Below are 55,983 nucleotides of genomic sequence, written 5' to 3' on the forward strand. Positions count from 1 at the left end.
TCCACGACCGCGTCCCGGACCGGCTCATCAGCTCGACGACCCTGGCCCTCGGCGCCACACCCGAGTTCGTCACCGGAGTCGTCCTGCTGGTGGTCTTCGCCGTGGAGTTGCGCTGGTTCCCCGCCTCCGCGCAGACCCAGCCGGGGCATGATGGGCTCGGTGACACGCTCTGGCACCTGATCCTGCCCGCGATCTCACTGGTCCTGGTGTGCACCGGCTACGTCGCACGGCATGTGCGCGCCAGCACCGTCGCCGTGGTGGAGGGCCCCTACGTCCGCGCGGCACGCCTGCGCGGTGTCCCGGCGACCCGGATCGTGCTGCGGCATGTGCTGCGCAACGCCACGGTCCCGGCGACCAGCGCCCTCGGCGTCCAGCTCCAGTATCTGCTCGGCGGCATCGTCGTGGTCGAACTCCTCTTCAACTACCCGGGCGCCGGAGCTCTGTTGCTCCAGGCCGCGCAGAACAAGGACATCCCGACGCTCCAGGCCAGCGCCCTGGTGCTCGGCGTCCTCTACATGCTGGTCGTGCTGCTCGCCGACGTCGTCTACCGGCTGCTGGATCCGCGGATACGGCTCGGAGGTGCGGCATGAGTGCCTCGACGGCGAGTGCATCTGCGAAGAACGCCGTGGCAACGGCATCGCGTCCGCCGGCCCGGCTGTCCGTGGCCGCATTCGTCGGCGCCACTGTCCTCGTGCTGTGGACGACGGTCGCCGTGTTCTGGCCGCACCTCGTGCCGTACGCGCCCGACACCCAGCGCCCCCAGGACCGCTTTCTGTCACCGGGCGGTGAACACCTGCTGGGCACCGACCAGTTCGGCCGTGACGTCCTCTCCCGCACCCTCGCCGGCGCCCGTCCCGTCCTGGAGGTCGCCCCCTTCGCGACAGCCCTCGCCGTACTCACCGGCACCTTCCTGGGTCTGGTCACGGGAGGTGTGGGCGGCCGGCTCGACGAGGTGGTGATGCGGATCGTCGACGCCGTCGTGGTCTTCCCCGCGATCATTGCCGCCGTCCTGTTCATGGCGCTGCTCGGCCGCTCGACGTTCGTCCTGGTCCTCGTCGTCGGCGCGGCCCTCACGCCCCTCGTCGCCCGCAGCGTCCGGGCGGCCACACTCGTCGAACGGGAGAAGCCGTACGCCGAGGCGGCACGGCTGCGCGGCGAACCCCTCTGGTCGCTACTCGTCCGCGAGATCCTCCCCAACGTCCGCCCCACGGTGTACGTCGAGGCCACCTCGCGGCTCGGCGACGCGGTGTTCGCCGCCGCCACCCTCTCCTTCCTGGGCCTCGGTCAGCCCCCGGGCTCACCGGAGTGGGGCGCGGCCGTCGCCGACAACCGGCTGTGGCTGAGCAACGCGCCCTGGACCGTGCTCGCGCCCGCGCTGGCCATCGTCTCGCTAGTGGTGGGAGTCGCGCTGGTCGCGGACAGCTCGCGCCGGACATCCGGGGGTGAGGTATGAGTACGGAGGAACACGGCCTTGTCGTCGAGGGGTTGAGCAGCGCGTACGGCTCCGCGCAGGTGCTGTACGACGTGTCGTTCAGCGTCGCCCCGGGCGAGATCTACGGCCTTGTCGGAGAGTCCGGCTGCGGCAAGTCGACGCTGGCGTACGCGCTGGCCCGCCATTTCGCGCCGGGTGGCAGGGCGCTCGCGGGCAGCGTACGGCTGGACGGCACCGACGTCCTGGGCCTCACCGGGCGGCGGCTGCGGGAGTGGCGGGCGGCCGAACTCGCCTTCGTGCACCAGGACGCGGCGGGCTCGCTCGACCCGACCATGCGCATCGGAAGGCAGCTCGCCGGCGTGCTACGGGTCCACGGCCTGTCCCGGCGTCAGACCACGGAGCGGGTCATCGAACTGCTGCGCACGGTGCGGCTGCCCGACCCCGAGCGGCTGGTACGCCGCTATCCGCACCAGCTGTCCGGCGGCCAGCAGCAACGCGTCGTCATCGCCGCCGCGCTCGCCACCGAGCCCCGGCTGCTGGTCCTCGACGAGCCGACGACGGGCCTCGACGCCTCCGTCGAGCACGAAGTCCTCGGCCTGCTGGCGGAGTTGCGCGGCAGGCTGAACGCCGCCGTCGTCTTCGTCAGTCACGACCTCGGCCTGATCGGCCGGATGTGTGACCGCGTGGGCGTGCTGTACGCGGGACGCCTCGTCGAGACGGGGCCGGTACGGGAGGTGCTGGCGGCGCCCGCCCACCCGTACACCGCGGGCCTTCTCGCAGCCGTCCCCGTCCTCGGCACCACCCGCCACGAGCGGCCGCTGCTGCCCGTGCCGGGCCGCCTGCCGTTGCCCGGCGAGACCATCGCGGGCTGCGCGTTCGCCCCGCGCTGCACCCTGGCCGAGGACGCCTGCCGGGCGGCCGAACCCGTGCTGGACCCGGATGCCGTACCGGGGCGTGCGGTTCGCTGCCTGCATCCGGGGAAGAGCGCGGTGCCCGTCGAGCTGGTGCGGCCGCACGGACGGAGGACCGGAGAGACAGGTGCGGCGCTTGTCGAAGTCCGTGGGCTGGTAAGGGAGTTCGGGCCGACCGTCGCCGTCGACCACGTCGACCTCACCATCCGCGAGGGCGAAGTCCTTGGTCTGGTGGGGGAGTCGGGCAGCGGAAAGACGACTCTGGCCCGGGCGATCGCGGGTCTCGCCCCCGACGGCGTGGGGAGTCTGCGTCTCCGGGGCGAGGAGCTGCCCGCTCGCCTCGCCCGGCGCGAGGCAGGCGTCCGCCGGCGCATCCAGATGGTCTTCCAGAACCCGGACGCCACGCTCAACCCGAGTCACCGGGTGCGGACGGTACTGAACCGAGCGCTTGCCACGCTGGCGGAGCCCACCGAGGCGCCCGCCGCAGTGCTTGCCGAGGAGCCCGCCGCGGCGTCCGCCGCAGTGCTTGCCGAGGAGCCCGCCGCGGCGTCCGCCGCAGTGCCTGCCGAGCGGTCTGTCTCGGCGCTTGCCGAGCCGCCTGCCAAGGACCTCGCCAAGGGGCCCGCCACAGCGCCTGCCAAGGACCTCGCCGAGCAGACCGCCACAGCGCCCGGCAAGGAAGCTGCCACGGCGCCGGCTGAGGCGCCGACCGAGATCCCGGAAACGCAGCCGAGCGCCCTCGGCCACCTCCTCGCACGCACCCGCATCGACGCCGACCTCCTCGACCGCCGTCCCGGGCAGCTGTCCGGAGGGCAGAAGCAGCGGGTCTCGATCGCCCGGAGTTTCGCGGGCCGACCCGACCTGGTGATCTGTGACGAACCGGTCTCCGCGCTCGACGTGAGCGTGCAGGCAGCGGTTCTTGAGCTGCTGGCCGAGCAGCGCGACCGTACGGGCACGTCGTATCTCTTCATCTCGCACGACCTCGCGGTCGTCGGGTACCTCGCCGACCGGATCGCCGTCATGTACCGGGGCGTCATCGTCGAGGAGGGCCCCGCAGCCGACGTACTGAGCGGCCCTTCCCACCCGTACACGGCCCTGCTGGTGGAGGCGGCGGCGCGGCCCGTGACGCCGCACGCGTCCGACGCAGCACCCCTGTCGACCGCCCGGCCGGGCGGCTGCCGCTTCGCCGACCGCTGCGCCCGCCGGATCACCGGACTGTGCGAGGAAGCGCCGCCCCCGGAGCGGGACCTGGGCGCCGGACACATCGTGCGCTGCCATCTCGCCGCCGCGGAGCTGCCTGTCGGTATCCGTCAGGCGGACGACCTCAATGTGACCACACCCGTCGATCTCTAGGAGATGTGATGTCCCTGACCACCACGACCGGTGCCGCCGCCGAGGAGTTCGGCGAGCTGACGGCGCGGGTGCCCGCGGGGCACCCCGCTCCCGTCGTCCAGCGGCGCTGGGTGACCGTCGCGACCGGCGACCACGTGGGCGGTGTCTTCTGGCACACGAAACCCCCCGCCCTCGTTCTGCTCCACGACGCCGGTGCGAGCGCCCGTGCCTGGGACGACGTGCTGCTGGCGCTCGACCGGCCCGCCGTCGCGCTCGACCTGCCCGGGCACGGGCGGTCCAGCCGCCGCAGCCGGGGCGACTACCGCCCGCGCAGGCAGGCAGCCGCCCTGGCGGAGGCGATCCGTTCCTTCGCGCCGGGCCCAGTACCCGTCGTGGGAGTGGGGTTGGGCGCACTGGCAGCGATCGCGCTGACCGCGAGGTTCCCGGAATCCGCCGGACGCCTCGTCCTCGTCGACACGCTGCCCGGAACCGCCTCGCCGGGGCTTCGGCTGTGGCCCTCTCCCAGCCCCGCCTTCGCCGGTCCCGACGAGGCGGCGGCCTATCTCGCCGAGCGCGGCGCGCCGGACGCGGAACGGACGGCGCGGCTGGAGACGGAGCGGGACGCGGACGGCACCTGGACCTGGCGGCACCACCTCGGCGGCCTCCCGGCTGCTGCCCCCACCGGACTCGACGACCCCACGCTCTGGGAACAACTCGCCGCCGCACCGGCCCCGTTGCTCATCCGCACCGAGGACGGTCCGCTCGACGCGTCGTCCCTGGACCGCCTCCGCGCCGAGGTGCCCGACGCCGAGACCGTCACCGTCCGGCCCGGCGTGCAGGCCCTGGCCGACGCACTCCGACCGCTCACCCACTGAACCCTTCCTCGACCCACGGATCCCACGGAACCCTAGGAGTCCCCATGTCGGACGACATTCCCGTCATCGACCTCGCCGCGGCGCTCGCCGACGACGCCCCGGACGAACTGCTGGCCACCGTACGCAGGGCCGCCGAGACCATCGGCATCATCCAGGTCGTCAACCACGGTGTGCCCGCCGAGGTGATCGCCGAGTTCAACGAGGGCTTCGGGCGGGTCCTCGACCTGCCCCGCGAACAGAAGGAACTGCTGGCCAGCCCCACCGGACACCCCTACCGCGGCTGGCGCCAGTGGCCCGACGACTTCGGGCGGCTGGAGCTGGAGCGGTACAACATCGGCCAGTACGACGACGCCATCGCCGCCGAGGCCGCCGGGCTCACACCGGAGCACGCCACGCTCTTCAAGGACGTCAACGTGTGGCCGCCGCAGGAACCGGGCCTGCGCGCCGCGACCCACCGCTACCAGGACGCGTTCGTCGACGTCGCCCGCCGTGTCCTTGGCCTCTACGCGCGTGTGCTCGGCGTTCCGGCGGACACCTTCCCGCTCGGCGACGACTTCTACACGACGACCGTCGTCAACAACTACCCGACGTGGCAGCACAGTTCAGACGCGGAGCAGGCCGAAGCACCGTCGGCCGAGGACAAGCTGCTCCTCCTGGAACACGCCGACGGCTCCGCACTCACCGTGCTCCACCAGCAGGGCGAGTACCCCGGTCTGCATGGCCAGCGCCCCGACGGAAGCTGGATCCCTGTCCCCATCAGGCCGGACGCCCTCCAGGTGTTCACCGGCACCCTTCTGACGAACTGGACGGACGGGCGGCTGCGTCCGGGACGGCACCGTGTGGTGGCCGGCGGCGCGGTGACCCGTCGGTCCTCGGCCGTCTTCGTCCACCCCGGCCTCGACACGGTCGTCGAACCGCTGCCCGCCTTCGCCGACGCCGACGGCTCCGACTTCGAACCGGTCTCGGTGTGGGAGCGGGCGAACGGGAACGTGGAGGAGTACCTGAGGGTGTTCGGCCGCCCCGAGCAGCTCGCCGCCTGGCGCGAGAGCCGGCCGTACGTCGCCGAAGTCACTTCCGCCTGACCGGCCGAGCCGAAGGAGAACCGAACATGACCACTCTTCTCACCGCGGTGGCCATCGAGGCCACCCCGGAAGGTCTCCTGTGGGAGCCCAGCGAACGCTGGGTGCGCGGCCGCAAGGGCGACATCACCATCGTCGACAGCAAGCGCCCCGTCCTCGTGTGGGAGCCCGGACAGGTCGTCCCGCTGTACGCCTTCCCGCGCGAGGACGTCCGTGAGGACCTGCTCCGCCCCGCCAAGAACCCTCCGACGGGCACCCGCACCGGATCGCAGATCTTCTACGACCTGGAAGCCGGCGGCGAGCTGGTGGAGAACGCGGCCTGGACCTTCCCCGCCGAGGACCTGGCCGGCCACATCGCCTTCGACTGGTTCCGGCGCGCCGACAAGGTCCTCGACCACTGGTACGAGGAGGAGGAAGAGATCTTCAAGCACCCCCGGGATCCGCACAAGCGGGTGGACGCCCTGCCGAGCAGTCGGCATGTCCAGGTCGAGATCGACGGCACGGTCGTCGCGGACACCCGCCGGGCGGTACTGCTCTTCGAGACCGGGCTTCCCACGCGGTACTACATCCCGCGGGAGGACATCCGCTTCGATCTCCTGGACCCCAGCGACCACAGCAGTGTCTGCCCTTACAAGGGCACCGCCGAGTACTGGTTGTGGCGCGGTGGGGCCGACCTGCCGCCGAACATCGTCTGGAGCTATCCGGACCCGCTGCCCGCGGTGGCCGCCATCGAGGGACGCGTCGCCTTCTACAACGAGGTGGTCGACATCACTGTGGACGGCGAACGACTGGCCCGCCCCGTGACGCTCTTCAACGAGCAGCTCGCGGCGCGACCGTAAGGAGCAGCTCGTGAAGCCCCCGTCGGCGGGCGGCACCGCGCCGCCGCCCGCCGACGAAGACCGGGCCCGAAGCAGGGTCAGAGCCGGCCGCCACGCTCCAGCGGGATCTTCTCGCCCGCTTCGACGGCGACCGGCAGCCGGTTCTCCGTCGGCGGGAGCGGGCAGGTCGCCAGGTCCGTGTAGGCGCAGGGGAGGTTGCCGGCGCGGTTGAAGTCGACGGTCACCCTGCCCTCGCCGTCCGGGGGAGAGATCTGGAGGGAGCGGTTCGCAGCGTACGTGGTCACGCCGGAGGTCCTGTCCGTGAACAGCACCATCAGGCTGCCCGGGACCCTGCCGTTGAAGGCGGTCAGCCGGTGCGGCGTGCCGTCCAGTTCGAACTCGACCTGGCCTGGGGAGTCGTAGACGTGTTCCAGGCCTTCGACGGCGGCGCCGACGGTCACCGGGCGCGGCTCGGCGTAGGGCAGGAACCGCCCGGTGCGGACCCAGCGGGGGTCGGGCGCGTAGGCCGGGGTCCGGGTGAAGGCGACGCGCAGCGCGCTGTCGGGGTGGCGGGGCCGCACGATGTCGTGGCCCCCGCGCTTGGCGACCTCGATCACCGCGTCACCCCAGCCGGCCTGGACGCTGGCCCGTTCGGCGATGACCCCGAAGTCGTACCGGCCGTGCACCGCCGTGCCGTCGACGGTCAGCTCCTCACCCTCGTCCAGCTCGACCACCACCCCGTCGGCGGTGCTCGACCAGGCTCCCGGGGCGTCCTCGAACCGAGCCGGCTCCGCACTCAGCCAGCGCAGGCTCGTGATCGCGAGAAACCCGTGCGGACCCGCGAGCACCTCTTCCTTCGCGCTGTGCCACTGCTCCCACTCGTGTACGAAGCTGCCCAGGTCGACCTCTTGGACCGTCATGCCCGCTCCCTCGTATGGCGCCGTGGACGGACAGGCGCACCGCCCGTCCGCCGCATTCGTCTGGTCACTGCAACCGCCGCGCCCCGTAGGTCATTCCGCATCGGTACGGCGGCAGTGCCGCTCGCGTTTTCAGGGGTCTGCCGGGCGATTTCCACGGCCCGTGGGCTCATAAGCCGGACTTATGAGTTCATAGATCGAACCCGACTACTGACTTAGGCTTGCCTTAGTTTAGGCTTCCCGGCGAGTACGTCTGTTGTCGCTCGAAGGGAACCTGAACATGCCTCGCCCTCTGCGGGTAGCCATTGTCGGAGCCGGCCCCGCCGGGATCTACGCTGCCGACGCGCTGCTGAAGTCCGCAGTGGCGGCGACCGAGCCCGGTGTCTCCATAGACCTCTTCGAGCGGATGCCGGCCCCCTTCGGACTGATCCGCTACGGCGTCGCCCCCGACCACCCGCGGATCAAGGGCATCGTCAAGGCCCTGAACCAGGTTCTCGACAAGCCCCAGGTCCGCCTCTTCGGCAACGTCGACTACCCGGGCGACATCAACCTCGACGACCTGCGCGCCTTCTACGACGCGGTGATCTTCTCCACCGGCGCGACGTCCGACCGGGCGCTCGCCATACCCGGCATCGACCTCGACGGCTCGTACGGCGCGGCGGACTTCGTCTCCTGGTACGACGGACACCCGGACGTACCGCGGACCTGGCCGCTCGACGCCGAGAAGGTCGCCGTCCTCGGCGTCGGCAATGTCGCCCTCGACGTGGCCCGCATCCTGGCCAAGACGGCGGACGAGCTGCTGCCGACCGAGATCCCGCCGAACGTCCACGACGGCCTCAAGGCCAACAAGGCGCTGGAGGTCCACGTCTTCGGCCGGCGCGGTCCGGCGCAGGCGAAGTTCAGCCCCATGGAGCTGCGGGAGCTGGACCACTCCCCGAACATCGAGGTCATCGTCGACCCCGAGGACATCGACTACGACGAGGGCTCGATCGCGGCCCGGCGCGGTGAGAAGCAGACCGACATGGTCGCCAAGACCCTGGAGAACTGGGCCATCCGCGATGTCGGCGACCGGCAGCACAAGCTCTTCCTGCACTTCTTCGAGTCGCCCACCGAGATCCTCGGCGAGGACGGCAAGGTCGTCGGCCTGCGCACCGAGCGCACCGCGCTGGACGGCACCGGCAACGTCAAGGGCACCGGCGAGTTCAAGGACTGGGACCTCGGCGCCGTCTACCGGGCCGTCGGCTACCTCTCCGACAAGCTGCCCAAGCTGCCCTGGGACGTCGACTCCGGCACGGTTCCGGACCAGGGCGGCCGGGTGATCGGGGAGACCGGCGAGCACCTGCAGTCGACGTACGTCACCGGCTGGATCCGGCGCGGCCCGGTCGGTCTGATCGGCCACACCAAGGGCGACGCCAACGAGACGGTGGCCAGCCTGCTCGACGACCACGGCAACGGCCGTCTGCACACGCCCGCCGCGCCCGCCCCGGAGGCAGTGGACGCGTTCCTGGCCGAGCGGAACGTCCGCTACACCACGTGGGAGGGCTGGTACCGCCTCGACGCCGCGGAGAAGGCGCTCGGCGAACCGCAGGGCCGCGAGCGCGTGAAGATCGTCGAGCGCGAGGAGATGCTGGACGCGAGCGGTGCGTAGCACCTCGGAGCGCGGCGTGTGACCTCCAGGACCTCGGAGCACGGCCGTGATCTCCGGGCCGTATCGTCGACCGGTGTCCGTGGCGGAGTCCCGGACCCCGGCCCGGCCGGGACGAGGACCATGACGTGGAGGTCGATGGTGCGCTATCGCGAACTGGGACACAGTGGACTGTCCGTGTCCGAGATCGGTTACGGGGCGTGGGGGATCGGCGAGTCCGCCGGGTGGGCGCCACCGAGGATGACTCCCTGCGCGCCCTGCACCGTGCCATCGACCTGGGCGTGAACTTCATCGACACCGCTCGCGGCTACGGCGAGAGCGAGCGGATCGTCGGCCGGCTCGTCCGGGAACGAGCCGGCGACGAGGTGCTCGTCGCGACCAAGGTGCCCCGAAGAACCGCGTCTGGCCGGCGCCCGAGGGCAGCGACCCGGCCGAGGCGTTCCCCGGCGAGCACATCCGCGCAAGCCTGGAGACCAGTCTGCGCGCGAGCGGCCTCGACCACTTCGACGTACTGCAGTTCCACGTCTGGAGCGACGACTGGCTGGGCCGCGGCGACTGGCTCGAGACGATCGCCGAGCTGAAGCGGGAGGGGAAAATCCGCCTGTTCGGCGTCTCCGTCAACGACCACCGGCCCGACAGCGCACTCGCGCTGGTCCGCAGCGGCGCCGTGGACAGCGTGCAGGTCATCTACAACATCTTCGACCAGGCGCCCGCCGACACCTTCCTCCCGGCCTGCGCGGAACACGGCGTCGGCGTCATCGTGCGGGTGGCCCTCGACGAGGGGGGTCTCACCGGCCGGATCACCGCCGGATCGACGTTCCCCGAAGGCGACTTCCGCAGGCGCTACTTCCGCGACGATCGCCCGGCGCAGGTCGAACGGCGGGTCGCCGCCCTCACCGCCGACCTCGGCATCGCTCCCGACGAGATCGCCGAGCACGCCCTGCGGTTCGTCCTGAGCTCGCCGGCGGTCTCCACAGTCATCCCCGGCATGCGCACCGTACGCAATGTCGAGCGCAACACGGCCGTGAGCGACGGACGCCCGCTCACCGCAGACCAGCTCGCAGTGCTGGCCGGGCACCGGTGGCAGCGCAACTTCTACTCCTGATCCGCAAGTCGCCGCCGAGGGCTGTCGATCCGGGTGTTTCTTGTTCGACGTAGGAGTGAGAGCGGGAAACGACGAACCCAAGGAGTACGGCCATGCAGAAGCTGCGCGTACACAACATCACGATCTCGCTGGACGGCTTCGCCGCCGGCCACGACCAGCGACTGGAGTATCCGCTCGGCGAGGGCTTCGGGGAGGAGATGCACGCGTGGATGTTCGCCGCACTGCGCGACCGGGCCGAGGGGAGGACGGGGATCGATGTCGGCCACGTCGCCCGCAGTGAGGAGAACATCGGGGCCACGATCATGGGGCGCAACATGTTCGGGCCCCAGCGAGGACCGTGGGCGGACGAGACCTGGCGCGGCTGGTGGGGCGACAACCCGCCCTACCACAACGATGTGTTCGTGCACACGCACCACCTGCGGCCCGCGCTGGTGATGGAGGGCGGGACCACGTTCCACTTCACCGACGAGCCCGTCGAGAAGGTGCTGGAGCGGGCGTTCGAGGCGGCGGCGGGCAAGGACGTGCGGATCGGCGGAGGGGCGGCCACCGTTCAGCAGTATCTGCGGGCCGGTCTGATCGACGAGCTGCACTTCGCCATCTTCCCGAATCTCCTCGGGAGGGGGGAGCGGCTGTTCGACAACCTGGGGGACGGGGTCGACGGCTACCGGGTTGCGGAGCTGGTCAGCTCGGCGGCTGTCACGCACGCCAGGCTGGTCCGTCGCTGACCCCGTCCCCAGGGACGAAGCTCATGCGCCGCCGTATCCGCCCGACTTGTCCTACGGTCGGTCGGTCTCGCTCAGGCTGGGACCGAGCCTGTTCTCGAGCGTGAGGGGAGGAAGTTCCGCACCCCTGACCACCTCTCCCTCGTCGTCCAGCGTCATCGGCTGGTAATGCAACTGCGCGGTCCAGTCGCCGGGGTGGTGGAAGAAGAACTTGATCGAGTCGCCGGGGTATTCGGCCCGCAGCATCAGGATCAGTTCCGCGAAGAAGTCGTCCTGGCCGTATGTGTCGGCCAGCACGATCGTGAGCTGATCCGGCGCGGCCCGCCAGACCCGCAGGCGCACATGGCCGCGCCGGCCGGAGCGGGTGCCCCCGTTCTCGAACAGGGACTGCCAGGGATCCTCATTGCGGATCAGCACAGGCCCGGGTTCAACGCTCATGCCCAAGTCTCCTTACCCGCAGCAGACTTCAGGCCGACAGTTCACCGGAGGCGGGGGCGTCGATCAAGACCCGGGTGCGCCCGCGCGCAAGCCGTCCATGACCAGGTCCAGCAGCCGTCCGGCGCGCGGCTGCCACTCTCCGTGCGGGTCGATCTGCCAGAGTCCCGCGATGGCGAGCATGAAGTCGTCGGGGGTCACTCCCGGGCGGATCGTGCCCGCCTCCTCGTTCGCCTTCAGCAGCAGGATGATGGCCGAGGTCACGGGGCCGTACCCCACCTTGGCCAGGGTGCCGTGCGGTGGGCCGGCGGTCTTGCGCAATGCGTCGGCCAGGCCGGCCTTGGCCATGGCGTACTGCGCGAGGCGGTCCATCCACTCCCGCAGGGCCTGGTCGGGGGCGCGGGTCTCCAGGAGCTGGGCCGCGGCGTCGGCGACCTGCTGCACCTCGTAGCGGTACACCTCGAGGACGAGTGCCTCGCGGTTCGGGAAGTTCCGGTAGAACGTCCCCTGCCCGACGCCCGCCTTCTTCGCGATCACGCTCAGCGGGGCGTCCGCCGAGCACGTCAGCTCTGTCAGCGCCACTGCGAGAATGCGCTCGCGATTGCGTTGGGCGTCGACACGCAGGGGGGTGTCCTTGTCGTCGTCAGGCTGCACTGGTCCTCCTTCCGGCATCGGCTCCGGCTGACCTGAACCGTGTGTCAGGGGCAGTCCGCCGACCTCGCGGCCGGGCTCGGGTCTTGCTAAGCGGACAGCTGTCCGTTAGGTTTTCGGTCTACCGGACAACTGTCCGCTTAGAGTCCACTGTAGCGGCAGATCAGGCCAGTGTGGCCGACTGATGTCCATTGCCACCGACTCCTTCACCTGTAGTGCTATGCGAAAGAAGGCCGATCATGGCCCCCTCGACGTCGAGCGCCATCACCCTGAACATCAACGGGGAGAAACACACGCTGCCCGTCGACCACCGCACCACCCTGCTCGACGCGCTGCGCGAGCGCCTGGACCTGACCGGCACCAAGAAGGGCTGCGACCAGGGCCAGTGCGGCGCCTGCACGGTCATGCTCGACGGGCGCCGGGCCCTCTCCTGCCTTCAGCTCGCGGTCGCCGCCGAGGGGCGGACGGTCACGACCATCGAAGGGGTGGCGGACGGTGACCGGCTGCACCCCGTCCAGCAGGCCTTCCTCGACCTCGACGGCTACCAGTGCGGCTACTGCACACCGGGACAGATCTGTTCAGCCATCGCAGTGATCGAGGAACACGCGGCGGGCTGGCCGAGCGCCGCCACCGCCGACGTCCGGCCGGAAGCAGCGATCCCGCCGCTCACCGCCGACGAGATACGCGAGCGCATGAGCGGCAACCTGTGCCGCTGCGGCGCGTATGTGTCGATCGTGCGGGCGGTCGAGCGGGCCGCGCAGGCCCAGGCGGCCGAGACCGAGAGCCGGACCGAAGGGGCAGCGGCATGAGGGAGTTCGCATATCAGCGCGCGTTCGACATATCCGGCGCGGTCGCCCTGCTCGACGCCGACCCCGAGGCACGCTTCCTCGGTGGCGGCACCAACCTCGTCGACCTGATGAAGGCCGGCGTGGAAAGGCCCGCCCGGCTCGTCGACGTACGCGAACTGCCCCTCGACCGGATCGAGTTCACGCCGGACGACGGGCTGCGCATCGGCGCGACGGTCACCAACAGCGACCTGGCCGCCCACCCCGAAGTGCGCCGCCACTACCCGGCGTTGACACAGGCCGTCCTGGCCGGCGCCTCCGGCCAGCTGCGCAACATGGCCACGGTCGGCGGGAACCTGCTTCAGCGGACCCGCTGCGGCTACTTCACCGACCTGTCGAAACCCTGCAACAGGCGTGCCCCCGGCAGCGGTTGCCCCGCCGTCGAGGGCGAGCACCACAACCACGCCATCCTCGGGGCCTCCGCACACTGCGTGGCCACCCACGCCTCGGACATGGCGGTCGCACTCGCAGCATTCGACGCCGTCGTGTCGTACGAAACGGCGGACGGGCCGGGCGAGTTGCCGTTCGCGGAGTTCTACCTCCCCGTGGGTGACACCCCTCATCTGGAGACGGCACTGCCGCCCGGCGCACTGATCACCGGCGTCACCCTGCCGCCGGCGCGGGTCGCCGCCAACTCCCGCTACCGCAAGGTGCGCGAGCGCGCCTCGTACGCCTTCGCCGTCGGTTCGGTCGCTGCCGCTCTCGATATCCAGGGTGATGTCGTACGTGAAGTGCGGCTGGCCTTCGGGGCGGTGGCGTCCCGGCCGTGGCGGGCCTCGGAGGCCGAACGGGTGCTGACCGGGGGACCGGTGAGCGCCGGGGCGTTCGCCGCCGCGGCCGACGCCGAACTGGCGGCCGCCGAAGCGCTGCCCCACAACGGATACAAGGTGACGCTGATCCGCAACCTCGTCGTGGCCGTGCTGACCGAACTCACCGAGGAGGCTTCCCGATGACGACGCCTGCGCCGACCACGACGACCGGAACCGCTGCCGCGACCCGGGCCGTCGGTACCGCCCGCACCCGCGTGGAGGGCAGGGCCAAGGTCACCGGAGCGGCCCGCTACGCCGGAGAGATCCCCTACGCCGAACTCACCCACGGCTGGCTGGTGTTGTCCACCGCGGCCCGCGGGCGTATCCGCTCGGTGGAGGACGCGCCCGTCCTCGGTATGCCCGGAGTCCTCACCGTCCTGCACCACGGGAACGCCCCGCGCCTCCACGCGAACTACACGAACGCCTTCGGGCAGCCCGACCCCATTCTGCAGCTCTTCCAGCACGACCGCGTCCCCTTCGTCGGCTGGCCGGTGGCTCTGGTCGTCGCCGAGACGCCCGAGCAGGCTAGGGAGGCCGCCGAGGCGCTGGTGGTCCGGTACGACGAGGAGGCGCACGACGTCGCGTTCTCCGCCGGGCGACCGGGGACGTACACACCGGAGAACTCGGAGACGGCGAAAGGGGACCTGGAGTCCGAACTCGCCGCGTCCGAAGTCGTGGTGGACGCTGAATACACAACGCCGGAGGAGCACCACAGCCCCCTGGAGCCGCACGCGGCGATGGCGCGCTGGGACAACGGCCGGCTCGAAGTCGTCGACTCCAACCAGGGCAGCGCGTTCGTGGCGGACGAGCTCGCGAAGCTGTTCTCGCTCGACCGGGACTCGGTGCGGGTGCGGTCCGAACACGTCGGTGGCGGCTTCGGAGCCAAGGGCACCCGTCCGCACTCCGTCCTCGCCGTGATGGCGGCGACCGTCCTGCACCGCCCGGTCAGGGTCGTCATGACCCGCCGTCAGATGTTCTCGCTGGTCGGCTACCGCAGCCCCACCGCGCAGCGCGTCAGGCTCGGCGCCGACGCCGAAGGGCGGCTGCGCGCGTTCGACCACCAGGCGCACTGCCTGACCTCGACCGTCCGCGAATTCGTCGAGAGCAGCGCCAACTTCGGGCATGCGATGTACGACGCCGACGCGCATCACACCGTGAACCGTGTCGTACGGCTGGATGTGCCGACGCCGAGCTGGATGCGCGCGCCGGGCGAGGCACCGGGCTCCTTCGCGGTGGAGTCCGCGCTCGACGAACTCGCCGAGAAGTGCGGCATCGACCCGATCGAGCTGCGCGTACGCAACGAACCCGACGTGGGACCTGTATCCGGGCTGCCGTTCGCCAGCCGCAACGTCCTCGCCTGCTACCGGGAGGGCGCTCGCCGGTTCGGCTGGGCGGACCGCGACCCGCGCCCCGGCATCCGCCGTGAAGGGCGCTGGCTCCTCGGCACCGGGATGGCGGCGTCCGCGTTCCCGACGCTCTCCGCACCGTCGACGGCGGCCGTCACGGCGGAGGCGGACGGTACCTTCACCGTCCGGATCACCGCGGCGGACATCGGGACGGGGGCGCGCACCGCGCTGACGCAGATCGCCGCGGACGCGCTGGAGGTGGCACCGGGGCGGGTGCGGGTACGGATCGCCGACAGCGACTTCGGTCCCGCGATGATCGCCGGCGGTTCCATGGGCACCCGCTCCTGGGCCTGGGCGATCGCCGTCGCGTCGGCCGAGCTGCGTGAGCAACTGGCCCTGGGCGGTGGCATTCCACCCGAGGGGATCACCGTACGGTCCGACACCTCCGAAGCTGTCCGCGCGCTGTCAAAGATGGAACGCAACGCGTTCGGGGCGCAGTTCGCCGAGGTCGCCGTGGATGTCACCAGCGGTGAAGTACGCGTACGGCGGATGCTCGGCATCTTCGCCGCCGGCCGGATCGTCAACCCGCTGACCGCACGAGGCCAGTTCATCGGCGGGATGGTCTGGGGGCTCTCCATGGCGCTGCACGAGGAGGCGGTCAGGGACCAGGCCTCCGGCGGCCATGTCGGCGCCGACCTCGCGGGCTACCACTTCGCCGCGCACGCCGACATACCGCCCATCGAGGCGGACTGGGTGGACGACCCGGACCCCGACGACCCCGTCGGCATCAAGGGCATCGGCGAGATCGGGGTCGTGGGCGGCGCGGCGGCGATCGCCAACGCGGTCTGGCACGCGACCGGCGTACGCCACCGTCACCTGCCGATCAGGCCCGACCGCGTGCTGACGGCGACTGCGGGCGGACATGCTTGACCTCGCCGACGAGCTGAAGCGGTGGGCCGAGGAGGGCCGGGACTTCGCCGTCGCGACCGTGGTGTCCGTCGGCGGCAGCGCGCCACGCGGCCCGGGCGCCGCCCTCGCCGTCGACGGCGAGGGCACGGTCATCGGTTCGGTCTCCGGCGGCTGCGTCGAAGGGGCGGTGTACGAGCTGTGCGTCCAGGCGCTCCAGGACGGCCACCCGGTGCTCGAACGATTCGGCTACAGCGACGAGGACGCCTTCGCGGTGGGCCTCACCTGCGGCGGGGTCATCGATGTCCTGGTCACGCCGGTGCGAGCGGGCGCGCCCGACGGGAAGATGCTCGCGGCTGCCCTGTCGGCTGCGGCGCGCCGGGAGGCGGTCGCCGTGGCCCGGGTGGTCCGCGGTCCGGCCGAGCTGCTCGGCGGGGCGCTGTTGGTCCACGCCGACGGTTCGCATGACGGGAGGCTCGGGGGCTCGGTCGGGTTGCGCGAGGGCGGCGCGAGCACCTCGTACGAGGGCGGCGCGAGCACCTCGTACGAGGGCGGCGCGAGCACCTCGTACGAAGGCGGTGCGAGCACCTCGTACCACGGCGGCCCGGAGGGCCCGTACGACGGCGGCCCGGAGGGCTCGTACGACGGCGGCCCGGAGGGCTCGTACGACGGCGGTCTCGGAGGCCCTCCCACAGGTGACGACGGCCTCCCGGCTGTGGACCGGACGGCGCTGGCGGAGGCTCGCGCGATGCTGGATTCCGGCCGGACGGGCACGGTCGAGATCTCGGAGGACGGATCGAGCTGCCCGGGCGGAGTGACGCTCTTCGTCGAGACGCGCGTGCCGCCGCCCCGCATGATCGTGTTCGGTGCCGTGGACTTCGCCGCGGCGCTCGTGCGGGCGGGCAGGTTCCTCGGCTACCACGTGACCGTGTGCGACGCCCGCCCCGTCTTCGCCACGCGCCTCCGCTTCCCCGAGGCCGACGAGATCGTGGTCGACTGGCCGCACCGCTACCTCCGGAGCACACGGACCGACGGGCGCACGGTGCTGTGTGTGCTCACGCACGACGCCAAGTTCGACATCCCGCTGCTGGAGACGGCCCTGCGGCTGCCGGTCGCGTTCGTCGGCGCGATGGGCTCGCGTCGCACCCATCAGGACCGTGACCGCCGGCTGCGCGAAGTCGGGCTCACCGACGCCGAGTTGGCCCGCCTCCGGTCCCCCATCGGGCTCGACCTCGGCGCCCGTACGCCCGAGGAGACCGCCCTGTCCATCGCGGCGGAGATCGTCGCGGCCCGCCGCGGAGGGACCGGCGTTCCGCTGACCGGATCGGGGATGCCGATCCACCGTGACCTGGACGGGAGGGACGCGGGAGAGCCGACCCGCACCGAGGCGGCCGCGTGACCCGGTGCCGGTCGGCGCGGGAAGCTCAGGAAGCCGGAGCCGAGTTCACGAGCCAGTCGTACGCGGCCCGTGCGGTGAATTCGGCCTGGCCGCCGCGCAGCAGCAGCCCCGCCGTGGCGAACCGCGGGTCGTCGGCCTGGGCGGCGACGTAGGGGATGGCGATGCAGCGCATCCCGGCCGCGTGCGCGGCCGCGGCGCCCGGGGCGGCGTCCTCCAGGACCACGCAGTCGGGCGCGGACGCCCCCAGGCGGCGCGCCGCCTCAAGGAAGACGTCGGGTGCGGGCTTGCCGCGGTCGACCTCGTCGGACGAGACGACGGTCGGCAGGCAGGAGGCCAGGCCCGTGCCGGTCAGGATCGCCTCGATGGCCTCCCGCGAGGAGCCCGAGGCCACGGCCATCGGTACGCCGTCCCCGGCCAGCAGTTCCACGAACTTCCGCATCTCCGGGTACACCCGCGTGGAGGCGCGGGCCAGCTCCAGATAGCGGCGGTTCGTCTCGGCGAACAGGGTGTCGAGCGGCACCGCCAGGCCATAGCGGTCCTTCAGGAGGGCGAGTGTCTCCTGGGCGCTGATGCCGACGTAACTCTCGTGGTCGGACCAGGTGAAGTCGGTGACGCCGAGCTCGGCGAGCGTCTGCCGGCCCGCCTCGAAGTAGTTCGGCTCGCTGTCCACGAGCGTGCCGTCGAGATCGAAGATGACTGAGATGCCGCCGAGAGTGGTCATGGGTTCCAGGATGCCAATGATCAGCTCGGTGCCGGACCGTCCGGGCCGCGGACGAACGCCTCGTGCAGATCGTCGGCCGCGCGGGGCACGGACTCCGCCCTGCGGCGCCGCAGCATCATGGTGGCGTCGGTGCTGTCGGCGTCGTGGCCGCTGGGACGGTCGGTCAGTTCTTCGCCGCGCGGCCGATCGATTCCACCAGCGGCAGCAGCCGCTGCGGGACGCGCTCGCGCAGCGCGACCTCCGTGCGGGTGCGCACCACGCCCGGCAGGCTGATCAGCGCCTGGATGACATCCTCCAGGTGTGCGTTGTCGCGCGCCACGACCCGGGTCAGCAGATCACCGCCGCCGGTGATCGAGAACGCCTCGATGATCTCCGGTACGGCGGCCAACGCATCGCCCACGTCGTCGAGATGGCCCTGCGTGACCTCGATGTGAACGAAGGCGAGCACGGGGTGGCCGAGCGCCGCGGGGGACAGAGCCGGGCTCGTACCGGTGATCACTCCGTCCCGCTCCAGCCGGTCGAGGCGGGCCTGAAGGGTTCCGCGGGCGATGCCGAGCGTACGGGCGTACTCACGCACGCTGGTGCGTGGCTGCTCCAGCAGCAGCCGCAGAATACGGGTGTCCAGCTCGTCCACGGCCATGGTGCGCCGCCCTCCTGCCGCCTCGGGTGATCACTTCCGACTGTACCAATGGCGCAGCTTGAGGCGAGTCTGCTGGGCCAGTCTCCAGATGTCCCCCAACGCGCTCGCGGTCGACGGGGTTTGGAGCGCCATTCCGCGGTCAGCCGTAGAGGTGGACCCTCCGCGGAGGACAAGCCGGATCAGTTGAAGCACGACCGGAATTGCGTCTCCTGCGAGAAGGCCCCTTCAAATGGCATGAGAAAAGGTCACGAGAAAAGGTCACGCAACGAGACTCGGGAGCAAAGCATGTGCGCGGAACACGGGACGAACCGTCCGCTCTCCACCGACACGGTGGCTGTCCCGGAGCAGCCGCGCTCAGGGCCGCGCAGTCCGGCCGAGGCGCGCCAGGCGGTCAGGCGGGCGATCGAGGGGCGATTCCGCGGCAGCGGCACAACTGACGACGAGGACGCGGTCAGCGACGCCCTGCTCGTGGCCTCCGAGCTCACGACCAACGCGATTCGGCACGGGGGCGGTGTCACGGACTTCCAGGTCACGCTGGCCGGCCGCGAAGTACTCCTGTCGGTGAGTGACCGAAGCGAGCAACTGCCGCTGGTCGTACGCGGTGGCGACGAACTGGAAGACCTGCGGGTGGGAGGCCATGGCTGGCCGATCGTCTGCCGTCTCGCGCGCGATGTCGTCGTCTCGGATCTGCACGCCGGAGGAAAGCGCATCACGGCTGTGGTGCCCCTCTCGTCCTCCTGAGGCACTCCGGAGAATATCGGCGGCCTCGTTTCCGTCTTTCCGCCGGGGATATTCGTGACCGACCCGTATGCCCCGGCTCGCAGCGCCTATGCCTGGCGTCCGAAACCGTGATGAGAAGTGATCCTGCGCAATCACGTGCCCTTTTCGGACAAGGCCGGCTTCCGGACGTGGTTCGCGGAGAGACGCGTATCGCGGAAAGAAGTGAACGCACCCGTTTGACCGGAGGAATGCCGGGCAACTGGATTTCGTGCTTCGGACCGGAGGCGCGTCGGCGGGAGTGGTATGCCGCGCGGGCGCCCTTCGTCGGCCCGACGGCACCGCGTCTCGCGGTCAGACCCGAACAGCACCGTGGAGGAGCGATTTCGCATGCTCACTGATGTATCCGCACGCCATTCCCCCGGCCCCGCTCCGAGCGGGTCCGCGGCCAAACGACCGTACGACGACGCACCGGACTGCGCCGCGGCCTTCGCCCGGCTGGTGGAGCTGGGCGAAGGGCCCGAGCGCGACCTCATCCGCGACGATCTGGTCGAGTCGTGGCTGCCGATGGCCTATCGCATCGCCGGCCGCTTCCGTGACCGGGGCGAGTCGATCGAGGACCTTCGGCAGGTCGCGGCGCTGGGCCTGGTGAAGGCCGTCGACCGCTTCGACCCCGTGCGCGGGGCCTTCGAGAGCTACGCGGTACCGACCATCACCGGCGAGATCAAGCGCCACTTCCGTGATCGCATGTGGGCGTTGCGGGTTCCCCGGCGCGTGCAGGAACTCAGGAACAAGGTGCGGGTCGCCCGGCGCGAACTCAGCCAGCTCCCTGGATCTCCCGAGCCCACGACCGCCGAGATCGCCGCCCACACGGGCCTCTCGGAGGACGAGGTCGGTGACGGGATGGAGGCGATGGAGAGCTTCAGCACCCTCTCCCTGGACGCCGAACTGTCCTCCAGGGAAGACGGATACAGCCTTGCCGACACGCTCGGCGCGGCCGACTCCACCTTCGACACCGTGGTGGACCGAGAAGCCGCGAAGCGAGGGCTGAGCCGCCTGCCCGAGCGTGAACGCGCCATCCTGTACATGCGGTTCTTCGAGGACATGACCCAGAACCGCATCGCCGACCGGCTGGGCATCTCCCAGATGCACGTCTCCCGGCTCATCACCAACAGCTGTGCCCGTGTACGCGCCGAGGCGCTGGACGACGAGGCGCGCCGCCAGGCCCCTGAGGGACCGACGCAAACCACCTGACCAGTCAGCTGTTTTTGCTTGTTCTTGCCTGCTCTCACCTGACCTAGGAGTACGGACATGCTGATGCCCCACCCGGAGACGCTGCGCGAGCTCGTGGCGGAGTACGAGGCACTCGCCGCCCAGGAAGCCGCGGACGGTACGGGAAGGCCGGGCCCACGGGCCCAGGATCTGGCGTACACGCTCTGTGTCTCGACCGGCACCCGTGATGTGCGGCTGGCGTTGGCGGCGGCCCGTCGGTACCTCGTGGGGGAGACCGCGGTGGTGCCCGCGATGAGCGACTGATACCGGGCGGCAGCGCACCGGCGACCGAACCGAACCACCGGAACCGGGAGGAAAGTTGACGGCCTCGGAAAACGAAGCAGCCACCGGGAGCGGTGGGCGGGACGAGACCCAGGAAGAGGGAGCCGACCGCAGATGGAGCGAGCTCATCCAGGAGATCCGGGTGGCTCAGACAGGCGTGCAGATCCTGTTCGGCTTCCTGCTCACCGTCGTGTTCACTCCGCGATACGGACATTTGGCGCAGCTGGACAAGGCCATCTACATCGTCACGGTCGTTCTCGGGGCCTGCGCCACGGGTGCGCTGATAGGTCCCGTGGCCCTGCACCGGATCGTCTCCGGACGGCGCGTCAAGCCGCAGGCGGTGCGGTGGGCGTCGCGGCTGACCTTCGTGGGGCTGGTTCTGCTCCTCGCGACCATGACCGCCTCGCTGCTGCTGATTCTCCGGGTGGCCACGCACGACGCGTACGTGCCGTGGCTCGTCTCCGGGGTCGTCGCCTGGTACCTGTTCTGCTGGCTCGTCCTGCCCATGTGGGTGCGCTGCCGGTACACCAGCGACTGACACGCCGCCGATTACTGACACGTCGGCTACCGGCGCTCCAACCCCCGACCCCAGGAGTACCCATGCACGAGTCCCTGTGGAACTACACGCCCACCAGCGGTCACACGCCTGACGACGATCTGACCGGCTACGCGGTCGAGGCGACGGACGGCCAGATCGGAACCGTCGACAAACACTCCGTCGAAGTCGTCGCCCAGTACATCGTGGTCGACACCGGAGTGTGGATCTTCGGCAGGAAGGTCATGCTGCCCGCCGGCACGATCGTGGGCATCGACCACGAGGCCAAGAAGGTCCACGTGTCCCTCGACAAGGCCGAGATCAAGACGTCACCCGAGTTCGACGAGGACAAACACCTGGGCGACCCCGCCTACCGCGACCAGCTGGGCGGCCACTACGGATCCGGTCACTAAGACCGCTGGACCGCCCGCACAGCCCGGTCCGGGCCGCGATGCCCGGACCGGGCGCTCACCAGGCACCAGGGCAGGAACGCCGGCTCACCAGGGCAAGAACGTGTGCACGTCCTTGCCGTCCGGCCGCAGCACCACGCTGACCTGGTCGCACAGGGTGTGAATCAGGTGCCAGCCGATTCCGCCACCGCCCTGACGCGGATGGAACGGGCGGGGTGCGGGCGGAGTGGTGCTGCTGTCCCGCACGGTCACATGGACGCCGTCGAAGGTGCGGCGCATATGCAGTTCGAAGGGGCCGGGGGCGTACTGGATCGAGTTGGCGACGAGTTCGGTGACCACCAGCAGGATGTCGTCCCAGTGCTCGGCGGCGCTCGGCGGCGACGCCTGGGCGAGCGAGGTCAGATAGCTCTCCGCCGTCAGGCGCGCATCGGTCACGTTGCGCAACTGGCCGTCGAAGGCCTTGGAGAGTGTCTCGGTCCCCTGTTGCGCCGGTTTCCCTTCCCCACTCGGATCGCTTCCCATCTCGCCTTCCCGTGTGGGCTCCTCCACGCTCTCCCCTGGCGTGGACCGTGTCCCCCATGCCGGGGACCGCCTACGCCGTGTTGCCCCGGGACCGCCGAGCCGCCCGCCGCCACAGTGAACGCCGCTCAGCCTCACTTGTACCACCCCAGACTCCGATGCTCTGGCCCGTTTCGAGGGCCCATTCCAGGCACTCGTCGCGTACCGGGCAGCCCTGGCACACGGCCTTCGCCTCGTTGATCTGCAGAATCGCGGGGCCTGTGGTGCCGATGGGGAAGAACAGGTCGGGGTCGACGGTGCGGCATGCCGCGGATTCGCGCCAGTTGCTCATAAGGGCCTCCTGCGCTCGCAGTCGTGTGGATCGGTGCGGGTTCCTTCGGTGTTCGGGTCACCCGTGATGGCACAGGTGAAACAGAAATGTGCCGATGACCCGAATGTCCAGCCAGTGCGGGACCCGGATGTCCGGCCCGCAGGTGCCGGGCGCTGAAAACCGTCTGCTTGAACTTGGCTTACCAGGGAAAGCGGATCCGAAGCGCGGTCGGCAAAGTGCCGGCGCGGGCGAACGGCAGTCACCTGCCAGGGAATGAGGAGGTGTGACATGGCAGAGGAACCCGACGACGTCTGGGAGCGGTTCGCCATCGGCCTGGCGGACATGGCGCGGGATCTGCTGGCCCAGGACTCGGTCCAGGCCACCCTGGACCGGATCGTGGCGCACGCCTCGACGCTGATCAAGGGAGTCGACGATGCCGGGATCCTCACCGTCCGTGGTGGCGAGGTCCACGCCCTGTCCGCGACGAGCGACCTCGTGCGCACCGCGGACCGGATTCAGCAGGATCTGAGGGAGGGCCCCTGCTTCGACGCCGTCGTCGACCGCCGGCAGGTCTACAGCATCGAGGATCTGCGCGAACCGCATGAGCGCTGGTCCCGCTTCGCCCCCGAACTGAGGAAGCTCGGCATGGGGAGCTCCTTGGGCTTTCTGCTGTTCACCGAGGACGACGAGCTCGGCGCGCTCAACCTCTACTCCCAGGTGCCGCACACCTTCGACGACATGGCACAGCGCGCGGGCTGGGTGCTCGCCTCCCACGCCGCCGTGGCGTTCTCCGCCGCCCGCACCCACCAGCAGCTCAGCCACGCCCTGGAGACACGCCACGAGATAGGTGAGGCCATGGGCATCCTCATGGAGCGCCACGGGCTGAGCGAGGACACGGCCTTCAAGCTCCTCAAGAAGGCGTCCCAGGACCGCAACATCAAACTTCGCGAGATCGCCCGCCAGATCTGCCGGACCGGAGAGAAGCCCGACTGACCGCACCCTCGGCGCGGGGCCGCTACGACACCCGGATCCCGACGATGCACGTGTCGTCGTCGGTGTCCGACCGGCTGTACGTGAGGAGCCGGTCCAACTGGTGGTCCAGCGTGCTGCCCACCGTGCGCGCGCTGGTCAGCAACTGGGCCATCGACTCCTCGACCGACCGGTCACGCCGCTCGACGAGCCCGTCGGTGTACATCAACAGGGTGTCCTCGACGGCCAGTTGAACCTCGCCCTCCTCGTACACGGCCTCGGGCACGGCACCGAGCAGAATCCCCTTGAGGAGCGGCAGCGGGCTCGCTTCCGTGTCACGGACCAGGACGGGCGGCAGATGACCGGCCCTGGCCCACCGCAGGGTGCGCCGGACCGGGTCGTAGAGGCCGCAGACCGCCGTGGCAGTGATGGAGCCTGTCAGATGGTGCGCCACGATGTTGAGCCACGACAGCAACTGGCCGGGACCCGCACCCGTCACGGCGAGTCCGCGCAGCGCGTTGCGCAGGACCACCATGCTGGTCGCCGCCTCGATCCCGTGACCGGCCACGTCGCCGACACACAGGAGCACCCGCTGGGAGGGCAGGACAACGGCGTCGTACCAGTCGCCGCCCACCAGTTGCTCGGTCTCCGCCGGGCGGTAGCGGACGGCCACCTGGAGACCCGGCGCCTGCAACGGGGCCTGCGCCGGGGGCATGATCGCGTGCTGCAGCTGCAGGGTCAGCCGGTTGCGTTCGTGTGCCTGTTGCTCGCTGTGCGCGAGCTGGTCACGCGTCGCCGCGAGCGCGACCTCCGTCCAGTGCTGGGCCGAGATGTCCTGGCAGGCCCCTCGTACGATGAACAGCCGGTTCTCGGCGTCGAGCACCGGCTCGGCCACCACTCGCAGATGCCGGGTCACCCCGTCGGGGCGCTGTAGCCGGAACGCCGCCGTGGCCGGGCGCCGGTGGTGGAGGAGGGTGCGCAGAAAGCGGCCGATCACCACGGCGTCGTCGGGGTGTGCGTGTGCGGGCAGGTCCTCCAGCGGCACGGGCGTCTGGGACGCGGAGCGCCCGTACAGGCTGTAGAGCGTGCCGTTCCAGGTGATCTCGCCGGTGAGCAGGTTCTCCTCGAAGCCGCCGATCCTGCCGAGCCGCTGGGCGTGCTGAAGCAGGCTGGCGAGCCGTGCGGTCTCGTCCTCGATACGCCACAGGAGCAGCACGCTGTCGCCGTGCCTGCTGAGGCTGATGTCGGCCACGCTCGACAGCGGTACCTGGTCGACCAGTCCCGTGAGGTCCATCCGGTGGGTCCGGAACGGCTCCCCCGTGGCGTAGACCCGCTCGACATGCTGGAAGAGCTCGCTCTCCCCGGCGGCCAGCGGATAGGCCTCCAGCAGCAGCGCTCCGTTGACGACACCGCGGGGCCGGCCGGCCGGGTCGAGGAACCGGCTGTTCACATGGCGGATCCGGAAGTCCGCGAGCTGTCCGTCGTTGTCGAGGTGGGGTTCGAGGATCAGCGCGGGATCGTGCAGTCCGTCGACCAGATCGATGAGTTCCGCGACTCCGGGCGTGACATGCGGGCCGTTGGCGCTCGTGCGGTCGCTCGGGAGCGGCTGGCTCTCCAGCGTGTGGGCGCACAACTCTGCCAGCGCCTCGACCTGGCGGGCGACCTGGGGCGACTGCGGCTTGAGAGGAGACGGCCAGGCGATTTCGAGGACGCCGTGGATGCGCCCGCCGACACCGGCCGGGGCTGCCACTCTCCCGCCGTACGGGTAGTGGGTGCGCCCGATGGTCGGCTGGCCGGCCTCGGTGAGTGACGCGGTCCACTGTGTCGTACGACCGGACAGGGCCCGGCGTGCCACCGTCGCCACGCCGGGCGGCACGTAGCGCCAGCGCTCCGCCTCCGCGGCGGAGAACCCGGCGCTGCCCGCCAGGGTGAGGCCACCGTCGGCGCCGACCGCCCAGATGGCGACGGCAACCGCGCCGAGCGGGGCCAGGGCGTGCTGGAGCAGCGAGTCGGCCACCGACTGGGTGTCGTCGGCGGCCAGAGCACCGCTCTCCGCCTCCCGCAGGCGTACCGCCGGGGATGTGTCCTGGGCGTCGTCGGAGCCGGTCGTGGCGGCGAGGAACGCACTGGTCACCTCGGACAGCCGGTCGCGCGCCGCCTGGTTGATGACGTCGACGGCGAGTTCGAGCAGGCTCACATTGCCCTGCTCGGTCAGCTCGTCGAGCTGTCGGGCGGCCTGTGCGGGGCCGCAGCCGAGGCGTTCGATCAGGATGCCCTTGGCGAGCTCGATCAGGGCGCGGCCGTCGGCTTCGGCCTGCGCGGCCTGCACCTCGCGACGCAACCGGTCCACCGTGGCGGCCAGTCTGCCCACCATGGACGTCGACGCGACGTCGGTCAGGCCGTCCGTCGGGTCGGCCGTCCAGGTGCCCGGAGGCTGTTCGGGAGTGCTCACGGTGCGGTTGCTCCTCGGCTGGGACGTCCGCGGGTGCGGGGGAGAGGGGTGCGGGGAGGGCGCCCGGCCGGCCGTTCGGACCGGCGGGCGCCTTCCGGTGTCACGCGCTCAGCCAGCGCCGGACGCAGGCGATGAGGTCGTCGGTGTCGACCGGCTTGGTCACATAGTCGCTCGCGCCTGACAGGAGACTCTTCTCCCGGTCGCCGGGCATCGCCTTCGCGGTGACCGCGATGATCGGCAGGTCGGCGTACTGGGGCATTTTGCGGATCTCCGCCGTGGCGGTGTACCCGTCCATCTCCGGCATCATCACGTCCATCAGGACCACCGCGATCTCGGGACGGCTGAGCAGGGTCTCGATGCCCTTCCTGCCGTTCTCCGCGTGCAGCACCTGGAATCCGTGCAGTTCCAGGATCCCGCTGAGGGCGAAGAGGTTGCGGGCGTCGTCGTCGACCACGAGCACTGTGGTGCCGTCGACGTCGTCGCCGACGATCCGTGTGTCCTGGGGCTGCGGCTTCTCGGCGCGGACCAGCGGGAGCACGTCTCCCGGTTCCTCGGCGGAGAGGTGCAGGGCGATGCGCTCGCGCAACTCGTCCAGGCTGGAAAGGAACTCCAGCGTCCGGGGACCGGACCGGGACTGCAGGTCCTGCTCCTGGGCGAGGTCCACACGGCTGCCGTTGTGGACGAGCACGGGCACGTTCGCCAGGGCCGAGTCGCCCTCGACGGCCTCCAGGAAACGGGCCGCCTCCCCGTCCGCCATGCCGAGTTCGAGGACGACGCAGTGGCACGCTCCGGCAGCCAGCGCGCTCGCCGCCTCCTGAGCGCCCACGACCGTGACGACGTCGACCGTCTTGCGGGCGTCGCTGTCGTCACGACTGCGGGTGAGATCCCCGACTGCGCTCTCGGCGACAAGGGTGAGCAGACCGCGCGGCCGTTCCTCGACGACCAGCAGCCGACGCCGGTTCTGCCGGGGCGGTCCGGCCGGACCCTGTGCCGGACCGGCCGCCTTCACCACGTCGGTGGCGTCCTCGCGTGGCGCGCTGTCCGGCTGGCGGCTGCCGCTCAGCAGTTCCTCGAAGTCGGGACGGGCGACGGGCAGGAAGAGGGTGAAGGTGCTGCCCTGGCCGGGTGTGCTGTCCACGGTGACCTGGCCACCGAGCAGATGGGCGATCTCCCGGGTGATGGACAGACCGAGGCCGGTGCCGCCGTACTTGCGGCTCGTGGTGCCGTCGGCCTGCTGGAACGCACCGAAGATCGTCTCGAGTTGCTGTTCCGGGATGCCGATGCCGGTGTCCTTCACCCGGAAGGCGATGACGGTTCCGGCGTGCAGCACCCCCTGCGGGATCTCGTGTCCGGTCGCCGGTTCGATACGCAGCTCGACGCGTCCCTGCTCGGTGAACTTGACCGCGTTCGACAGCAGGTTGCGCAGCACCTGACGCAGCCGGGAGTCGTCGGTGAGCAGCTCGTCGGGCGCGCCGGGCGCGGTGGTGATCGTGAAGTCCAGACTCTTCTGCGAGGTCATGGGCCGGAAGGTGGCCTCGACGTACTCCAGCAGGCGGCGCAGCGAGACCTGTTCGGGGGAGAGGTCCATCTTGCCGGCCTCGACCTTCGACAGATCGAGGATGTCGTTGATCAGCTGGAGCAGGTCCGAGCCCGCGGAGTGGATGATCCCCGCGTACTCGACCTGCTTCGGCGTGAGGTTGCGCGAGGGGTTCTGGGCCAGCAACTGGGCCAGGATGAGGAGGCTGTTGAGCGGGGTCCGCAGTTCGTGGCTCATGTTCGCCAGGAACTCGGACTTGTACTTGGAGGCCAGCGAGAGCTGCTGGGCACGTGCTTCGAGTTCCTGCCGGGCCTGTTCGATCTGCAGGTTCTTGGCCTCGATGTCCCGGTTCTGGGTGACCAGGAGCGAGGCCTTGTCCTCCAGTTCGGCATTGGAGCGCTGCAGTTCATCCTGCTGAACCTGCAACTCCTCGGACCGCGCCTGCAGTTCGGCCGTCAGACGCTGGGACTCGCCAAGGAGTTCGTCGGTACGGGCGTTGGCCACGATGGTGCTGACGTTGACACCGATGGTCTCCATCAGCTGTTTCAGGAAGGTCTGGTGGACCGGGGTGAAGCGGGTCACCGAGGCCAGTTCGATCACGCCGAGCACCTGCTCCTCGACCACGATGGGGAGTACCACCAGAGCCGTCGGTGCCGTCTGCCCGAGTCCCGAGGAGATCGTCACGTATCCCGGCGGCAGCTCGTCCACCGTGATGGCGCGGCGGTTGCGGGCGGCCTGGCCGACGAGTGAGCGGCCCATCGGGATACGGGCGGGCCGCTCCGTGTCGTCCGGATAGCCGTAGGAACCGACGAGCCGGAGTTCCGTCCCGTCAGCGGCCTCCTCCGCGAGGTAGAAGGCGCCGTACTGCGCCGTGACCAGCGGGGTGAGCTCGTCCATGATCAGGTCGGCGACGATGTCGAGGTCGCGGTAGCCCTGCATCAGCCCGGAGACGCGGGCCAGGTTGGTCTTCAGCCAGTCCTGCTCATGGTTGGCCCGCGTGGTCTCACGCAGGGACTCGACCATGGAGTTGATGTTGTCCTTGAGCTCGGAGACCTCGCCCGACGCCTCTACGGTGATCGAGCGGGTCAGGTCGCCCTCGGCCACGGCACTGGCCACCTCGGCGATCGCCCGCACCTGGCGGGTGAGGTTGCCGGCCAGTTCGTTCACGTTCTCCGTGAGGCGCTTCCACGTACCGGAGACGCCTTCCACCTCGGCCTGTCCGCCGAGCCGGCCCTCGCTGCCGACCTCCCGTGCCACCCGGGTGACCTCGGCGGCGAAGGCGGAGAGCTGGTCGACCATCGTGTTGATGGTCGTCTTGAGCTCCAGGATCTCGCCGCGGGCGTCCACGTCGATCTTCTTGGAGAGGTCTCCCTTGGCCACCGCCGTCGTCACCAGGGCGATGTTGCGGACCTGGCCGGTGAGGTTGTTGGCCATCGAGTTGACGTTGTCGGTGAGGTCCTTCCAGGTGCCCGCCACGTTCGGCACGTGCGCCTGTCCGCCGAGCCGGCCCTCGGTGCCGACCTCGCGCGCCACGCGGGTGACCTCGTCGGCGAAGGCCGACAGCGTGTCGACCATCGTGTTGATGACGTCCGCGAGCGCCGCGACCTCGCCCTTCGCCTCGACCGTGATCTTCTGGGAGAGGTCTCCCTTGGCCACGGCAGTCGCCACCTGGGCGATGGAGCGGACCTGACCGGTCAGGTTCGACGCCATCACGTTGACGTTGTCGGTGAGGTCCTTCCAGGTACCCGAGACACCTCGCACGGTGGCCTGTCCGCCCAGATTTCCCGCGGTGCCGACTTCTCGGGCGACGCGGGTGACTTCGTCGGCGAAGGCGGAGAGCTGGTCGACCATCGTGTTGATGGTGTCTTTGAGTTCGAGGATTTCGCCGCGGGCGTCGACGGTGATTTTCTGGGAGAGGTCTCCCTTGGCGACGGCGGTGGCCACCTGGGCGATGGAGCGGACCTGGGCGGTGAGATTGCCCGCCATGAAGTTCACCGAGTCGGTGAGGTCGCGCCAGGTGCCCTTGACGCCCTTCACGTCGGCCTGGCCACCGAGGCGGCCGTCGGTGCCGACTTCTCGGGCGACGCGGGTGACTTCGTCGGCGAAGGCGGAGAGCTGGTCGACCATCGTGTTGATGGTGTTCTTGAGTTCGAGGATTTCGCCGCGGGCGTCGACGGTGATTTTCTGGGAGAGGTCGCCCTTGGCGACGGCCGTGGTCACCTGCGCCACGTTACGGACCTGGGCGGTGAGATTGCCCGCCATGAGGTTCACGGAGTCCGTGAGATCACGCCAGACACCGCCGACCCCGGGCACCTGGGCCTGTCCGCCGAGGCGCCCCTCGCTGCCGACCTCACGGGCGACGCGGGTCACCTCGTCGGCAAAGGCGGAAAGCTGGTCGACCATCGTGTTGACGGTCTCTTTGAGCTGCAGGATCTCGCCGCGGGCAGGGACGTCGATCTTCTGGGAGAGGTCTCCCTTGGCGACGGCCGTGGCCACCTGCGCGATGTCACGGACCTGCGTGGTGAGGTTGCCGGCCATGGCGTTGACGGAGTCGGTCAGATCGGCCCAGGTGCCGGAGACACCGGGGACCTCCGCCTGCCCGCCCAAAGTGCCCTCGGTGCCGACCTCCCGTGCCACGCGGGTCACCTCGGAGGTGAACACGGACAACTGGTCGACCATCCCGTTGAACACGGTGGCGATGTCGCCGAGGAGGCCGCCGGCATCGTCCGGCAGACGTGTGCCGAAGTCCCCGTCGCGCACGGCGGTCAGGCCCGCCAGCAGCTGACGAAGCTCTTGTTCGCCAGGTGTTCGGCTCGAAGGCCCGGTCGCTGTCACGGTCATGCTTACCCTCGTTCCGCTCCCCAGGAGTCCCGGGATGGGACTCGGAACCACGCCGGACTCACGCACGGTCTATGTGTCGCCGCAGCATTCCCGCAGAATCGCGGATGCGCCCGCTGAGAAAATACGCCGCAGGCTAACCCAGAAATCATGCGATGAACAAAGTGGTGGCCGGAACTCCAGCGTGGCCAAAAAAGTTTCGGGTAGCGAGGCATAACTACGCGAGATGGGGATACACAGGACCCTCTCGGTCTGTGCGTGTTTCGAGGTGCCCTGGTGTCGACGGGGGGCTGTATACACGGATCCCGCCGTGCCGGGCGGTCACCCCGTGGAGGGGTGACCGCCCGGCACGGCGGGATCGGAGCCTTGGAAGGCTCGGAGCACGGGAAGGCGCGGACTCAGGCGACGGCCGGGTCCAGCAGCCCCGTGCGAAGCCGCTTGATGATGCGGGTGATCAGCCGGGAGACATGCATCTGGGAGATACCGAGCTCTTCGCCGATCTGTGCCTGGGTGCGCTCCTCGACGAAGCGCAGGTGGACGATCAGTCGCTCGCGGTCGTCGAGTTCGGCGATCAGCGGAGCCAGCGAGTTGAAGTCGTCGATCAGTTGGAGGGAGGGGTCCTCCTCGCCGATGAAGTCGGCCAGAGCGCTTTCGCCCTCTCCCGCGCCGTTGCTGGTGAGGGCGGCGTCGAGGGACGTGGAGGTGTAGGCGTTCGCCGCCTTGCGGGCCTCGATGACGTCTTCCTCGGGCAGGGACATCAGCTCGGCCAGCTCGCGGGTGGTGGGCATACGGTCCAGCCGGGTCTGCAGCTCCTCCGTGGCCTTGGCGAGCTCGACGCGCGCCTCCTGCAGCCGGCGGGGAACGTGCACCGCCCAACTGGTGTCGCGGAAGAAGCGCTTGATCTCACCGACGATGTAGGGGACCGCGAAGGAGGTGAACTCGACCTCCCGGGTGAGCTCGAAGCGGTCGATGGCCTTGATCAGGCCGATCGTGCCCACCTGGACGATGTCCTCCATGGAGTCGCCGCGGCTGCGGAAGCGGGAGGCGGCGTAGCGGACCAGGGAGAGATTCATCTCGATCAGGGTGTTGCGCGCGTACTGGTACTCGTGCGTGCCCTCTTCGAGTACGGCGAGCCGGTCGAAGAACTGGCGGGAGAGTTCACGCGCGTCCTTCGGCTTGACCTTCGACGGGTCCTCGATGAGCGGAAGCGCCAACTCGCCGTCCACCCCGCCCATGTCGACCGTCCACTGTGCCGAGGCCGTTGTCTCCAGCACCGTCACGGCTGCCATGCCGTCCACCCCAAATCCTCGAAGGCATCGTTGACACAGCTCGAATGCCCCGGTTGGCAGACATCACACCACCGGGTTCCCGAGAATCTTGGAATTGCCCTCTCGGCGCAGTCCGGCCCTTCGGCGAACCGGTCGCGCTACGGAGTGGCCGGGTACCCTGGGCGCCGAGAGCCGGGGTCGCGATGGCGTACGGCGGGGTTCCGGGAGGCGGGAGTGGACATGGCGTACGGCGATGACGGGCCGACGGCGAGCGCTGCCCCGTCCGAGCTCGCCGGAGCTGTGCTCCGGCTGTACGAACTCGCGGAGCGCCCCGGTATCCGGCTCGTCGGCGAGATCAGCCCGTCCACGCGTCCCGTCTGGCGGCAGGCTCTGGACCAGGTGTCCGGCCAGTGCGAGCACGTCTGCTTTCTGGAGTTGTCCGCGATCACGTTCGTCGATGTCGCCGGTGCCTCCGAACTCGCGCGCACCGCACAGGGCCTGCACGAGAGACGGCGCCTCGTCCTGGAACGGCCACCGCCCGAACTCCCGCGGATCCTCGACCTGTTCTGGCCGGAACTCCGGACGATCGAGGTGGCGGCGTGACGAATACGGCCACCCGGACAGAGCCCTTCGCTCACCCCGCGTTGTTCTACCGCAGTGACAAGGAGTACGTGGAGGGCACCGTGCCGTTCCTCCTGGACGGCATGGCCGCCGCGGAGCCGGTCGCCGTGGCCGCTCCCGCCCCGCGGCTGGAGTTGATCCGGGCCGAACTCGGCCCGGCCGCCGCCGACGTGCACTTCGTCGACATGACTCTGGCCGGGCGGAACCCCGGCCGCATCATCCCGTCGGTGCTGCGGTCGTTCGCCGACGCCCGGACCGACAGCCACGTCCGCATCATCGGGGAGCCGATCTGGCCCGGCCGCACCGAGGTGGAGTATCCGGCCTGCGTCCAGCACGAGGCACTGATCAACATGGCCTTCCAGGGGCGCGACGTGACGATCCTGTGCCCCTACGACGCGCGGGCTCTCTCCGCCGACGTGATCGCCGACGCGTACGCCACCCATCCCGTCGTCATCGACGGGGGCCGGGAGCGGGCCAGCACCGCCTACGCGCTGGAGCCGGTGCTCGCCCGTTGCAACGAGCCCCTGCGTCATCCGCCGGGCGCGGCGACGGTCCACTTCGACACGGACGACCTGCCGACCTCTCGCGACTTCGCGCTGCACGAGGCACGGGAGCGGGGGATGAGCAGCGCCCGTCTGCAGGATCTGGCGCTGGTCGTGGCGGAGCTGACGACCAACAGCGTGGTACACGGGGGTGGTTCGGGAACCCTGCGGATCTGGGCGGAGAGCGACCAGATGGTCTGCGAGGTGCAGGACGACGGACACCTGGCCGACCCGCTGGCGGGCCGCAACCCGGTGCGGCCCGAACAAATCGGAGGCCGCGGCCTGTTCCTCGTCCACTTCCTCTCCGACCTTGTCCGTGTCCACACCGGCGAGAACGGCACGACAGTCCGCAGTTACGTGCCCTGCAAGTGATCCGCACCGCCTGAAACGCGGGGAGGCGGACGTACGCGAAGGCCCGGACCCGTTGCCGGGTCCGGGCCTTCGCCGATCTCCACCACCACCGTCCGGAACTGCGGGCGCGTGGAATGGTGCGCCGCTAGCGCGTGCCGGCCGGTTTGGCGGCCTTCTTGCCGGCCTTGGCCGCCTGGCGTTCCGTGTGGGTGTGAGCCGTGGCAAGGGTTCCGCCTGAACTCTCCAGGTGAGCGCGCACGAACCACTGGAACTGCTCCAGGGAACGGAGCTGTTCGATGAGGAGATCCTCCGTCACCGCGTCCCTCTTGCCGATCTCGCTCATCGCCGAGCGGTGGGCCTCGATGATGCCGGTGTACACGAGGTCCAGGGCGCCGAGGTGGGCGATGGCATCGGCCCGCCCGACGCCGTAGTCGTCCCACGTCCGCTCGGTGACGAGAACGCCCGGTGTGCCCTCCGGTACCCCGCCGAGGGCGGAGATGCGTTCGGCGGTGTCGTCGGCCATTTCGCGCACCCGGTCCACCTGGGGATCGAGCATTTCGTGCACGGCGATGAAATGCGGGCCCACGACATTCCAGTGAACGTGCTTCAAAGTGAGAGAAAGGTCGTTGAGCGCGTGAAGGCGCATACGCAGCAGATCAATGATCACTCCGCCCTCGTGCGTACTGAGCCCAGGGACCGTGTACTTGGGGGATGCGGACTTCGCCATCTTTCTTGTCCTTCCCGGCAGAAATTCTCGAACCGGCTGCCGTAGCCACCCGCGGAACAACCGGAGGTACCGGAGGGAACAACCGGCGAACCGGAAGCGCGGGGAGCATCGGTATCAGCCTCCGAGACCTCAGGTGCCCTGGTTCTTTCGACCTACACACCGGAGAGCCTCTGCCGTCCTCGGCCACCTCGATGGTCCGTTGGTCGGCTCCTTGACAGGCATCGCTCTCCTGTAGTGGGCCAATGGTCCATGGATTCGAGTGTGAGTTGAGCCGTTGTGCCTCCGGATGCTTATCTGTGCTGTATCCATGCACAAGCGGCGCCGCGCAGCGCCGGACGGCGACGAGGCCGTACCGGACCGCGGCGCTTCGTCGTGTTCGCGAGTTCCCGCCACCCCGGGCGCCCGCGCTCCGGCGAGAGGCAGTCGAGGGGGGCGGGCGGAACGCCGTGAAGAGAATGCTCGTGGCTCCGGATCCGGGGCAGGTCAGGCTGAGGAACTCATGCCGTGCCGTCATCGGCGTAGGGTTCGCCGTCGCCGCATCGGAATTCGCCGGACTGTCCCTGACGGCTTCCATCACCGGGGGACTGGCGGCGCTACTCGCCCTTTTCACGGTCGCCGACGCGACAGTGCGCGCCCAGCGGGTGACCACCGCTCTGCTCCCGGTCGCCGGATTCCCCGTACTGGCGCTGGCGACCCTGCTGCACGGTCTGACCCCGGCGCGGGACGCCGCCTTCCTGCTGGTGGTCTTCGGCGGGGTGTACGCCCGACGCTGGGGTCCCCGGGGACAGGCGCTCGGGATCTTCGCGTTCATGAACTTCTTCATCACGCAGTTCCTGCACGCCGTACCGGAGCAACTGCCCGAGCTGTACACCGCCGTGGGCCTGGCCCTGGGCGCCGCCGGTCTCGTACGTTTCGTTCTCTGGCCCCTGGAGCGCGGTGCGGCTCCGCCGGCGCCCGTGCCCCGGCCGCTGCCCGGCACCGGACTGGCTCGCCCCACCACCCGGCAGGCTTTCCAGGCCACGGTGGCCTGCGCCTTCGCCCTGGTCCTCGGGCAGGCGCTGTCCGAGGACCGCTGGTACTGGGCCGTCGGCACCGTCTGGTGGATCTTCGTGAACACGGTTTCGCGCGGCGAGACCCTGGTCCGCGGGTTCCGCCGGGTGCTGGGCACGGTCGTGGGCATTGTCGTCGGCGTCCTGATCGCCATCCCGCTGCACGGGGCGCCGGTTCCGACCGCCGCCCTGGTCGCGGTCTGTGTCTTCGGGATCTTCTACACGGCCGCCGTCTCCTACAGCTGGATGGTGCTGGCGGTGACGGTGATGGCGGGCCTGCTCTACGGCCTGCTGGGAGTACTGGACCTGGGCCTGCTCGTCCTGCGTCTGGAGGAGACGGCCATCGGCGCGGTGGGAGCCGCCCTCGCCGTGGTTCTGGTGCTGCCGGTCACCACCCACGCCACGAACGACGCGTGGATCCAGCGCGCGCTGCGCTGTGTCCACGCGGCGACCGCCGAAGCCGCCGCCCGCCTCGCGGGCTCGCGGGCAGCGGACCCCGCACCGCACGCGGCCGAACTCGAAGTGCTGCTGGCCCGTGTCCGGATGGCGCTCGCTCCCCTGGTGCACCCGCTCAACCCCTTCCGCGCACGCAGGGCAAGGGCCGCCCAGGTCATCACGCTGCTGGACGGCTGCGCCCGCGAAGTGCGCGGCCTGGTGGCCGTCGCCGCCGACCCGGACGCGAGCCACGACGCCCGCCTCGCCGCGGCGTGCGGCCGCGTCAAGGCGGCAGTGGAGGCCCTGACGGTCAGCGAGAGCGGACGTCGCGGTCCGACCGGTGTCGCCGAAGCCCTGCCGTATCCCGCTGCGTCCGAGCCCGCACTCGCCCACCTGCACAGCCTGGAGCGCGCGCTCGCCGAACTCGCAGTGCCGCTGCGCACTTCCCGGCCTTCCCCGTTGGCCGGCGCCTGAAGAGCGGGTCACGGCGACCGCTGGGGGCCTCGGCCGACCGAGCGGGCGAGGCACTGAGGGGCGGCGCGTACGGATGGCAGCCACGCCCCGCACGCCTCCCGGAACATCGGCGCCTGACGTCGGTGCATGGACACCAAACCCCGGAATGGGGCACTTTTCCGGACACAGGGAGGGTGGATCAGCCCACCGGCCGGGTAACTCCGCGGCTATCAGACGCACGGAGCCCGCGGACCGTGCGGGAGCGGTCCGCGGGCCGAACCCCTTGGGGGTGCACCATGCGCAATTTCCTGCACGGCTCCGGACCTGGAGAGCGTTTCACCGACGACGGAAGCCCGGGGCTCCCGGCGCCGTGGACCGGGGAACCGGGAGGGTGGCTGGAACGGACCCCGGGCGGCCGTGACGGAGAGCGAACGGACCAAGGCGGAGCCGAGGACCAGACCCCACGCGGCCGTCAGGACAAAGCCGCCGATCACGTGCGGGCAAGCTCCGGTACCTGCCCCTGGCCGACCATCCGATCCGCCCCGGCGACCGACCTGAGGAAGCCGCCGACGGCCCATGGTTCGGCCGAAGTCCCCCCGGGCCCCGATGACCCCACCGCGCGCCTCCCCGCCGGCCACCCGCTCACCCCGTACGAACTCCACCGCGCCGCCGCCGAGTTCCTCACCCTCCACCACACCGAGGAAGGGCTCGGAGACCCGGCCCGGCGGATCGCCGCCGCACACACGGAGATCGCGGAGACAGGGACGTACCGCCACACCACCGAGGAACTGGTCTTCGGCGCACGCGTCGCCTGGCGCAACGCCAACCGTTGCATCGGGCGGCTCTACTGGCACTCCCTGCACGTACGTGACCGCCGGGACGTGCGGGACACACGGGACGTGGCCGCGGCAGCTGCGGACCACCTGCGGGAGGCGACCCGCGAAGGCCGGATCCGCGCGCTCATCACGGTCTTCGCTCCCGATGAACCCGGCCGCCCGGGGCCGCGGATCTGGAACGAACAGCTCATCCGGTACGCGGGTTACACACGCTCGGACGGCGCCGTGACCGGCGATCCGCGCAACGCAGGGCTCACCGCGCTCGCCCGGCGGCTCGGCTGGCCCGGCGGCCCCGGCACCCCCTTCGACGTACTGCCGTTGGTGGTCCAGGGCGCCGAGGACAAGCCCCGCTGGTTCGAGCTGCCCGAGGACGCGGTGCTCGAAGTGGAGCTCGCGCACCCCGAGTACCCCTGGTGGCACGCGCTCGGACTGCGCTGGCACGCGGTGCCCGCGCTCGCCAACATGTGCCTGGAGATCGGCGGAATCTGCTACCCGGCGGCGCCCTTCAACGGCTGGTACATGGGCACCGAGATCGGCGCCCGCAACCTCGCCGACACCGACCGCTACGACCTTCTGCCGCACATCGCCGAGCGCCTGGGCCTGGACACCCGCACCGACCGCTCCCTGTGGAAGGACCGCGCGCTCGTCGAGCTCAACCGCTCCGTCCTGCACTCCTTCGACCGTGCGGGCGTCACGGTCACCGACCACCACACCGAGTCCCGGCGCTTCCTCACCCACCTCGGCCGGGAGGAACGCAAGGGCCGCCGGGTCGGCGCGGACTGGTCCTGGATCGTGCCGCCCATCTCGGGCAGCGCCACCCCCGTCTTCCACCGCACCTACGAGGCGGTCGAGCGACGGCCCGCGTACGTCCATCACCCGGAGGCACATGAACGCGCCCGCGGCGCGATCCTGGTCTAGACCTCGGATCATGGACTGCTACCGTCGCCCCCGACAACGCGGGAGCGAGAGGGGACCCCAGTGGCAGACGGCGTCAGGCGGCAACATCGGGCGTTCATCGGCTCGTTCACGGCGGCGGGAGGCCTCGGCGTCCTCACCGCGACCGTGGACCCGGTCAGCGGCGCGCTGACCGTCCTGAGCGCGGTGGACGGCGTCCCCGACCCCTCCTACCTCGCCCTGTCACCCGCGCGGGACATGCTGTACGCGGTCAGCGAGACGGCCGACGGCGCGCTGGCCGCCTACCGTGTGACCGGCGACAGACCGCAGCTGACAGGCGAGCTCGTGAGGGTCGACGGCAGCGGCCCGACGCACCTCAGCGTCTTCGCCGGACACGTCCTGACCGCCAACTACGGCTCGGGCAGCGTCTCCGCCGTCCCCGTCCGCGCCGACGGAGGGCTCGCGGGCGCCGCTTCCAGCGTGCTCCAGCACACCGGTTCAGGACCGCACACCCCGCGCCAGCACGGCCCGCACGCCCACCAGGTGCAGGGCGACCCGAGCGGACGCTGGGCGGTGAGCATCGACCTCGGCACGGACTCCGTGCGGGTGTGCACGCTGGACGCCGGAAAGCTCACGCTGCACCGCGAGACAGCGCTGCGCCCCGGCTCCGGGCCCCGTCACCTGGCCTTCCACCCGGGCGGCGAACGCGCGTACGTACTCAACGAACTCGCCCCCACCGTCACCGTCTGCCGCTGGGACGCCGCCGAAGGCGCGCTGCGGCCCGTCGGCGAGACCCCGGTGCTGCCCGGCGTACCGGACGGCGACGCGTACCCGTCGGGCATCGTCGTGTCGCCCGACGGACGCTTCGTCTGGACCGCCACACGCGGCCAGGACGTGGTCTCCGTGCTCGTCCCCGACGCGGTGGGCGAGGGGCTGCGGCTGGTCGCCACGGTGCCCTGCGGCGGCACGTGGCCCCGCGCGCTGGCCCTCGACCCCTCAGGACGCTTCCTGTACGCCGCCAACGAACGCTCCGGCGACGTGACCTGGTTCGCGGTCGACCCCGACACAGGCGTACCGAGGCGCGGCGGCTCGGTCGACGCTCCCGCGGCATCCTGCGTGATCTTCGGCTGACCTGTGGCCTGTCCGGCGGATCATGCCGGAGAGGCCGGAGAGGCCGGAGAGGCCGGAGAGGCCGGAGAGGCCGGAGAGGCCGGAGAGGCCGGAGACGCCGGAGAGGCCGGAGAGGCCGGAGACGCCGCAGGCGCCGATAAGGCCGGGGGAGCGGGGTCCGGCGGTGCCGCTGGTTTCCTCCGGCCCGATCGCGGCCGGACAGGCCGTCGCCGCCGCACGCACGCGAAGGGCCCGCTCCTGCCATGGGAGCGGGCCCTTTCGCTGTTCTCCGTGGTGCCGGGCTCAGCGCACCGGCGCCCCCTGCGGCTGCTGCGGGGCGATGCCCAGCGCCGCGGTGTACTTGGCCAGCGCGAGCTTGCCGATGGCCGGGTACGGGCCGAGCGCCTCGGCGGCGGCACAGCCGGCCTCCTTGGCGGCCGCGTCGAGCAGACCCGCGTCGAGCTCGGGACCGATCAGATACGGCGCGAGGGCCAGATTCTGGGATCCGGAGTCGCGGAGCTCCTCGGCGATGGCCGCGATGGAACCCTCCTCGTCGAGCGCCGCCGCCATCACCGGCACGGCGAGCCGCGCGGCCAGCAGCATGCCGGTGATCCCGGCCGCCTGCACGGCCTCCTCGCCGCCCACGGAGGCCAGGATGATTCCGTCCGCGGCGGTCGCGACGGTGAACAGCCGGGCGCGGTCGGCGCGGGCCAGACCCGCCTCGGACAGGCGCACGTGCAGCCCCTCGGCGAGCAGCGGATGCGGGCCGAGCACATCGGCCAGGTCCGCCGCGACGCGGCTGTCCATGACGGCCTGGCGGATCCGGCGCAGCAGCGCGTTGTCCGGCCCGGCGAGCAGGGGCACCACGACGGCCACGGGCCCGTCGGGCTCGGCCACGTCCGTACCGGCGGCACGGGACTGCTCGATGCGGGCCGTGCGCTCCTCGGAGGCGCGGACCAGCACGGACTGCAGTGTGGGGAACTCGGCGTCGTCCCCGTCGAGGTACCCGATCCGGGCGTCGAGACCGGGGAGCTCGGAGCGCGCGATGCTCACGACCTCCTCGGTGAGGCTGCGTATGGCCGCGCTGGGGGTACCCGGTACCGCGAGGACGAGCGCGGGCGCGCCCTCGGGAGCCACCAGGGCTTCCGGACGGCGGTGCCGCCCGGGCTGGCGGGGTCGCGGCATTCGTACTGGCAGGCCGGACGCGGGCCCAGTGGGGGAGCTCATGGCGCCGAATATTACTGGTTTCCTGGGTTCCCTTGTTCGGGGAGGGTGCAGGTGAGCGGTATCCGTCCGCTTTTGTCTGATGAGTTACGTACGGATCAGAAGTGATCAGTATGGCGAGAGGGTCTCTCCGCCCCTCCGGCCACCACGTGGAGCATCCGCCGGTCCAGGGGGAGGGCGAGTTCGTCGCTCGCCAGGTCGACGGCGATGAGGACGGCCCCGTGCAGCGGGTCACCCGCGGGCGGTATCTGCCGGGCGTGCGGAAGTTGCTCCACGAGTTCCTCCCTCAGGGGTACGAGGAGGGGGTCGCCCATCTTGAACAGGCCACCGGTGAGGGCGACTCGGGGCTCTCCCGCGCGCGGGCACACGGCGGCCGCCGACTCGGCGATGCTCCGCGCAGCCGCCCGCAGAATGCCCGCCGCGACGGGGTCGCTCTCGGCACAGACGGCCACTTCGGGTGCGAAGGCGGCGAGCACGGCGGGCCGGTCCGTCCGCGGGTACAGCGCGCCCGGCAGGCCCGGCAGCGGACCGAACATCTCCTCGGCGCGCGCCCGCAGCGCCGCCGATCCGCCACGGCGCCCGTCGAAGGAGCGCATGGCCGCGTCGAGACCGGCGCGGCCGATCCAGGCCCCGCCGCCGCAGTCGCCGAGCAGATGGCCCCAGCCGTCGGCCCTGCGCCAGCTCTTCAGATCCGTGCCGACCGCGATCATGCCGGTGCCCGCAGCGACGACCGCACCCGTCCGCCGGCCGAGCGCGCCCAGGTACGCGGTCACCGCGTCGGCCGCCAACGCGAGCCGCGTCACACCGAGTTCACGCTCCAGGGCCGCCGGCAGCTCCGCGCGCAGCTCGTCGCCGAGCGTGGCCAGACCCGCGGCTCCGACGGCGACCGCGCCGAGTACCTCGACCCGGGCGTCGGCCATCAACTGCCGGGCCATCGGCAGTAACTGCTCCAGCAGATGACCGGCGTCGATACCGTGCGGACCGGTGCGCACCGGCTCCTTCGACATCACCGGAACCCCGTGGACCTGCCCGCCCACGGCGAGCGCCGCGCGCAGCCCCGAACCTCCCGAGTCCACCGCCAGGACACCGGACCGCGGGCCGGCGCGGGTCATGGCAGGCGCCAGTCCACCGGTTCGGCCCCCTGCCCGGTCAGCAGGTCGTTGGCCCGGCTGAAGGGCCGGGAACCGAAGAAGCCGCGGTCCGCCGACATGGGGGAGGGGTGGGCGGATTCCACCGAGGGCAGTTCGCCGAGGATCGGGCGCAGATTGCGGGCGTCGCGGCCCCACAGGATCGACACCAGCGGGCGCCCTCGCCCGGCCAGGGCACGTATCGCCTGCTCGGTGACCTCCTCCCAGCCCTTGCCGCGGTGCGCCGCGGGACTGCGCGGGGCGGTGGTGAGCGCCCTGTTGAGCAACAGCACGCCCTGTTTCGTCCACGGCGTGAGATCACCGTTGGACGGCTGGGGCAGGCCCAGGTCGGAGTTGAGCTCCCGGAAGATGTTGATCAGGCTGCCCGGCAGCGGACGTACCTCTGGCGCGACCGAGAAGGAGAGACCCACCGCGTGCCCCGGCGTGGGGTAGGGATCCTGGCCGACGATGAGGACGCGCACCTCGTCGAAGGGTTGCTGGAAGGCCCGGAGGACATTCGCCCCTGCCGGGAGATAGGTGCGGCCCGCGGCGATCTCCGCCCGCAGGAAGTCCCCCATCCCGGCGATCTGTCCGGCCACGGGTTCCAGGGCTTTCGCCCAGCCCGGTTCGACGATTTCATGCAACGGTCGTGGTGCCACGGGCGTCACCCTACTGCCGTACACGCGGCAGAGATCAACCGATGGCCGGAGCGCGACCGAGCATGACCGGTCGAACGACGAACAAGGTGCCTCCCGGGCGGGGTTGTGAGCGGGACGGGACCGGGCGTCCTGGCCGTGGTGCATGCGTTCATACGGGTGCGGGACCTCCGGAGTCTCAGTCGACGACCGCGGCGCGTACACAGAGGACATCGGGCAGATGCGAGGCCAGCTGCTGCCAGTTGTCCCCGTCGTCCGCCGACGCGTACACCTCGCCGTTGCGATTGCCGAAGTACACGCCCGCCGGGTCCGCGCCGTCCGTGCACAGGGCGTCGCGCAGTACCGTCCCGTAGTGGTCCTCCGCCGGGAGGCCGGCCGTCAGCGGCTCCCAGCTCTTGCCCGCGTCGGCCGTGCGGAAGACCCGACATCGGTGATCCGCCGGGACGCGGTCCGCGTCCGCGGTGATCGGGAATACGTACGCCGTGTCACCGCGGTGCGGATGCGTGGCCGCGGCGAACCCGAAGGTCGAGGGCAGGCCCTCGCCGATGTCGGTCCACTGTCCGCCCGCGTCGTCGCTTCGGTACACACCCCAGTGGTTCTGTAGATACAGGCGGTCCGGGGTCACCGAGTCCTGTGCGATCTTGTGCACGCACTGGCCGAACTCCGGGTTCGGATCGGGCAGGAACACCGCGGAGACACCGGAGTTGGACGGCGCCCAGCTCGCGCCGCCGTCCTGCGTGCGGAACACCCCGGCCGTGGACACGGCGACTGTCACGGCACGCGGGTCGCGCTCGTCGGTGAGGATGGTGTGCAGCCCCTCCCCACCACCGCCGGGAACCCACTGCGACCGTGTGGGGTGCTCCCACAGCGGACGCACGAGCTCGAAGGACTCACCGCGGTCCTCCGAGCGGTACAACGCGGCCGGTTCCGTGCCCGCGTACACCACGTCCGGCTCCGCCGCGGCCGGGTGCAGCTGCCACACCCGCTCCAGCGAAGTCCCGGTGTCCTTGGGGAACTTGACGGCGGGCTGCGCCGGTTCCGCCCACGTCCGCCCCAGGTCGTCGGAGTGGAAGACGGACGGGCCCCAGTGCGCGCTGTCCCCTCCGGCCAGCAGCCGGGGTGTCTCGCCCCGGGTGTCGATCGAGACCGAGTACACGGCCTGCGCGTTGAAGTACGGACTCTCGTCGAACTCCCAGGCGCCGGCGCGCCTTCGGCCGATGAAGAGCCCCTTGCGGGTGCCCACGGTGAGCAGTACGTCGGCCATGCCGACCACCTCCGCGACGTCGTTGTCTCAGGTACGGGCCAGTCTGCACCCCAGCACTGACAGTCACCTCTGGACTCGGTGTTTCCGCAGGTCAACGTGGATCGTCGGCGGTCTCCGCCGAGCGTGGACGGAACGGGCGAGACCCTGGAGCGGGCGAGTGACGGAGTCGGCGTGAGCAAGGCGCGGACCGGTCGCGTATGGGAGGGGGATGTGGCGTGTCCGTGCGGTCGTGAGGAAGGTGCCGGTCATGGCGGCATTCCGTGTTCCGAAGGTGTGGCTGTGGCGATGGCGGCGCAGTCCGCTGCGGCGCCGCGGTGACGCTCTGGAGGCCTGGGTCGTACTCGTCGTCTGGACGCTCACCGTGTTCGGCGGGGTGTTCATCGGCCTGGCGGCCGCACAGTCCGTGGAGCACGGGCTGGCCCAGCAGCGCGCCGAGTGGCACTCCGTCCCCGCTCTGCTCATCGAGGACGCCACCGAGTCGCCCCTCACCGAAAGCGGCGCCGACCGGGTCTGGGTGAAGGTCCGCTGGACCGCGCCGGACGGTTCCCTCCGTACCGGCCAGGCGCGGGTGCGGGCCGGCACCACCGAGGGCACCCCGGTCACCGTCTGGACAGACCCCGAGGGCCGCCTCGTCACCAGGCCGGCGACCGCGTCCCAGGCCCAGCTACGGGCCGCCATGGTGGGGGTCCTGATCGGCCTGAGCGTCGCGGCCGTGCCCTGCGCCTGCGGGCGGCTCGTCCGTGGCCGCCTGGAACGGCGCCGCATGGACCAGTGGGGCGAGGAATGGGAGCGGTTCGAGCCGATCTGGGGGCGCACGACGGGCTGACCGAGGGGGCGGTGGCGTCCGCTGAAGGGACCTGGGGGTGGTGGAGGCGTCCCAGCGGGCGTGCGGACCCACCCCGACCCACGGGCTGCTTCCGCCGAGAGCCGAGTGTGGCGCGGGTCACCCGAATGCCCAGGAACTCCTCCTTCCCCGGACCCGACTCCTGCGGTGTGACGCCTCGGGAGTTCCTTCCACCGCCCGCCCTCTGCGGCTTCGTCCTGCTGCTCGCCCTGATCTTCACGGTGTCGTACGCCGCCGGATCCGCCGCAGGTCCCGTGGCACCCGCCATACACAGAACCGGCACGGGCAACGGCGACGGCGGCGACGGTGACATGGGCGAAGACATGGGTGGCATGCACGGGGGAGGCACGCCATGACCGCCACACAACCGGCGCTCGGCACCGGCCAGTTGGTCACCACCGATCTGGCGGTCGGCGGCATGACCTGCGCGGCCTGCGTGCGGCGCGTGGAGAAGCGGCTCGGCAAGCTGGAAGGCGTCACCGCGACGGTCAACCTGGCCACGGGGCGCGCCCACGTCAGCCATCCGCCGCATGTCCGCCCCGATGAACTCGTCGCCGCCGTCGAGAAGGCCGGATACACGGCCGCCTTGCCGAAGCCGCCGGAGCCGCGCCGACGAGAGGACGACGGGGAGACCGAGGACGCGCGGCGCGAGCGGGAACGGCTCGTGGTCACCGCGCTGTTCGCCGTACCGGTCCTCGTACTGTCGATGGTGCCCGCCCTGCAGTTCCGCAACTGGCAGTGGCTGTGCTTCATGCTGGCCGCGCCGGTCGCGGTGTGGAGCTCCTGGCCCTTCCACACACGGGCGTTGCGCGGTCTGCGGCACTCGACGGCGACCATGGACACACTGGTCTCGCTGGGTGTGGTGGCCTCCTTCACCTGGTCCGCGTACGCGCTCTTCCTCGGGGGTGCGGGCGAGCCGGGGATGGGGATGCCGTTCAGCCTGCTGCCCTCCGCCGCGGAGGGCGTGGCGCACGTCTATCTCGAAGCGGCCGTCGGCGTACCGCTGTTCGTGCTGGCCGGGCGGTTCCTGGAGGCGCGGGCGCGGCGGGGGACCGGGGCGGCGCTGCGGTCGCTCGCGGGGCTCGCCGCCAAAGAGGTGTCGGTGCGTGTGGACGGGGGCGTCGAACGGCGTGTGCCCATAGAGGAGTTGAGGCGCGGACAGGTATTCGTCGTACGGCCCGGTGAGCGGGTCGCCACCGACGGCGAGGTGGTGGAGGGCAGCTCCGCCGTGGACCTGTCCCTGGTCACCGGGGAGAGCCGGCCCGCCGAGGTGGGGCCGGGTTCGGCAGTCGTGGGTGGCGCCGTCAACGCCGGCGGACTGCTGCTCGTACGCGCCACTGCGGTCGGCGCCGAAACCCAACTCGCGCGCATCGCGCAACTGGTGACGGATGCTCAGGCCGGGAAGGCGCGTGCGCAGCGGCTGGCCGACTCGGTGGCCGGCGTGTTCGTGCCGGTGGTGCTGGCGCTCGCCGTAACCGTCCTCGGCTTCTGGCTCGGTGCTGGAGCCGATCCGCAGGCGGCGGTCACCGCGTGCGTGGCGGTACTCGTCGTCGCCTGCCCCTGCGCCCTGGGCCTCGCGACCCCGACCGCACTGATGGCCGCCACCGGCCGGGGTGCCCAACTCGGCGTCCTGATCAGCGGACCCCAGGCCCTGGAGGCGCTCCGGCACATCGACACGGTCGTCCTCGACAAGACCGGCACGCTCACCTCCGGCCATATGACCGTCGCCCGCGTCACCGCGGTGCCGGGCGGCCTCGGACGCGACGCGGCGCTACGGCTGGGCGCCGCGGCGGAACAGGGCTCGGAACACCCGTTGGGGCGCGCGATCGTGTCGTACGCGCGCCGTTCCCTGCCCGGACAGCCGCTGCCGGAAGCCGTCGGCTTCCGCGCCTCGCCGGGCCTGGGAGTCCGCTGCCGGGTCGAGGGCCGTCTTGTCGAAGTCGTTGCGCCAGACGAGGAGTTGCCCACGGCTCTCGCGGACGCGCTTCCGCCGGCGGAGGCCGCCGCGCACACGCCGGTGTTAGTCCGCGTGGACGGGGTGGCCGAGGCGTTGATCGAGCTCGGTGACGTCGTACGACCCGGCAGCTACCACGCCGTCGACCGGCTGAGGCGCCTCGGGGTACGGCCGGTCCTCGCCACCGGGGACCGTGAAGCGCCGGCCCGGTCCGTCGCCGCCGCACTCGGCATCGAGGAGGTGCACGCCCGCTGCACCCCCGAGGGAAAGGCAGACCTCGTACGGGAGTTGAGGGCGGAAGGAAGCCGCGTCGCCGTTGTCGGAGACGGGGTGAACGACGCCGCCGCGCTCGCCGGAGCCGACCTGGGCATCGCCATGGGCACGGGCACGGACGCCGCCATCGGGGCCGCCGACGTGACATTGGTGCGCGGTGACATCGAGGCCCTGGTCGACGCCGTACTGCTCGCGCGGCGCACCCTGGGCACGATCCGCGTCAACCTCCTGTGGGCCTTCGGCTACAACGCGGTGACGGTGCCGCTCGCGATGGTGGGCCTGCTCAACCCGATGGTGGCCGCGGCGGCGATGTCCCTGAGCTCGGTCCTCGTGGTCGGCAACAGCCTGCGGCTGCGCGCCTGGCAGCCGGCACGCGGCCGAGACCGCAGGTCGCCCGGCGGAGGGTGCAGGTCGCCGCAACCCGGGAGCCACAAGCGATGACCGAACATCTCAGGCGTCCGAACCCCGGGAGCGATCGGCCATGACGGAGCACATCTGGCCTGCGATCCCCGGGAGCGATCGGCCATGACGGAGCACATCTGGCCTGCGATCCCCGGGAGCGACCGGCCATGACGGAGCACCTCAGGCCTGCGAACCCCGGGAGTCACCGGCCATGACCGAACACCTCTGGCGTCCGACCCGCCGTCGGCTCACCGACACCCTGTTCGCCGCGCTCGCGCCCGTCGCCGCGTGCGCCGTCTCGCTGGGCGGCCTGACCACCTGGACGGCGTTCGGGAGGGCCGGCACACCGGCCCGGATCGAGGTCGTCTCGGGACGCGTGTTCCTTCCGTACGGCGACAACCGGGACACCGCCGCGTTCTTCCGGATCTCCAACTCGGGGGACGGTGAGGACAGGCTGCTGAAGGTCGCCTCGTCCGCCCTGGGCGGTGAGATCGAGCTCAGCCGCCACCGCACGGCCGGCGGCGGGGTGGCGTACCGGGACACGGTGGACTCGGCGACCGTGCCGGCCCGCGGGGACCTCGCCATGTCCCCGCACGGTCTGGATGTGACGTTGCGGGCGAGGGCGGGGTGGCGCGCGGGCGACCTCGTGCCGTTCACGCTGCACTTCGAGCGCAGCGGGGCGGTCAAGATGGTGGCGGTGGTGGTCCGCCCGGCGGAGGCGTCACTCTGAGCGGAACGGGGGCGATTCCCGTACTGCACCATGACGCACGAGCTCCGGATGCAAGGATGAGCCCGTCATGATTGCTGGGTGGTGTTCTCGCACGGTACGGGCCGCGATGTTCGCGGCCGTCTGTGTGCTGCTCGCCGCCCTGGGGCACGTGTTGATGTCCGGTTCGCCGGTGCCCTGGTGGGCGATGAGCGCGGCAGCCGTGCTGACGGGCGGTCTGGGCTGGTGCCTGGCCCGCCATGAACGCGGGCTTCCGCTCGTCATGACCGTGGTGGTGGTCACCCAGGGCGTCCTTCACTCGGCCTTCTCGCTCGCGCAGTCGGCCGGGGAGTCGATGACGCCGGTGACGGCCTCCGGCGTGGACGCCATGGGGCACGACATGGGCTCCATGCGCATGGACGCCACGCACATGAGCTCGATGCACATGGACTCCATGGACATGGGGAACATGACCGCGGACCCCACGGCGCACATGAGCCATGGCATCGGCGGCATGGGCGGTATGTCGGCGTTCGGCATGCTCGCCGCCCACTTGGTGGCCGCGCTGCTGTGCGGCCTATGGCTCGGATACGGCGAACGCGCCGCATTCCGCATCCTGCGAGCCCTGGCGGGCCGCCTTGCCGCACCGCTGCGGCTGCTGCACGCGCTGCCCACTCCGCCGCACCGGCCGCGCGTGCGCGCGGGCCGTGCTTCCTCGGACCGGGCGCCCGCCCGTCTCCTTCTCGTTCACGCGATCACCTCCAGGGGCCCGCCGACGGGGACCGCTGTCGTCTGAGACAGCCGGTTCCCCGAGGCGGCGCTGTCGCGTGCCTCGGGTCTCGGTCGTACCTCCTGCGGTCGTACGGCCTCACCCCAAACCGGGTCCGTCGCGCCTGGCGCGCTGCGGTCCGGATCGCGGATGACCCGAGAAGGACACCTGGTGATCACTTCTGCCCTGCCCATTCCGCTCGACGACACGGCTTCGGTCGACGAGTCGATAACCGCCTGGGCGCTGGCCGCCCGCGGCGGCGACCCGGACGCCGTCGAGCGCTTCGTACGGGCCTTGCACCGCGACGTCGTGCGGTACGTCGCCCATCTCAGCTCGGACCCCCAGGCCGCCGACGACCTGGCCCAGGACACGTTCCTGCGGGCGCTCGGCAGCCTGCACCGGTTCGAGGGACGTTCCTCGGCCCGCGCGTGGCTGCTGTCCATCGCACGCCGGGCGGTGATCGACAGCTTCCGGCACGCCGCCGCCCGGCCGCGGCTGAGCGACACCCGCGACTGGCAGTTGGCGATGGAACTCGCCCAGCCGTGCGACCTGCCCGGCTTCGACGAGGGCATCGCGCTGCTCGATCTGCTGGCCGCTCTGCCCGACGAGCGGCGCGAGGCGTTCGTCCTCACCCAGTTGATGGGGCTGCCCTACGCGGAGGCGGCCGAGCTCAGCGACTGCCCGATCGGCACGGTCCGCTCCAGGGTGGCGCGTGCCCGCGCCACGATGGTCGCGTTGCTCGCCGAGGCCGGCGAGCCGGTGAGGGAGCCGGTCACCCCGGCGCACGTGGAGCCGGCCGCCCTGGCGGCCTGACGGCGACCGCCTGACGGAACGGGTGCCGATGGCTGCCGAACAGACAGCACACCGGCACCCGTTCGGCCGTTCTGTACGCGAACCCCGGCTTCCATCGCGTGGGCCCGGCTCCTCAGACGGAGCGGTGGTACTGGTCCGGCACATGTACCTCGGCGCCGAGTTCGCGGGCCGCCAGGCGGGCGAAGGACGGGTTGCGGAGCAGTTCGCGGCCCAACAGGACTGCGTCCGCCTCGCTGTTGGCGATGATCTTCTCGGCCTGCTCGACGTCGGTGATGAGACCGACGGCGGCGACGGGCAGTGGCGTCTCTGCCTTCACCCGGGCGGCGAAGGGGACTTGGTAGCCGGGCCCGACCGGAATGCGTACGCCGGAGACGTTGCCGCCCGTCGAGACGTCCAGCAGGTCAACCCCGTGCTCCTTGAGCTGCGCGGCGAAGCGGACGGTGTCGTCGGCCGTCCAGCTGTCCTCCTCCAGCCAGTCCGTGGCGGAGATACGGAAGAAGAGCGGTTTGTCCTCGGGCCACACCTCGCGCACGGCGTCGACGACTTCGAGGGCGAGGCGCGTGCGGTTCTCGTACGAGCCGCCGTAGGCGTCGGTGCGGTGGTTGGAGTGCGGGGAGAGGAACTCGTTGATGAGGTAGCCGTGGGCGCCATGGATCTCGGCGATCTCGAAACCGGCATCCAGTGCGCGCCGGGCCGCGTCGGCGAACTGCCCGACGATCTCCCGGATTTCGGCGACGGTCAGCTCGGTAGGCACCGGGTGACCGACGTCGAAGGGCAGCGGGCTCGGTCCGAGCGGCTGCCAGCCGTACGCGTCCGGTCCGACCGGCGCGCCGCCCTTCCAGGGCTGGTCGGTCGACGCCTTGCGGCCCGCGTGGGCGAGCTGGATCGCGGCAACGGTGCCCTGGCTCCTGAAGAAGCGGGTGATCCGGCGGAACGCCTCGACCTGGGTGTCGTTCCAGATGCCGAGGTCGTACGGGCTGATGCGGCCCTCGGGGGAGACGGCGGTGGCCTCGACGATGATCAGGCCGGTACCGCCGGCGGAACGGGCCGCGTAGTGGGCGAAGTGCCAGTCGTTCGGGGCGCCCGTCGACGGGCCCTCCGGTGCGGCCGAGTACTGGCACATCGGGGGCATCCACACCCGGTTGGGGACGGTGACGTCGCGCAGGGTGAAGGGCTGGAAGAGCGCGCTCACGGCGGACTCCATTCGTCGCGGGGCCGGTGTACGTCTCGTACGATAGGCATCGTAGTACGGTATATGTCAAACTACGAAAGGTCTCGTACAATGAGATTCGTCGACGAAGCTTCGGCGACCCCGATTTTCCGCACTCCTGCCCCCGACGCTGTTCCCCGACGATGTGGAGTCGCCGTGACGACCGCAGCCCCCGCCCCCAGCAGCCGCGATCTGCCGCACCCCGCGCGCGAGGAGATCCGGCTGGAGGCCGTGCTGCACGCGCTCTCGGACCCCTTGCGGCTCCAGGTCGTGCGAGAGCTCGCCGCCGTCGGCGACGAGCTCTCCTGTTCGCACTTCGACCTGCCGGTCACCAAGTCCACGACCACGTACCACTTCCGTGTGCTCCGCGAGAGCGGGGTGATCCGGCAGATCTACCGGGGCACGGCCAAGATGAACGGCCTGCGCCGGGACGACCTAGACGACCTCTTCCCGGGGCTTTTCGACAGCCTCCTCGCTGCCGCCGACGGTCAGGCCCGGCGGCTCGGGAGCGGCTGAACCGCCCTTGGCGGGAAGGTGGTTGAAGAGCAGGTTGAGTACGATCGCCGTCAGGCACCCGGCACTGATCCCGCTGTTCATCACTGTCTGGAACCAGTCCGGGAACTTCTCGTACACCGTCGGCACCCCGACCGGCAGCACGCCGACGGCCACCGAAACGGCCACCACGGTCAGGTTGTGGTTGTCCTTGAAGTCCACTTGGGCCAGCGTCCGCAGACCGCTCGCGGCGACCGTCCCGAACATCACCAGACCCGCGCCGCCGAGCACCGGCGCCGGTATCGCCGCGACGACGGCGCCCAGCTTGGGCAGCAGGCCCAGCAGGACGAGGATGCCGCCCGCGGCGGCGACGACCCAGCGGCTGCGGACGCGGGTCATGTCGACGAGACCCACGTTCTGCGCGTACGCCGTGTAGGGGAAGGTGTTGAACACCCCGCCGAGGACGGTCGAGAGGCCGTCGGCCCGCAGCCCGTCGGCGAGCGACTTCGGCTCGATCTTCCGGTCGGTCATCTCGCCGACCGCGATGAGGTCACCCGTCGTCTCGGTCATCGTCACCAGTGCCACGACCAGCATCGAGATGATCGCCGAGGCGTGGAAGGTGGGCGTCCCGAAATGGAACGGCGTGCTGATCCCGAGCCAGTCGGAGTCGCCGACCCCGCCGAAGTCCGTGAACCCGAACGGCACCGCGACCGCGAGGCCCACCGCGATACCGATCAGCACCGCGATCCGGCTCAGGAAGGCCGGCGCGAACCGCTGCACACCCAGCACCACAGCCAGGACGAAGCCCGCGAGCGCCAGGTTCTTCGGCTCGCCGAAGTCCGCCGCGCCCGCACCGCCGGCCGCCCAGTTGCCCGCCACCGGCAGCAGTGAGACTCCGATGATCAGGATCACCGTGCCCGTGACGAGCGGTGGGAAGAAGCGGAGCAGCCTGCCGAAGACGGGCGCCAGCAGCACGATCGCGAGCCCCGCGACGATCACCGAACCATAGATCGCGGGCAGTCCGCCGCCCGTCGTCCCGATGAGGACCATCGGCGAAACGGCCGCGAAGGTGCAGCCCTGCATGATCGGCAGCCGCACTCCGAAGCGCCAGAAACCCACGCACTGGATGAGTGTGGCAATTCCGCACACCAGCAGGTCCGCGGTGATCAGGTACGCCATGTCCGCGGGCGACAGCTTCATCGCCCCGCCCACGATCAGCGGAACCGCCACCGCTCCCGCATACATCGCGAGCACATGCTGGAGCCCGAGGGCTGCCAACTGGCGTACGGGTGGGACCTCGTCGACGGGATGCACGGGTGTGGTGGTTGCCATGGGTACTCCAGGAGCAGCGGGGACGCGGAGCTTTGCATGTGGGGGCAGCTTCAGACCGTAGGCGACTTGAACAGTTTGTTGATTTCTGGCTTGTTGCCGATGTGTGTCCTACCCACGGAGTCCCCGTGGACCCTGCCGGCGGTCCGCCACGCACCCGTCGCAGTCTGCACGTGGCCCGCTACGCACCCGCGGACCGCGCCGCCGCGGCCAGCAGCGAGGCCCAGTCCGGAAGCTTCACGACGCCCCGCCCGAGCGAGGCTCCCAGCTCCGCCTCGGCCCGCTCGATCGCCTGCCATCCCGCCCACTCGACCGGCGCCGGCCCCTCCGCGCGCAGCGCCACGAGCGGATCCTCGGGCACTTCCCGTCGCAGGAGCATCTCGGCGTCCTGGAGCAGCGAGGTCACCGTCTCCTTGGCGCACGGCCGGTTGGTGCCGATGACGCCGGTCGGACCCCGCTTGATCCAGCCCGCCACGTACTCGCCGGGTGCGATCGTGCCGTTCCGTACGACCCGTCCCGCGAGATGCGGCACCGTGCCGTGCCGCGCGTCGAACGGCAGCCCGTCCAGCGGCACTCCGCGATAGCCCACCGAGCGCAGCACCAGCTGCGCGTCGATGTCCTCGTACCGGCCCGTGCCCGTGACGCCACCCTGTCCGTCCGGCACCGTCCGCTCGAAGCGCACCGAGCCCACACGCCCGCCGCCGTCGCCTTCTTCACCGGCGAGCAGCTCCACGGGGCGCAGGAAGAAGCGCAGCCGGATCCTGCGCGGGGCGGCAGCCCGAGGCGGCGCGGAGGCCCAGCCCCGCAGCACCTCGACGTTCCGGCGGTTGGCGGCCGGTAGCCCGGAGGGGTCGGTGTAGGCCGGATCGAGCTCCAACTCCCGTGGGTCCACGATGATTTCGGTGTCCGGCAGGGCGCCCAGCTCGCGGAGTTCCTTGGTGGTGAAGCGGGCTTGGGAGGGGCCGCGCCGCCCCACCATGCTGATCTCCGTCACCTGGCTCGCGGCCAGCGCGGTGAGCGCCGACTGCGGCATGTCGGTGGGGCTCAGCTCGGCCGCGCCGCGGGCCAGGATGCGGGTGACGTCGACGGCCACGTTCCCGACGCCGATGACCACGGCGGACCGTGCGCCGAGCACGAATCCCTCGGCCACCGAGTCGGGGTGGGCGCTGTACCAGGACACGAACTCGGTCGCCGACCAGCTGCCGGGCAGCTCCTCGCCGGGTACCCCGAGGTGGCGGTCGGTGGCGGCGCCCACGCAGTAGACGACCGCGTGGTACAGCTCGCGCAGCCGGGACGCCGGCAGGGCGTCCGGGCCGATCCTGATGCCGCCCAGGAACCGCACCCGCTCGTCCTCCAGGACCGTCCGCAGATTGTTCTGGAGGGACTTGATCTTCTCGTGGTCGGGCGCCACGCCGTACCGGACCAGGCCGTACGGGCACGGCAGTCGGTCCAGCACGTCCACCCGTACCCCGGGGACCTGGCTCTGCTGGACGAGACCCTGGGCGGTGTAGACCCCGCTGGGACCCGAGCCGACGACGGCGACACGCAGCACGCGGAACTCCTTGTCCGAAACCTGAACAGTCCGAGGAGATCGCTGATGGCTCTTCCAGGATCGCACCACCGGTGCTGCGCTGACAGGGTCGGCGCACGGCTCCTGCGAGCGTGTCCGTTCGTATGGAATGTGATCATGCGGTTACGTTCCGTATGTGCTAGAAGCATCCTCTCTTAATCTGTCCGATCGCCTGGGTGACTCCGACCACCGCGGTCCCGACGGTGCCGTGTCGGTGTCTCCCGCGTGGAAAGTGCGTGAGTGCGAAGGGGTGACCTCCTGGTTCGACGTCCGGCTGGCCTTCGCCGACGGCGCCCGGGTCGACCTGCTCGCGGTGGTGTGCGAGGGCACGGTGTCGATCGAGGACGTACGGGCCCAGCCCCCGCTCTCCCTCGGTGACCTCGATCTGCTTGCCGACTGGATCGAGGAACCGCTCGCCGAGGCGTGCGGCGCGCGGACCGCGCCGACCTGCGAAGGGTTGTGCGGGGAAGGGCTCCCGCACGAAGGGCCGTGTGGGGAAAGGCTCTCGGGCGACGGTACTTGTGGGGACAAGCTCTCGTACGACGCGTCGTACGAGGAAGGTTCCTCGCGCCGCGCGCGGCCCGCGTGGCCGCGCGGTGTCGAGGGCCGCCGGCTTGTGGCCGAGGAGTACCTCGCGGCTCAGGGAGAAGGTCGCGACCCGGTGCTCGCGGTGATGGATGTGACCGGACACAGCCGCCGCAGGTCGCTCAAGCTGATCGCCGGGGCGCGCGACGCGGGTTTCCTGACACCGCGTCATGTGCGCCGCTAGGGAGGACGGTTGGGCGGCAGCCGGCCGGCCGGGGGTCGCGGGCACCGAGTGCGATCTCCCGGCTGCGGCGGGCGCGGCACCGATGTCGATCGCCCCCTGGTAGCGCGACGGCGCGACGGTGGCCACGTGCGGCTATGACTACGACATGTCCCGCATCCTGCCGATCTCGCTCGTCTGCTGTGCGATCACATCGTCGGCCATTTCCTCGATCTGGATGTTGTTGCCCTGGCCTTTCACATCCGTCGCCATCGTGATCGCGCCCTCGTGATGCGTGATCATCAGCGTCAGGAAGAGCTGGTCGAACGCCTTGCCCTTGGCCGCGCGCAACTTCTTCAGCTGCGCCTCCGTCGCCATGCCGGGCATCGCCTCGTGGGCGTGCTCCGTGGCGGCGCTCTCCCCGTCATGCGCCTTGAGCCAACTCTCCATGACGGTGATCTCCGGCCCCTGTGTGGCCGCGATCCGTTCGGCGAGCGCCTTCACCGAGCTCGACTCGGCCTGTTTCGGGGCGAGTTCGGTCATCTCCAGTGCCTGCGTGTGATGCTCGATCATCATCCGCGCGTACGAGAGGTCCGCCGAGTTGGGGGTGTCGTCGTCCGTCCGCTGTTTCTCGGCGTCCTCGGCGGAGAGAGTCTGAGCCGCCTCGCCGGGCTTGCCGGGCACGATCACCGAAGGCCCGCTCGTCGTGGGGGACTTGGTCTCGGTGTCGGAGTCACAACCTCCCAGCGCGAGTACGACGACCGCCAGCGACGCTGTGACCAGGGACGCATGGGACGGACGGCGGAAGAGCACAGCGGCCTCCTGAGGCGCACGAAGGGGCGGACACCTCAAGGGTGTTGAGGACTTTCCTAGCATGCCTGCGAACCAGAATGATCAGAAACTTTCATTACGACTGCGTTGCCGTCTGTTGATCTGTGCATGGTGAAGACGATACTGCGGGGTGTGCGTGATCCGTTCGACTGCGAACGGGCTACAAGGGAGGATGCAGTGACCCTGTTGAAAGACCCCCGAACGCGGCACAGACGCCTGGGAGTTGCCGCGGCCGCGGCCGGACTCCTGGCTGCGCTGCTCACGGCCGGCCCGGCGGCCGCGACCCCCGACCCCGGGGACAGTCCCGCCGCGCAGGAGAAGGTCTCCCAGAGCGACGAGGCTGTCGCCGAGGCGGCCATCACGAGTGGCGAGATACCCGGGCAGGACGAGATCGTCCACTCGGACAACATCGAGCCCCTCGTGAACATCCCCAAGGATGTTCTGCCCAACTTCAATTCAGACCTTGCCTTCCAGGGCAACTACGCTTTCGCCGGCAACTACGACGGTTTCCGCATCTTCGACATCCGGAACCCGAAGGCGCCCAAGACGGTGGCGCAGGTGCTCTGCCCGGGCTCGCAGAACGACATCTCCGTCTCCGGCAACCTGCTCTTCCTGTCCACCGACTCCTCGCGCAGCGACAACTCGTGTGCCAGCACGACGCAGCCCGTGACGGAGAAGTCGTCGTGGGAGGGCATGAAGGTCTTCGACATCACCGACAAGACGAACCCGAAGTACGTGGCCGCCGTCGAGACCGCCTGCGGCTCGCACACCCACACGCTGGTGCCGGAGAAGAAGAACGTATACATCTACGTCTCCTCGTACTCGCCGAACGCCGCCTACCCCGACTGCCAGCCGCCGCACGACGGCATCTCGGTCATCAAGGTGCCGCGCAACGCGCCCGAGAAGGCGGCAGTGGTGGGCTTCCCCGTCCTCTTCCCCGGTGAGGGACCGGACGGCGGCGGCAACCCGGGCTCGCCCACCAACCCGGGTGTCTCCAAGACCACCGGCTGCCACGACATCACGGTCCTGCCGTCCGAGGACCTGGCCGCGGGCGCCTGC

General features: G+C 70.7%; 51 protein-coding genes and 1 pseudogene (2 of these 52 running past the window's edge). 33 read left to right on the forward strand and 19 right to left on the reverse strand.

Features of this window, described 5'->3' with window-relative positions:
- The 6 genes in view from ACFVKT_RS07735 to ACFVKT_RS07760 are tightly spaced (at most 44 nt apart) and all read left to right on the forward strand, a layout consistent with a single transcriptional unit that may run on beyond the window.
- A protein-coding gene (locus tag ACFVKT_RS07735) for an ABC transporter permease (RefSeq protein WP_385728682.1) crosses the window boundary here: on the forward strand, positions 1–590 show its 3' portion. The gene continues 367 nt to the left of window position 1, outside the view; only the last 590 of its 957 coding nucleotides appear in the window; its start codon lies off the left edge, out of view; the stop codon is at positions 588–590.
- The gene (locus ACFVKT_RS07740; RefSeq protein WP_385728684.1) at positions 587–1,453 is read left to right on the forward strand and encodes an ABC transporter permease; all 867 of its coding nucleotides are present in this window, start codon (positions 587–589) and stop codon (positions 1,451–1,453) included. The genes ACFVKT_RS07735 and ACFVKT_RS07740 overlap by 4 nt, the downstream gene beginning before the upstream one ends.
- A complete protein-coding gene (locus ACFVKT_RS07745) occupies positions 1,450–3,696 on the forward strand; it encodes a dipeptide ABC transporter ATP-binding protein (RefSeq protein WP_385728686.1) in 2,247 nt (748 codons plus the stop codon). Before ACFVKT_RS07740 ends, ACFVKT_RS07745 begins: the two co-directional genes overlap by 4 nt.
- An 8-nt stretch (positions 3,697–3,704) precedes the next feature.
- Positions 3,705–4,550 carry an alpha/beta fold hydrolase gene (locus ACFVKT_RS07750; protein ID WP_385728688.1) on the forward strand — a complete coding sequence of 282 codons (846 nt, stop codon included), beginning with the start codon at positions 3,705–3,707 and terminating at the stop codon, positions 4,548–4,550.
- Positions 4,551–4,594: 44 nt separating this feature from the next.
- Entirely contained in the window at positions 4,595–5,632 is a 1,038-nt protein-coding gene (locus tag ACFVKT_RS07755) for a 2-oxoglutarate and iron-dependent oxygenase domain-containing protein (RefSeq protein ID WP_385728690.1), read from the forward strand.
- 26 nt (positions 5,633–5,658) lie between these two features.
- Positions 5,659–6,468 carry a DUF427 domain-containing protein gene (locus ACFVKT_RS07760; protein ID WP_385728692.1) on the forward strand — a complete coding sequence of 270 codons (810 nt, stop codon included), beginning with the start codon at positions 5,659–5,661 and terminating at the stop codon, positions 6,466–6,468.
- A gap of 77 nt (positions 6,469–6,545) precedes the next feature.
- Here ACFVKT_RS07760 and ACFVKT_RS07765 read toward each other — a convergent pair whose 3' ends face one another.
- Positions 6,546–7,367: a DUF1684 domain-containing protein gene (locus ACFVKT_RS07765; protein WP_385728694.1), complete on the reverse strand. Its 822-nt coding sequence runs from the start codon at positions 7,365–7,367 to the stop codon at positions 6,546–6,548.
- 277 nt (positions 7,368–7,644) lie between these two features.
- Here ACFVKT_RS07765 and ACFVKT_RS07770 point away from each other — a divergent pair, with 277 nt between their 5' ends.
- The 3 genes and pseudogenes from ACFVKT_RS07770 to ACFVKT_RS07780 all read left to right on the forward strand — a co-directional run bounded on the left by ACFVKT_RS07770 (position 7,645) and on the right by ACFVKT_RS07780 (position 10,839).
- The gene (locus ACFVKT_RS07770; RefSeq protein WP_385728696.1) at positions 7,645–9,012 is read left to right on the forward strand and encodes an FAD-dependent oxidoreductase; all 1,368 of its coding nucleotides are present in this window, start codon (positions 7,645–7,647) and stop codon (positions 9,010–9,012) included.
- Between the two features lie 138 nt (positions 9,013–9,150).
- Positions 9,151–10,114, forward strand: a pseudogene (locus tag ACFVKT_RS07775) (aldo/keto reductase).
- 92 nt (positions 10,115–10,206) lie between these two features.
- The gene (locus tag ACFVKT_RS07780) at positions 10,207–10,839 is read left to right on the forward strand and encodes a dihydrofolate reductase family protein (RefSeq protein ID WP_385728698.1); all 633 of its coding nucleotides are present in this window, start codon (positions 10,207–10,209) and stop codon (positions 10,837–10,839) included.
- Positions 10,840–10,890: 51 nt separating this feature from the next.
- Here ACFVKT_RS07780 and ACFVKT_RS07785 read toward each other — a convergent pair whose 3' ends face one another.
- Together ACFVKT_RS07785 and ACFVKT_RS07790 are read right to left on the reverse strand one after the other, a co-directional pair.
- Positions 10,891–11,274, reverse strand: coding sequence for a hypothetical protein (locus ACFVKT_RS07785; protein WP_385728701.1), 384 nt, complete (start codon positions 11,272–11,274; stop codon positions 10,891–10,893).
- A 63-nt stretch (positions 11,275–11,337) separates the two neighbouring features.
- On the reverse strand, positions 11,338–11,943 hold the full coding sequence (locus tag ACFVKT_RS07790) for a TetR/AcrR family transcriptional regulator (RefSeq protein WP_385728704.1): 606 nt from the start codon (positions 11,941–11,943) through the stop codon (positions 11,338–11,340).
- A 218-nt stretch (positions 11,944–12,161) separates the two neighbouring features.
- Between ACFVKT_RS07790 and ACFVKT_RS07795 the strand changes: the two genes are divergently transcribed.
- The 4 genes from ACFVKT_RS07795 to ACFVKT_RS07810 are packed head-to-tail and all read left to right on the forward strand — an operon-like array spanning position 12,162 to position 17,227.
- Positions 12,162–12,731, forward strand: a complete 570-nt coding sequence (locus ACFVKT_RS07795) for a (2Fe-2S)-binding protein (protein ID WP_385728706.1) — start codon at positions 12,162–12,164, stop codon at positions 12,729–12,731.
- Positions 12,728–13,720, forward strand: a complete 993-nt coding sequence (locus tag ACFVKT_RS07800; protein ID WP_385728708.1) for an FAD binding domain-containing protein — start codon at positions 12,728–12,730, stop codon at positions 13,718–13,720. Before ACFVKT_RS07795 ends, ACFVKT_RS07800 begins: the two co-directional genes overlap by 4 nt.
- Positions 13,717–15,852, forward strand: coding sequence for a xanthine dehydrogenase family protein molybdopterin-binding subunit (locus tag ACFVKT_RS07805; protein ID WP_385728710.1), 2,136 nt, complete (start codon positions 13,717–13,719; stop codon positions 15,850–15,852). The genes ACFVKT_RS07800 and ACFVKT_RS07805 overlap by 4 nt, the downstream gene beginning before the upstream one ends.
- On the forward strand, positions 15,845–17,227 hold the full coding sequence (locus tag ACFVKT_RS07810; RefSeq protein ID WP_385728712.1) for an XdhC family protein: 1,383 nt from the start codon (positions 15,845–15,847) through the stop codon (positions 17,225–17,227). The genes ACFVKT_RS07805 and ACFVKT_RS07810 overlap by 8 nt, the downstream gene beginning before the upstream one ends.
- A gap of 25 nt (positions 17,228–17,252) precedes the next feature.
- Here the strand turns inward: ACFVKT_RS07810 and ACFVKT_RS07815 are convergent, their stop codons facing one another.
- Positions 17,253–17,948 carry an HAD family hydrolase gene (locus tag ACFVKT_RS07815; protein ID WP_385728714.1) on the reverse strand — a complete coding sequence of 232 codons (696 nt, stop codon included), beginning with the start codon at positions 17,946–17,948 and terminating at the stop codon, positions 17,253–17,255.
- Between the two features lie 163 nt (positions 17,949–18,111).
- Positions 18,112–18,588: an Lrp/AsnC family transcriptional regulator gene (locus ACFVKT_RS07820; protein WP_385728716.1), complete on the reverse strand. Its 477-nt coding sequence runs from the start codon at positions 18,586–18,588 to the stop codon at positions 18,112–18,114.
- A 285-nt stretch (positions 18,589–18,873) separates the two neighbouring features.
- On the opposite strand from ACFVKT_RS07820, the gene ACFVKT_RS07825 reads away from it, so the two are divergent.
- From ACFVKT_RS07825 to ACFVKT_RS07845, 5 genes are all read left to right on the forward strand, one after another.
- The gene (locus tag ACFVKT_RS07825) at positions 18,874–19,329 is read left to right on the forward strand and encodes an ATP-binding protein (protein ID WP_385728718.1); all 456 of its coding nucleotides are present in this window, start codon (positions 18,874–18,876) and stop codon (positions 19,327–19,329) included.
- A gap of 366 nt (positions 19,330–19,695) precedes the next feature.
- Positions 19,696–20,559, forward strand: a complete 864-nt coding sequence (locus tag ACFVKT_RS07830) for a SigB/SigF/SigG family RNA polymerase sigma factor (RefSeq protein ID WP_385728720.1) — start codon at positions 19,696–19,698, stop codon at positions 20,557–20,559.
- Positions 20,560–20,616: 57 nt separating this feature from the next.
- Entirely contained in the window at positions 20,617–20,841 is a 225-nt protein-coding gene (locus ACFVKT_RS07835; RefSeq protein WP_385728722.1) for a DUF5133 domain-containing protein, read from the forward strand.
- A gap of 55 nt (positions 20,842–20,896) precedes the next feature.
- A complete protein-coding gene (locus tag ACFVKT_RS07840; protein WP_385728724.1) occupies positions 20,897–21,397 on the forward strand; it encodes a DUF6328 family protein in 501 nt (166 codons plus the stop codon).
- Between the two features lie 62 nt (positions 21,398–21,459).
- Entirely contained in the window at positions 21,460–21,807 is a 348-nt protein-coding gene (locus ACFVKT_RS07845; RefSeq protein WP_385728726.1) for a PRC-barrel domain containing protein, read from the forward strand.
- Positions 21,808–21,891: 84 nt separating this feature from the next.
- Here ACFVKT_RS07845 and ACFVKT_RS07850 read toward each other — a convergent pair whose 3' ends face one another.
- Together ACFVKT_RS07850 and ACFVKT_RS07855 are read right to left on the reverse strand one after the other, a co-directional pair.
- A complete protein-coding gene (locus tag ACFVKT_RS07850; RefSeq protein WP_385728728.1) occupies positions 21,892–22,326 on the reverse strand; it encodes an ATP-binding protein in 435 nt (144 codons plus the stop codon).
- Positions 22,327–22,396: 70 nt separating this feature from the next.
- Complete coding sequence (locus ACFVKT_RS07855) at positions 22,397–22,654, reverse strand: WhiB family transcriptional regulator (protein WP_385728730.1); 258 nt, start codon at positions 22,652–22,654, stop codon at positions 22,397–22,399.
- Between the two features lie 267 nt (positions 22,655–22,921).
- Between ACFVKT_RS07855 and ACFVKT_RS07860 the strand changes: the two genes are divergently transcribed.
- On the forward strand, positions 22,922–23,626 hold the full coding sequence (locus tag ACFVKT_RS07860) for a GAF and ANTAR domain-containing protein (RefSeq protein ID WP_385728732.1): 705 nt from the start codon (positions 22,922–22,924) through the stop codon (positions 23,624–23,626).
- A gap of 22 nt (positions 23,627–23,648) precedes the next feature.
- On the opposite strand, the gene ACFVKT_RS07865 is transcribed toward ACFVKT_RS07860, so the two are convergent.
- The 3 genes from ACFVKT_RS07865 to ACFVKT_RS07875 all read right to left on the reverse strand — a co-directional run bounded on the left by ACFVKT_RS07865 (position 23,649) and on the right by ACFVKT_RS07875 (position 31,664).
- Positions 23,649–26,000 (reverse strand): SpoIIE family protein phosphatase, encoded by a 2,352-nt coding sequence (locus ACFVKT_RS07865; RefSeq protein WP_385729902.1) that lies wholly within the window; start codon positions 25,998–26,000, stop codon positions 23,649–23,651.
- A 154-nt stretch (positions 26,001–26,154) separates the two neighbouring features.
- Positions 26,155–30,432, reverse strand: a complete 4,278-nt coding sequence (locus ACFVKT_RS07870) for a HAMP domain-containing protein (RefSeq protein WP_385728734.1) — start codon at positions 30,430–30,432, stop codon at positions 26,155–26,157.
- 395 nt (positions 30,433–30,827) lie between these two features.
- Positions 30,828–31,664: an RNA polymerase sigma factor SigF gene (locus ACFVKT_RS07875; protein WP_385729904.1), complete on the reverse strand. Its 837-nt coding sequence runs from the start codon at positions 31,662–31,664 to the stop codon at positions 30,828–30,830.
- A gap of 273 nt (positions 31,665–31,937) precedes the next feature.
- Here ACFVKT_RS07875 and ACFVKT_RS07880 point away from each other — a divergent pair, with 273 nt between their 5' ends.
- Together ACFVKT_RS07880 and ACFVKT_RS07885 are read left to right on the forward strand one after the other, a co-directional pair.
- Positions 31,938–32,300, forward strand: a complete 363-nt coding sequence (locus ACFVKT_RS07880; RefSeq protein WP_385728736.1) for an STAS domain-containing protein — start codon at positions 31,938–31,940, stop codon at positions 32,298–32,300.
- A complete protein-coding gene (locus ACFVKT_RS07885; RefSeq protein ID WP_385728738.1) occupies positions 32,297–33,232 on the forward strand; it encodes an anti-sigma factor RsbA family regulatory protein in 936 nt (311 codons plus the stop codon). The genes ACFVKT_RS07880 and ACFVKT_RS07885 overlap by 4 nt, the downstream gene beginning before the upstream one ends.
- A gap of 124 nt (positions 33,233–33,356) precedes the next feature.
- Here ACFVKT_RS07885 and ACFVKT_RS07890 read toward each other — a convergent pair whose 3' ends face one another.
- Positions 33,357–33,938, reverse strand: a complete 582-nt coding sequence (locus tag ACFVKT_RS07890; RefSeq protein ID WP_385728740.1) for a Dps family protein — start codon at positions 33,936–33,938, stop codon at positions 33,357–33,359.
- Between the two features lie 455 nt (positions 33,939–34,393).
- On the opposite strand from ACFVKT_RS07890, the gene ACFVKT_RS07895 reads away from it, so the two are divergent.
- The 3 genes from ACFVKT_RS07895 to ACFVKT_RS07905 all read left to right on the forward strand — a co-directional run bounded on the left by ACFVKT_RS07895 (position 34,394) and on the right by ACFVKT_RS07905 (position 38,736).
- Positions 34,394–35,896 carry an FUSC family protein gene (locus tag ACFVKT_RS07895; RefSeq protein ID WP_385729906.1) on the forward strand — a complete coding sequence of 501 codons (1,503 nt, stop codon included), beginning with the start codon at positions 34,394–34,396 and terminating at the stop codon, positions 35,894–35,896.
- 533 nt (positions 35,897–36,429) lie between these two features.
- Complete coding sequence (locus ACFVKT_RS07900) at positions 36,430–37,629, forward strand: nitric oxide synthase oxygenase (protein WP_385729908.1); 1,200 nt, start codon at positions 36,430–36,432, stop codon at positions 37,627–37,629.
- Positions 37,630–37,689: 60 nt separating this feature from the next.
- Complete coding sequence (locus ACFVKT_RS07905) at positions 37,690–38,736, forward strand: lactonase family protein (protein ID WP_385728742.1); 1,047 nt, start codon at positions 37,690–37,692, stop codon at positions 38,734–38,736.
- 282 nt (positions 38,737–39,018) lie between these two features.
- Here the strand turns inward: ACFVKT_RS07905 and ACFVKT_RS07910 are convergent, their stop codons facing one another.
- The 4 genes from ACFVKT_RS07910 to ACFVKT_RS07925 all read right to left on the reverse strand — a co-directional run bounded on the left by ACFVKT_RS07910 (position 39,019) and on the right by ACFVKT_RS07925 (position 42,986).
- On the reverse strand, positions 39,019–39,942 hold the full coding sequence (locus ACFVKT_RS07910; protein ID WP_385728744.1) for a sirohydrochlorin chelatase: 924 nt from the start codon (positions 39,940–39,942) through the stop codon (positions 39,019–39,021).
- Positions 39,943–40,037: 95 nt separating this feature from the next.
- A complete protein-coding gene (locus tag ACFVKT_RS07915) occupies positions 40,038–41,051 on the reverse strand; it encodes an N-acetylglucosamine kinase (RefSeq protein WP_385728746.1) in 1,014 nt (337 codons plus the stop codon).
- Positions 41,048–41,725, reverse strand: coding sequence for a uracil-DNA glycosylase (locus ACFVKT_RS07920; RefSeq protein ID WP_385728748.1), 678 nt, complete (start codon positions 41,723–41,725; stop codon positions 41,048–41,050). The genes ACFVKT_RS07915 and ACFVKT_RS07920 overlap by 4 nt, the downstream gene beginning before the upstream one ends.
- 175 nt (positions 41,726–41,900) lie before the next feature.
- Positions 41,901–42,986, reverse strand: coding sequence for a WD40/YVTN/BNR-like repeat-containing protein (locus tag ACFVKT_RS07925; RefSeq protein WP_385728750.1), 1,086 nt, complete (start codon positions 42,984–42,986; stop codon positions 41,901–41,903).
- Between the two features lie 247 nt (positions 42,987–43,233).
- On the opposite strand from ACFVKT_RS07925, the gene ACFVKT_RS07930 reads away from it, so the two are divergent.
- From ACFVKT_RS07930 to ACFVKT_RS07955, 6 genes are all read left to right on the forward strand, one after another.
- A complete protein-coding gene (locus ACFVKT_RS07930) occupies positions 43,234–43,812 on the forward strand; it encodes a hypothetical protein (protein ID WP_385728752.1) in 579 nt (192 codons plus the stop codon).
- Between the two features lie 125 nt (positions 43,813–43,937).
- Positions 43,938–44,186 carry a hypothetical protein gene (locus tag ACFVKT_RS07935; RefSeq protein WP_385728754.1) on the forward strand — a complete coding sequence of 83 codons (249 nt, stop codon included), beginning with the start codon at positions 43,938–43,940 and terminating at the stop codon, positions 44,184–44,186.
- A complete protein-coding gene (locus ACFVKT_RS07940) occupies positions 44,183–46,498 on the forward strand; it encodes a heavy metal translocating P-type ATPase (protein WP_385728756.1) in 2,316 nt (771 codons plus the stop codon). The genes ACFVKT_RS07935 and ACFVKT_RS07940 overlap by 4 nt, the downstream gene beginning before the upstream one ends.
- 172 nt (positions 46,499–46,670) lie before the next feature.
- A complete protein-coding gene (locus tag ACFVKT_RS07945; protein ID WP_385728758.1) occupies positions 46,671–47,189 on the forward strand; it encodes a copper chaperone PCu(A)C in 519 nt (172 codons plus the stop codon).
- 67 nt (positions 47,190–47,256) lie between these two features.
- A complete protein-coding gene (locus tag ACFVKT_RS07950; RefSeq protein ID WP_385728760.1) occupies positions 47,257–47,961 on the forward strand; it encodes a hypothetical protein in 705 nt (234 codons plus the stop codon).
- Between the two features lie 144 nt (positions 47,962–48,105).
- Positions 48,106–48,747 (forward strand): sigma-70 family RNA polymerase sigma factor, encoded by a 642-nt coding sequence (locus tag ACFVKT_RS07955; protein ID WP_385728762.1) that lies wholly within the window; start codon positions 48,106–48,108, stop codon positions 48,745–48,747.
- A 112-nt stretch (positions 48,748–48,859) separates the two neighbouring features.
- On the opposite strand, the gene ACFVKT_RS07960 is transcribed toward ACFVKT_RS07955, so the two are convergent.
- Positions 48,860–49,939: an NADH:flavin oxidoreductase/NADH oxidase gene (locus tag ACFVKT_RS07960; protein WP_385728764.1), complete on the reverse strand. Its 1,080-nt coding sequence runs from the start codon at positions 49,937–49,939 to the stop codon at positions 48,860–48,862.
- 174 nt (positions 49,940–50,113) lie between these two features.
- Here ACFVKT_RS07960 and ACFVKT_RS07965 point away from each other — a divergent pair, with 174 nt between their 5' ends.
- Positions 50,114–50,473 (forward strand): ArsR/SmtB family transcription factor, encoded by a 360-nt coding sequence (locus ACFVKT_RS07965; RefSeq protein ID WP_385728766.1) that lies wholly within the window; start codon positions 50,114–50,116, stop codon positions 50,471–50,473.
- Here the strand turns inward: ACFVKT_RS07965 and ACFVKT_RS07970 are convergent.
- Positions 50,393–51,781 carry a nucleobase:cation symporter-2 family protein gene (locus ACFVKT_RS07970; protein WP_385728768.1) on the reverse strand — a complete coding sequence of 463 codons (1,389 nt, stop codon included), beginning with the start codon at positions 51,779–51,781 and terminating at the stop codon, positions 50,393–50,395. The genes ACFVKT_RS07965 and ACFVKT_RS07970 overlap by 81 nt on opposite strands.
- Before the next feature lie 178 nt (positions 51,782–51,959).
- Positions 51,960–53,330, reverse strand: a complete 1,371-nt coding sequence (locus ACFVKT_RS07975) for an FAD-dependent oxidoreductase (RefSeq protein WP_385728770.1) — start codon at positions 53,328–53,330, stop codon at positions 51,960–51,962.
- A gap of 226 nt (positions 53,331–53,556) precedes the next feature.
- Here ACFVKT_RS07975 and ACFVKT_RS07980 point away from each other — a divergent pair, with 226 nt between their 5' ends.
- The gene (locus tag ACFVKT_RS07980; protein WP_385728771.1) at positions 53,557–54,117 is read left to right on the forward strand and encodes a DUF6214 family protein; all 561 of its coding nucleotides are present in this window, start codon (positions 53,557–53,559) and stop codon (positions 54,115–54,117) included.
- 138 nt (positions 54,118–54,255) lie between these two features.
- Here the strand turns inward: ACFVKT_RS07980 and ACFVKT_RS07985 are convergent, their stop codons facing one another.
- Positions 54,256–54,906, reverse strand: a complete 651-nt coding sequence (locus tag ACFVKT_RS07985; RefSeq protein WP_385728773.1) for a DUF305 domain-containing protein — start codon at positions 54,904–54,906, stop codon at positions 54,256–54,258.
- A 195-nt stretch (positions 54,907–55,101) separates the two neighbouring features.
- On the opposite strand from ACFVKT_RS07985, the gene ACFVKT_RS07990 reads away from it, so the two are divergent.
- On the forward strand, positions 55,102–55,983 hold the 5' portion of the coding sequence (locus ACFVKT_RS07990; RefSeq protein ID WP_385728775.1) for an LVIVD repeat-containing protein. The gene runs 621 nt beyond the window's last position; 882 of the gene's 1,503 nt are visible here — the first part of the coding sequence; its start codon is at positions 55,102–55,104; the stop codon falls past the right edge of the window.

The sequence above is a fragment of the Streptomyces sp. NPDC127595 genome (assembly GCF_042671685.1).
In the GTDB taxonomy this organism is placed as follows: domain Bacteria; phylum Actinomycetota; class Actinomycetes; order Streptomycetales; family Streptomycetaceae; genus Streptomyces.

What these genes read in the sequence shown, in the direction of transcription:
- ACFVKT_RS07815 (WP_385728714.1), bottom strand. Translation starts at nt 17,948, where the DNA reads ATGACCACTCTCGGCGGCATCTCAGTCATCTTCGATCTCGACGGCACG.
- ACFVKT_RS07750 (WP_385728688.1), top strand. Translation starts at nt 3,705, where the DNA reads ATGTCCCTGACCACCACGACCGGTGCCGCCGCCGAGGAGTTCGGCGAG.
- ACFVKT_RS07935 (WP_385728754.1), top strand. Translation starts at nt 43,938, where the DNA reads ATGCCCAGGAACTCCTCCTTCCCCGGACCCGACTCCTGCGGTGTGACG.
- ACFVKT_RS07870 (WP_385728734.1), bottom strand. Translation starts at nt 30,432, where the DNA reads ATGACCGTGACAGCGACCGGGCCTTCGAGCCGAACACCTGGCGAACAA.
- ACFVKT_RS07760 (WP_385728692.1), top strand. Translation starts at nt 5,659, where the DNA reads ATGACCACTCTTCTCACCGCGGTGGCCATCGAGGCCACCCCGGAAGGT.
- ACFVKT_RS07745 (WP_385728686.1), top strand. Translation starts at nt 1,450, where the DNA reads ATGAGTACGGAGGAACACGGCCTTGTCGTCGAGGGGTTGAGCAGCGCG.
- ACFVKT_RS07930 (WP_385728752.1), top strand. Translation starts at nt 43,234, where the DNA reads ATGGCGGCATTCCGTGTTCCGAAGGTGTGGCTGTGGCGATGGCGGCGC.
- ACFVKT_RS07740 (WP_385728684.1), top strand. Translation starts at nt 587, where the DNA reads ATGAGTGCCTCGACGGCGAGTGCATCTGCGAAGAACGCCGTGGCAACG.
- ACFVKT_RS07765 (WP_385728694.1), bottom strand. Translation starts at nt 7,367, where the DNA reads ATGACGGTCCAAGAGGTCGACCTGGGCAGCTTCGTACACGAGTGGGAG.
- ACFVKT_RS07860 (WP_385728732.1), top strand. Translation starts at nt 22,922, where the DNA reads ATGGCAGAGGAACCCGACGACGTCTGGGAGCGGTTCGCCATCGGCCTG.
- ACFVKT_RS07940 (WP_385728756.1), top strand. Translation starts at nt 44,183, where the DNA reads ATGACCGCCACACAACCGGCGCTCGGCACCGGCCAGTTGGTCACCACC.
- ACFVKT_RS07875 (WP_385729904.1), bottom strand. Translation starts at nt 31,664, where the DNA reads ATGGGCGGGGTGGACGGCGAGTTGGCGCTTCCGCTCATCGAGGACCCG.
- ACFVKT_RS07800 (WP_385728708.1), top strand. Translation starts at nt 12,728, where the DNA reads ATGAGGGAGTTCGCATATCAGCGCGCGTTCGACATATCCGGCGCGGTC.
- ACFVKT_RS07830 (WP_385728720.1), top strand. Translation starts at nt 19,696, where the DNA reads ATGCTCACTGATGTATCCGCACGCCATTCCCCCGGCCCCGCTCCGAGC.
- ACFVKT_RS07795 (WP_385728706.1), top strand. Translation starts at nt 12,162, where the DNA reads ATGGCCCCCTCGACGTCGAGCGCCATCACCCTGAACATCAACGGGGAG.
- ACFVKT_RS07925 (WP_385728750.1), bottom strand. Translation starts at nt 42,986, where the DNA reads ATGGCCGACGTACTGCTCACCGTGGGCACCCGCAAGGGGCTCTTCATC.
- ACFVKT_RS07845 (WP_385728726.1), top strand. Translation starts at nt 21,460, where the DNA reads ATGCACGAGTCCCTGTGGAACTACACGCCCACCAGCGGTCACACGCCT.
- ACFVKT_RS07880 (WP_385728736.1), top strand. Translation starts at nt 31,938, where the DNA reads ATGGCGTACGGCGATGACGGGCCGACGGCGAGCGCTGCCCCGTCCGAG.
- ACFVKT_RS07915 (WP_385728746.1), bottom strand. Translation starts at nt 41,051, where the DNA reads ATGACCCGCGCCGGCCCGCGGTCCGGTGTCCTGGCGGTGGACTCGGGA.
- ACFVKT_RS07820 (WP_385728716.1), bottom strand. Translation starts at nt 18,588, where the DNA reads ATGGCCGTGGACGAGCTGGACACCCGTATTCTGCGGCTGCTGCTGGAG.
- ACFVKT_RS07945 (WP_385728758.1), top strand. Translation starts at nt 46,671, where the DNA reads ATGACCGAACACCTCTGGCGTCCGACCCGCCGTCGGCTCACCGACACC.
- ACFVKT_RS07835 (WP_385728722.1), top strand. Translation starts at nt 20,617, where the DNA reads ATGCTGATGCCCCACCCGGAGACGCTGCGCGAGCTCGTGGCGGAGTAC.
- ACFVKT_RS07970 (WP_385728768.1), bottom strand. Translation starts at nt 51,781, where the DNA reads ATGGCAACCACCACACCCGTGCATCCCGTCGACGAGGTCCCACCCGTA.
- ACFVKT_RS07790 (WP_385728704.1), bottom strand. Translation starts at nt 11,943, where the DNA reads ATGCCGGAAGGAGGACCAGTGCAGCCTGACGACGACAAGGACACCCCC.
- ACFVKT_RS07770 (WP_385728696.1), top strand. Translation starts at nt 7,645, where the DNA reads ATGCCTCGCCCTCTGCGGGTAGCCATTGTCGGAGCCGGCCCCGCCGGG.
- ACFVKT_RS07780 (WP_385728698.1), top strand. Translation starts at nt 10,207, where the DNA reads ATGCAGAAGCTGCGCGTACACAACATCACGATCTCGCTGGACGGCTTC.
- ACFVKT_RS07810 (WP_385728712.1), top strand. Translation starts at nt 15,845, where the DNA reads ATGCTTGACCTCGCCGACGAGCTGAAGCGGTGGGCCGAGGAGGGCCGG.
- ACFVKT_RS07855 (WP_385728730.1), bottom strand. Translation starts at nt 22,654, where the DNA reads ATGAGCAACTGGCGCGAATCCGCGGCATGCCGCACCGTCGACCCCGAC.
- ACFVKT_RS07890 (WP_385728740.1), bottom strand. Translation starts at nt 33,938, where the DNA reads ATGGCGAAGTCCGCATCCCCCAAGTACACGGTCCCTGGGCTCAGTACG.
- ACFVKT_RS07805 (WP_385728710.1), top strand. Translation starts at nt 13,717, where the DNA reads ATGACGACGCCTGCGCCGACCACGACGACCGGAACCGCTGCCGCGACC.
- ACFVKT_RS07910 (WP_385728744.1), bottom strand. Translation starts at nt 39,942, where the DNA reads ATGAGCTCCCCCACTGGGCCCGCGTCCGGCCTGCCAGTACGAATGCCG.
- ACFVKT_RS07895 (WP_385729906.1), top strand. Translation starts at nt 34,394, where the DNA reads ATGCTCGTGGCTCCGGATCCGGGGCAGGTCAGGCTGAGGAACTCATGC.
- ACFVKT_RS07950 (WP_385728760.1), top strand. Translation starts at nt 47,257, where the DNA reads ATGATTGCTGGGTGGTGTTCTCGCACGGTACGGGCCGCGATGTTCGCG.
- ACFVKT_RS07755 (WP_385728690.1), top strand. Translation starts at nt 4,595, where the DNA reads ATGTCGGACGACATTCCCGTCATCGACCTCGCCGCGGCGCTCGCCGAC.
- ACFVKT_RS07850 (WP_385728728.1), bottom strand. Translation starts at nt 22,326, where the DNA reads ATGGGAAGCGATCCGAGTGGGGAAGGGAAACCGGCGCAACAGGGGACC.
- ACFVKT_RS07785 (WP_385728701.1), bottom strand. Translation starts at nt 11,274, where the DNA reads ATGAGCGTTGAACCCGGGCCTGTGCTGATCCGCAATGAGGATCCCTGG.
- ACFVKT_RS07825 (WP_385728718.1), top strand. Translation starts at nt 18,874, where the DNA reads ATGTGCGCGGAACACGGGACGAACCGTCCGCTCTCCACCGACACGGTG.